Here is a 57671-nt window from a genome sequence, read left to right on the forward strand (position 1 = left end):
GATCCCGATTTCGCCGCGCCGGACCTGTCCCCGACCCAGGCCGAGGCCGCCGACGCGCTCAAACAGAGTGTCGAGGCCAAAATATTTGGCGTGACGCTGCTGCAGGGGGTTACCGGGTCGGGCAAGACCGAGGTCTATTTCGAGGCCGTCGCGGCGGCCCTGCGCGCCGGCCGCCAGGCGCTGATCCTGCTGCCGGAAATCGCCTTGACCGGACAATTTCTCGACCGCTTCGCCGCGCGGTTCGGCACACGCCCGGCCGAATGGCATTCATCGGTCGGCGCCAAGCGGCGCCATGCGATCTGGCATGCGCTGGCGATGGGCGAGGTCCAGGTCGTCGCCGGTGCGCGGTCTGCCCTGTTCCTGCCATTCAAGGATCTTGCCCTGATCATCGTGGATGAGGAGCACGAGGCCGCCTACAAGCAGGAGGACGGCGTCACCTACAACGCCCGCGACATGGCGGTCGTTCGCGGCCAGATCGAGGGGGCGGCCGTCGTGCTGGCCTCGGCGACGCCGTCGATCGAGACGCAGGTCAACACGCGCAACAGCCGCTATGCCCACCTTGAGCTGCCCGCACGGTTCGGCGATCGACCGATGCCCGTCATCACCGCGCTCGACCTGCGTCGGAACGCGCCGCCCCGCGGCCGCTGGATCGCGCCGCCGCTCGAGCGCGCGATAACCGAGACGGTTGCACGGGGCGAACAGGCGCTTCTCTTTCTCAATCGGCGGGGCTATGCGCCGCTGACCCTGTGCCGCAGCTGCGGCCACCGTTTTCAATGCCCGGACTGTACGGCGTGGCTGGTCGAGCACCGCTTTCGCCACGCCCTCGTCTGCCACCATTGCGGTCATCAGGAACGCCGACCCGACGTCTGTCCGATCTGCGAAGCCTCCCATGCGCTGGTGCCGTGCGGGCCGGGGATCGAGCGGTTGGCCGAGGAGGTGGCAGAGCGGTTTCCCGAGATGCGCAGCATCGTCCTCTCCTCCGATTTCATGGGCGGGACCGAGAGGCTGCGCACCGAACTCGACACGGTCGCCGAGGGCGGCTGCGACATCGTCATCGGCACCCAGCTCGTGGCCAAGGGACACAATTTCCCGATGCTGACGCTGGTCGGCGTCATCGATGCCGATATCGGTCTTTCGACCGGGGATCCGCGGGCCGCCGAGCGGACGTTTCAGCTCCTGCAGCAGGTCACCGGGCGCGCCGGGCGATTCGAACGGCCGGGCCGGGCGATTCTCCAGACCTACCAGCCGGATCATCCCGTCGTCCGCGCGCTGCTGTCGGGCGATGCGGAGCGCTTCTACGCCGAAGAAACATCGCAGCGCCAGCGCGCGACGCTGCCGCCGTTCGGACGCCTTGCCGCAGTCATCGTATCCGGGCCGGACTTTGCCGGCACCCAGGCCTATGCCCGGTCTCTCGCGCAGGCCGCCTACCTCATGCCGAGTTCGGAGCGCTGGACCCTTGCCACGGCAGGCGGGCTGCCGGGATCCGAAGACCTGGTCGTTCTCGGCCCGGCCGAAGCGCCGATCTCGGTCATCGCCGGGCGCCACCGTTTCCGCCTCCTGATCCGTTCGCCGCGCCGCGCCGATCTTCAAGGATTCCTGCGCGCGCTCATCCAACACGTGGCACCCCCCAGAGGCGGCGTCCGGGTGGCTTTCGACGTCGATCCGCAGACCTTTCTGTGAACACCGGCGCTCGCGACGAATGCCCCATGGGGCTTCCATCGTCTTGGCTCTTTATTTCATGGAAGGATTGGACTACGGAGGGGCGGTGGATGCGCGTGGTTCTGGCCGCGCCGCCATGGCCTGTGGGGCGGTGACCGAATGGCTCCGAGACCAGGCCGGCGACGCGCGGGATACCCCGCTTGATGTCGTGTATTTGACTTCGACCTCTCGTGCGTGGGCCATAAGCTTCGCCGAAGAGCGTCAGGATCCGTAGTCGACGTGTGGAGTGATCGGTGGAAACGAAGGATATCGACCAGGCCGAGCTCGTCAGTAAGATTATCGACGTCATTGTCGCCGAAGGCATGGTCGATCGCGAAAAGGTCACGATGGACGCGACGATCGAGAGTCTCGATCTGAAGTCGATCGATATCGTGATGATCCTGACGGCGATCGAGGACAAGTTCGACGTCTACATCCCTATGGATGGCCCCTTCCATGACGCCAAGGATGTGAAGAGTCTCATCGACGCGATCGCGGCCTACATCATCAAAGAAAAGACGGCCTGAATGGCATCATCTGCACGGGTCGTCGTCACCGGCATGGGGGCTGTGTCCTCCGCCGGTGTCGGCGCTGAGCTCCTATGGGCTGCCGCGCGCGATGGCCGTCCCTGCATCTTCCCGCCGGTCTTTCCGCACCCTTATCGCGGCCGCATCAAGATCGCGGCGCAGGTGCAGGATTTCGATCCGACGCTCTACCTCGACAAGACCACGCTGGCGTTCTGCGACCCTGTTTCGCAATACCTGCTGGTCGCCGCCGATGAAGCGATGGCGCAGGCCGGCTTCGATCGGACGACGCGTCTGGGAACCCGCGCCGCGGCCATCATCGGCACCGGCATCGGTGGCATGAAGACGATCGAGATCGGCATCCACGGCAACCTGATGGACAACGCGCGTCCCGATCCGCTGTCGATTCCGAAGTTGATCCCGAGTGCCTGTCCGTCGATGCTGTCGATGCGCTACGGCGTTCAGGGTCCGAGCTTTGCCGTCGCCAGCGCCTGCTCTTCGGCCACGCAGGCCATCGGTCTCGGCATGCAGATGATCCGCGCCGGGATGGTCGACATCGCGATCGTCGGCGGCACCGAGGACTGCATCGTCAATAACGCAATGCTCGCGTGGGAATCCCTCCGCGTCATGACGCCGGATTTCTGTCGCCCCTTCTCCAAAGGCCGCAACGGCATGGTTCTCGGCGCCGGCGCCGGCGTCTTCATCCTCGAATCCGAAGTCCACGCCCGGGCGCGCGGCGCCAAGTCGGTCGGCACGCTGGTCGGCTACGGGACGTCGAGCGACGCCAAGGACCCTGTGCGACCGGATTCCGAGGGTGCGGCAGCTTCGATGAAAGCGGCCCTGCTCGACGCCGATCTGCCGCCCGACGCGATCGATTATGTCAACGCGCATGGCACGGCGACCATCGTCAACGACGTCTCTGAGTCTGCCGCACTGGGTCTCGTGTTCGGCAACCGGCTTCCGGATCTTCCGATTTCGTCCACCAAGCCGATCCACGGCCACGCCCTGGGTGCCGGTGGCGCGCTCGAGCTGATCGTGACGTTTGGCGCGATCCGCGATCAGGTCGCGCCGCCGACCATCAACTGGCGCGAGCCGGACGAAAAATGCCCGGTCGATCCGATCCCGAACGAGGCGCGCCCGATGACGATCAAGACGGCGATGAGCAACTCTTTTGCTTTCGGCGGCATCAATGCGGTGCTGATCGCCCAGGCGCCGGACGCCGCGTGAGCGGGAGCACGGCCCTCGGTCGCTTCGCGGTCGTCGGCACGATCGCCGAGGCCGATGCCTTCTGCCGGGCGACCGGCGTCGCGCCTGCCGCGACACTGCCCCTGACCTATCCCATGCGTTGGCTCGCCTTGCCGGACATCCGTGCCGGGCTTCTGGATCTGGCGTCGGGGGCCGAGGCCGTGCTTGTGCACGAGTCACAAAGCTTCGCTTACACGCATCCGCTTTTCGTGGACCAGCTTTACACGCTGACGGTTTTTGCGCGGCGGGAAGCGGCGCCTGACCGGGTGATCCTTGATGGCGTGGTCACAGACGCCGCGGGCGTCGAACAGCTGCGGATTGAAACGATCTTGCGGCTGATCGCGGCGCCGACGGAGCTGGCAGCGTGAGCCCGGACGTCGCGGCATCCTCCGAGCTGGCAGCCGGCCATGTCATTCCGCCGCGCCGCTTCGGCCCTTTCTCGGCCAAAATGGTGGCGGCTTACGCCGAGGCTTCGGGTGACGACAACCCCTTGCACAGCGACGCGTCGCTCGCCGCCCGCGCCGGGCTGGCGCGCCCGCCGATCCACGGCATGCTGATCATGGGTTGCTTCGAACCCTATCTCCACGCCTGGCGCCCCGCCGCCTCGATCGTCAAGCTGTCGGGCAAATTCATCCGGCCCGTCCTCGTCGGCGACAGTATCGAAGTGTCGGGCAAGGTGGTGCAGGCGGCAGCTGGCGTCCCGGCGGTGCTGCGGCTGATGGTGCGCGGCGACGACGGCCGCGATCTCGTCTGTCTCGCCGAAGCCTTCGTCGAGCCGTGATCGCGCGCTCGATCCTCATCACGGGCGCTTCGAGCGGCATCGGCCGTGCGCTGGCGCTGGCCTATGCCGCCCCCGGCGTCCGACTCGCCCTGCTTGGCCGCGACGCAAGCCGGCTTGCCGCGGTCGCGGAAGCGGCGCGTGCCAAAGGTGCCGTTGTCGAGGCTGGAACGGTCGACGTCCGCGACCGCCTGGCAATGGCGTCCTGGATCGAGGCAGCCGACATTTTCCAGCCCTTCGATCTGGCCATCGCCAACGCCGGCATCACCACAGGTCTCGCGCCCGGCGCGTTGACGGAAGACCCGGAGGCCGTGCGCGCGATCCTCGCCACCAACCTGGTCGGTGTCCTCAACACGGCCGAGCCGCTCATCGCGCCGATGTGCGCGCGTGGCACTGGGCAGCTCGCCTTCGTCGGATCGCTCGCCGGCCTGCATGGCCTGCCCTACTCGCCGGCCTATTGCGTCACCAAGGCGGGCGTCCATGCCTATGCCGAGTCGCTTCGCGGTCGGCTGGAGCCGCAGGGCGTGCTGGTCAGCCTCATCATCGCCGGCTTCGTCAAGACGCCGCTCAACGACTCGATCGATGCGATGAAACCCGGCGAGATCACCGACGCGGAGGCGGCCGCGCTGATCAAGCGGGGACTCAGCAAGGGTAAGGCGACGATCGCGTTTCCCTGGTTCCTTTATGTACTGACGCGCCTGGGCCGACTGCTCCCGGCGCGGGTCTACGACCGGATCATGGCCGGTGTGACGGTAACAGTGCCCGGGACGCAAGAGCGCATCGGACCTGAGAATATTTAGGCAGGTCACCTATCGGCATCGGCCCTGGATTATTCACTCAAGCTCTGGCTTGAGATGCGCTAAAAGACGTTCCAACCGGCCCGCGAGCGCGTATCGTCCGAGCTTGGCGCTGGCGCCGAACCTATTCTGAGGATATCTCCTTGATCGTGCATAGGCTTCTCCTCGGCTTTTTCGAGACGTGCCTTTACGTCTCGTCGATCGGCCTGATCGCCGTGGGGAGCGGCTTTCTCGCCTTAATCGGGATCAAGGTCTACGATCTCCTCGGGCCGCCGCACTGGCGCAATCACCTGCCGCGGGCCTTTCTGCCGGAACTCGATCTACCGGACGTTCTCGTGCAGATTCCGCTGTTCAACGAGAACGAGGTGGCGCTCGGGGCCATCCAATCCGCCGTGGCGCTCAACTGGCCGCGCGACAAGCTGCACATCCAGATGCTGGACGACTCCACCGACGACACGCCAATCCTGATCGCCGGGGTGGTCGCGGATCTGGCGGCGCGCGGTGTGAAGATCATCCATGTGCGGCGCGAGGATCGCACCGGCTTCAAGGCCGGTGCGCTCGAAGCAGGGCTCCGGATCAGCAATGCGCCGCTGATCGCCCTGCTCGATATCGACTTTCGTCCGCCGCCACACTGGCTTCGCGACGTGGTGCCGATCCTCATCGCCGATCCCGACGCCGGCTTCGTGCAGTCGCGCTGCGAGTTTGCGAATTATCGCACCAACTGGCTGACGCGGGTCCAGGGCATGATGCTCGACGCCCATTTTGTCGTCGAACAGGCGGGACGGTTCCGCGGCGGCTGGCTTTTTCAGTTCAATGGCACGGGCGGGGTGTGGCGGCGGACGGCGATCGCCGAAGCCGGCGGCTGGTCGGCGGATTCCATCTCCGAGGATCTGGATCTCACCGTTCGCGTGGCGCTGGCCGGCTGGCACGGACTGTTCGTCATGGAGCCGGCAATTCCCGGCCTGGTGCCCGAGCGTATCGACCATTGGCGCGTCCAGCAACGGCGCTGGTCGACCGGTTTCGTTCAGGTGGCGCGCAAGCTGCTCGGCAAGATCTGGTCGGTGCCCTGGTCGCTCGGGTTCAAACTGTCGGCAAGCTTTCTGATCTTCGTGCAGGCCTTCTATCCCTGCGCGGCCATCGCCAGCGTTTCCCTCGTCGCCTGCATCCTGCTGCGGACCGGGAACGCGATGCCTTACGTTCCGCTGCTGAGCCTGATCGGTGTGCTGATCGTGATCATCGCCGTCGGACTGACCCTCGTCCCCTACGTGACGCTGAAGCGCGGGCCGTTGTGGCGCTATATCGCCACGGTCCTTCTCGTGCCGCCAGCGATGGTGTTCATCAGCCTGTCGAATGCCCCCGCAATCGTGAAGACGATGTTTGGCGCAAACGAGAGTTTTAAGCGTACACCGAAATCGGCGAAAGCTGTCGGCGAGTCCTCGGGGCGCGACTAAAAAGTCGTCTAATGTAAAGGCCGTAGGCATATGAACCGATGTTCATGTGTTTTTGCTTGGCTGGTCTTCCGCAACCAATCGTCCTCGCCGACATTGCCAGCACATATTCTCACGAAGGAAAACTCATGCAGATGAAGAATGTCGTTCTCGCCGGTGTTGCCGCGCTGGCTCTTGGCGCCGGCTCGGTCGCGCTTCCGTCTTTGGCTGATGCGCAGGGCCACGGTGGCGGTCATGGTGGCGGTGGCCACGGTGGTGGCGGTCACTTCGGCGGCGGCGGCCACTTCGGTGGGGGTGGTCGCGGGTTCGGTGGCCGCGGCTATGGCGGTCGCGGGTACGGTGGCTACGGTCGCGGCTATGGCTATGGCTACGGCCGCGGCTATTATGGATGCGGTCCGCTCCGCGCGGCGGTCGGCGGCTGCGGCTACGGGTATGGCTATCCCGGCTATGGCTACGGATACGGCTACTAAGCACCACACTCTTAGTCAGAGCTCATAAACCAAAAAAGGCGGGCCTCATCGGCCCGCCTTTTTCATGTTGCGAACGATCGCGCGATCAGCTCGGACCCATCGTCGAGGGGCTGCGGTCGACGCGTTGATAGAGCGTATAGCGCTTGTCGAAAATGAACGTCAGCCACAGCTTGGTCCACGAGGAATGCGACTTCAGCGTCTCGTAATATTCCGGCGCGATCTTCTTCAGCTCCGGCAGGCGGCGCCACGGAATGTCCGGAAAGTCGTGATGCTCGTTGTGGTAGCCGATGTTGAGCGCGAAGAAGTTCAGCGGGCCGTAATAGTCGAAGGTTTCCTGCTCGGGATCGAGCGTGAAATGCTCCTGGATCCAGCGGGCGCCAAGTGGATGAAGCCCGACCGAAAACCAGAACGACAGGAACAGATAGAGCAGCCCGTTGACGCCGCAGAAGTAGAGGATCGCGGCGTCGAAAAGGAAGACCGCGGCGCCGTTGTAGATCGTCCAGCGGTTGCGCATCGGCACCGTGCCCTTGAGCCGCTCGAGGCGGGTCAGTTGGAACAGGGCGAAGAAGAACAGCCAGCCGGCCTTGCCGTACCAGCGGTTGCCGACGAGGTCAGCTTCCCAGCGGCTCGGCAGATCGGCGTCGTAGTCGTAATCGCCGAGATGCGAGTGATGCTTCACGTGGTAGCAACGGAAGCCCATCGCCGTCGGCAGCGTGTTGGGGAGATCCGCCAGTACGATCAGCATCTTGTTCAAGAGAACGTTCTTGAACACGAGGTTGTGCGTACCATCATGGATGACGACGAACATCGCATGGTTGGCGAAGGCGCCGATCGTCCAGGCGGCGATCAGCGCCAGCCACCAGTAGCCGATGCCAAGATGACCGAGTCCCCAGGCCAGGGCGACTTGACCCGCCACCACGCCGACGGTGATGACCGCCGTCCACCGGTCCTTGCCGATCAACGCCTTGACGTCGGGATGCGCCTTGATGATCGCGGCGCGGCGGATCGGGTGCGGGCGTCTCAGGTCGGCCGGGAAGAACGAACGGCGGAACGGCGTGTCAGCTGCGGCACCCTTGCCCCGACCGTAGTCAAGCACGTGAGTCATTAGGCTAGTCCCTTCCTGAGCGGTTTCAGGCGCTCAAATGCTTTTCATACACGCGATGGATCTTGTCGACCTGCGCGCCGGAAAACTCGATCGGCCGCCGCATGCCGGCATTGTCTTCGAGGACCCAGCCGAATTCGACGTGGTCGATCGAGGAGCTGCGGCTGCGGCGACGCAGTTCTTCGATGAAAGCCAGGATCACGACACCACCGACGGCCTTGCGATGCAAGGCGCGACGGATGCCGAAAAGCGCGAGCCGCCCCGACTTGAACGCATGATTGCGGACCCTTGAAACGACCTTCGGCAGCCCGAAGGGAAGCAAGGTGCCGTGGAAATCCGCGAGGATTTCGTGGAGGTTCGGCAGCACGATGCCGAACGCCTGGGGGACACCGTCGAGCTCGACCATGAACCCGCCGTTGTCCGGCATGACGTATTTCAGGCCGTCGGCGACCGAAAGAAACTCTTCCAGCGTAAAGGGGACGAAGCCCCAGTTCTCGGCCCAGCCATCGTTGAAGATGTCGACGATGATCGGCGCTTCGCTTTTCAGGTTCTTCAGGTCGAGTGTGCGGATTTTGAGGCGCTGCGCCCATTCCGGACGCGCCATGATCGAGCCTTTGACCTCGCGATCCGAGGCGCGCACGTCGTAGCGATAGGAGTAGAGGTCGCGGGCCTTGCTGTAGCCGGCCGCTTCCACCAGATCCGGCAGATAGGGCGGGTTCCACGGCACGAAGATCATCGGGAGAGCGGTGAAGCCGTCGATCAGCATGCCGCTTTCCGCGTTGACCGATGGCGAGAACGGCCCGACGATCGAATCCGCGCCTTTCGCCTTCAGCCACTCCTCGGCCGCGCTCAGCAAGGCGGTGACGACCTCTTCGTCATCGATCGCGTCGAGGCAGCCGAACTGCGCCGGCGAGGTGCCGACAGGCTTCCAGCCGTCCTTGTAGATCTGCGCGAGAATGCGTCCGACCCATCGGCCGTCCTTCTTGGCGATGAAGGCCTGCGAGTCGACCAGCTTGAAATGCGGATTGAGTCTGCTCGAGAACGCGGTCCAGCGTTCCGCGTCGAGCGGCGCGGCAAAGCCATCCATGCCTTTGTAAATCTGCCTGGGAATCCGGCAGAACGTCATGAACTTGCCGATGCCGGCAACGGGAACGATCTCGATGCTCACGGCTGGGCCCCCGACGCCCGTCAGGACGCCGCGCCCAGCTGTTCGTGAACCGATCCCAGGAGACCTGGCGCAAGGTCCAATTCGGCAAGTTCGACTTCGGCACGGCCGGCGTCGGCCAAAGCTTCATCGATCAGCGCGACTTCGCTTTCGTCCACGACGATCTCGGTCGCCTGGATTTCCGCGAGGAGCGCGATCACGCCCTTGATGTCGGCGTCGGTGTGCGTCGCGGACAGGAAGAAGCGGAGGCGTGGCTGATCCTTCGGCACGCCGACCTGTATGATCGGCGGCACGTAGTAGCCGTTCGCCAGCAGATGCTGCGACGCGTAAAGGGTCGCTAGGCTGTCAGGGAAGAGGATCGGCACGACGCCGCGGCCGATCGCCGGCCCGGTTCCCAGCCCGGCCTCGCGCGCGAGCTCGACGAACAACTCACTGTTGTGCCGAAGCTTTTCGATCCGCCACGTCTCGCTCTGGCTGAGCCGCAGGGCGGCGAGCGCCGCGGCGCTGATGACCGGCGACAGGCCGACCGAGTAGACGAAACCAGGCAACGTGTGGCGCATCCACTGGATGATCGAGGATTTGGCGCAGATGAAGCCGCCGCAGGAGGCGAAGGACTTCGACAGCGTGCCGATGATGAGGTCGATGTCGTTGGGATCGACGCCGGTGTATTCGCAAAGACCGCGGCCCTCCTTGCCGAGGACGCCGATCGAATGGGCTTCGTCGAGCAGCAGCCAAGTGGCATGCTTCTTCTTCAGGGCGACAAGCCGCGGCAGGTCGACGATGTCGCCGTCCATGCTGAACAGGCTTTCGGAGACGATCAGTGCCGTCTTGTACTGCGCGCGTCGCTCGGTCAGCAGTTGGTCGAGGTGATCGAGATCGTTGTGGCGGAAGAAGATTGTCTCGGCGGGCGAGCTCTTGCAGCCGCTGACGATGCTGTTGTGGGACAGCTCGTCGAGGAAGATGGCGTCGCGGGACCCCATGATGTGGGAAATGACGGTCACGTTGGTGAGATAGCCGCTGACCAGGGTCATGACTTCTTCGACGCCGATGAAGTCGGCCAGCGCCTTCTCGAGATCGCAGTGGCTCGACCGCTCGCCGCCGACGAGGCGGGACGCCAGGGCGCCGATGCCGATCTTGTCGATCGCTTCATGGGCCGCAGCCTTTACCTCGACGTGGTTCGACAGGCCGAGGTAGTCGTAATTGGCGAAGCTGACGAAGCGGGCGCCACGCGCCTCGGCCTCGGCCCGCGCCTTGTCGACGGGAACGAAGAAGGGGTTGTGTTGCTCGAGATAGGCTTTGCCGGCGAGGCGGAAGCGTTTGGTGGCGTAGTCCGCCAGGCTTTTCGATTTTTGCACGTTACCCCGTACTCTTGTTCGAGCGACTTAGACCATCAGGCGAGGAGTCGCGAAACTCTTCAAAGGTCCAAGCTCAGTCCGTGAGATCTTGGGGCGGTATCCGCCCTGCCGACCGTGACAAATGTCGCGGTAAGACCGTGGATCGTTGGCTGCCATAACACTCCGCAAATGCACGGCAAAATCCCGAATGACGTCAACGCGCCGCGACGCTCGCATCATCCGTAAAAAAATGATGAATATGAAGGATTTGCAAATACTTACCGGAATATTCAATTCGCATTACAAAGCGTAACGAGAAGACCCTCAACCCGGTGTGACGGACGCCCGCGTTACGATAATCAGATTAGGTCCTGCGGGCAGCAGGTCTCGGAGGTCCCGTGAGTTCACGCCTTGGCATCCTGGTCGGCGAGGTCGGTGCGGTGCGCCGTGGTCCGGTCCCCACCGCCGGCATGGTCAGAAACGGCTGCGCCATCGGCGCCGGTTTCCTCACCTTCGTTCTGCTCGGCCAACTCGAGGCGGCGGTGATCTGTGCGGTCTTCACGAACTTCCTGTGCCTCACCGACCGGGCGCATTCGCTGGCATCCCGCCTGTGGGTTCAGGGCATCGGGGCGCTTCTCTGCATGGCCCTGGGCGGCATTGGCAGCCTCGTTGCCGGCAATGATCCCCTGATCCTCGTCACGACATTCGCTTTCGCCCTCTTTGCCGGTTTCGTGCATGGCACGTTGCCGGGCGTCGAGGCGATCCCGCGCTACGCCCTCATCACCTTCGTCGCGGCGGCCTACCTGCCGGTCGGCAATGGCGGCGCGCTGGCTGCCGTCCTCATCGCCACCGCCTTTTCGTTCACCGCCGTGCGCATCGACGACTACATTCGCCATGGGGCCCGCGGCATCCGCATCGCACGGATCAACGCCACGGTCCGCTATCCCGGACCCCGCTTCAGCCTCACCTACGGCGTTGCCGCCGTCTGCGGTCTCGGCATCGGCCTCCTTTGGGGACAGGCCCGCCCCTACTGGGTCACGATCACGACGCTTTTGGTGATGCAGCCGGATCGTCGGGCCAACACGGTGCGGGTGCTGCAGCGCTTCGGCGGCACCATCCTCGGTGTCATCGCCGCATTCCTGATCAATCAGGCGGTTCCGTCCGCCGTGCGTCCCGGCACGCTGCTCATGCTTGCCATCGTTCTGCCGTTCCTTTGGCCGCTTGGCTTCGAGCGCAACTACGGCTTCGGCGTCGCGCTGCTTTCGGCCTGGGTTTTGATCCTCATCAACTTCGCGCTGCCGCAAGGCGAGATGGTCGTACCCGTGTTTCTCGCTCGGCTGTCCGACACCGCGATCGGGTGTGCGGTAGCTCTCGCAGGCAGTTTTGTGGTTTATGAGAGCGCCGCGGCAGGCCGCGCGTAGCGAGCCAAGCCTGGCAGGACCTATGCAAGGGGGTATCGCGGCCACATCGTGCAACGATCTCCCCTGCCGCTGCGTTGAAGACGAAACGGCGACCAAAAGGCGGCATCCGGTACATGGTACAGTTCGAGATTCTGAAGAAGTCGTCTGATGCTGATCGGACGCAATCTAAAGGACGCCTCGTAGTTGTCTCTAATCGTGTCCCTGTTCCGACCGCCGCTGGCTCCCCTCCGCCCGGCGGCCTAGCGACGGCGCTTGGAGCCGCTCTCGAGACCCATGGCGGGCTTTGGTTCGGGTGGTCCGGAAAGATCTGCGCCGAAAACGATCCGCCGCTGCAAGAGCGCACCGTCGGCAATGTCGATTACGCTGTGACCGATCTCTCGCGCCGCGATCACGACGAATATTATCACGGGTTTGCAAACAGCGCGCTTTGGCCCGTGTGTCACTACCGGCTTGATCTCGCCGATCTGTCGCGCCGCAATGCCAACGGGTATTTCCGCGTCAACGAGCAGTTCGCCCGTCGCCTCGCCCGCATGCTTCGGTCCGACGACGATATTTGGGTGCATGATTACCATTTCATCCCGATGGCGGCGTTTCTCCGCGACCTCGGGTTTACGAACCCGCTCGGGTTCTTCCTCCATATCCCGTTCCCGCCGTCCGACATCGCTGCCGCCATACCGAATTACGACCGGATCCTGCGCAGTCTCGCCGCTTACGACCTCGTCGGGTTTCAGACGCCGATCGACGCGGAGAACTTCAAGGGCTGCTTGGTTCGGGCCGGCGTCGGAACGATTTTGGACGGCGATTGGGTCCAGGCCTACGGCCGCAAATTCCGGGTTGCCGCCTTCCCGATCAGCATCGAGACCAAGGCATTCGCTCAAGAGGCGCGGCTGGCTGAGAAGAACATCATCGTCAAGCGGACTCGCCAGAGCCTCGAGGGCCACCCGCTGGTCATCGGCGTCGACCGGCTCGACTATTCGAAGGGCATCAAGCAGCGCATCGATTCGTTCGCGACCTTCGTCGAAAAATCGCACGCCGCCGCCAAATCGCGCGTCACCATGCTGCAGATCACGCCCAAATCGCGCTCCGAGGTCTCGGAATATGCGCAGATGCAGCGCCAGGTGGCGGAGCATGTCGGCCACGTCAACGGCAAGCTCGGCGACGTCGACTGGACGCCGGTTCGCTATATCAACAAGGCGATGAGCCGCGCTGCTCTCGCAGGTCTCTACCGTATGGCGCGCGTCGGGCTTGTGACCCCGCTGCGCGATGGCATGAACCTCGTCGCCAAGGAATATGTAGCGGCGCAATCACCCGAAGACCCCGGCGTGCTGGTTCTGTCCCGCTTTGCCGGCGCGGCGTTCGAGCTCGAGAGCGCCCTAATCGTCAATCCCTACGATATCGAGGAAACCGCCGCTGCGATCAGCCAGGCCTACGAGATGCCGCTGCGCGAGCGGCGCGACCGCTGGGAAGCGATGATGTCGGTCCTGGAGACCAACGATGTCGATGCTTGGTGTCGGCGATTCCTGCTCGACCTTTCCGGCGAGTCGGCGGATATTAAGATCCCTGACAAGCCGGAAGTAGCTGCGATGAGTGAAGACGAAGCCTGGCGTTCCACCAAGCCTGCACTCTGGACGACCATCGGCCGCTGAGCCCGATGCTGCGACTAAGCGAAGGCGAGGCAACGCCCCTCGGTGCGACGTTTGATGGCCTTGGCGTCAATTTCGCGATCTTTTCTGCGCATGCCACGAAAGTCGAGCTGTGTCTTTTCGATGAGAAAGGCCGGGTCGAAACCGACAAGATCTTCCTGCCCTGCTGCACCAATCAGGTTTGGCACGGGCATGTGCGCGGCCTGAGGCCGGGCCAGCATTACGGCTATCGCGTCCACGGGCCGTACGAACCGGCGGCTGGCCACCGCTTCAATCCGCACAAGCTCGTCCTCGATCCCTATGCCCGGCAAATCGGCGGGCATCTGCGCTGGCATGATGCGCTTTATGGCTTCCGCATGAGCGCCCATCGCGGCGACCTCGTTCCGGACCGCCGCGACAGCGCACCGATGATGCCCAAGGCCATCGTCGAAGATCCGGCTTTGACCTGGGGCGACGATCGCAGGCCGAACGTGCCGTGGCGCGACACGATCATCTACGAGGCCCACGTCAAGGGTTTCACCCAGCTTCACCCCGACATCCCCGGCCCGGTCCGCGGCACCTATACGGCGCTGGGGCATCCCGCGGTGATCGAGCATCTCGTCAAACTCGGCATCACGGCTGTCGAGCTGCTGCCGATCCAGGCCTTTGCCGACGACCATTTTCTGGTCAGTAAGGGGCTGAAGAATTATTGGGGCTACCAGACGCTCGGCTATTTCGCGCCGGAGCCGCGATACTTCGGCGAAGACGGCGCCTTGGGCCTGCGCGCGTCGATCAAGGCGCTGCATTCTGCCGGCATCGAAGTGATCCTCGATGTGGTCTACAACCACACCTGCGAGGGCACGCATTTCGGTCCCACGCTGTCGTTTCGTGGTGTCGACAACAAATCCTACTACAAACTTGCGCCCGACAATCCGCGGTTCTTCTGGGACAGCACCGGCTGCGGCAACACGCTGGATGTGTCCCATCCGCGAGTGCTGCAACTCGTGCTGGACAGCCTGCGCCACTGGGTTGAGGCCTATCATGTCGACGGCTTCCGTTTCGATCTTGCGCCGGCTCTTGCCCGGTCGCCGTTCGACGTTTCCGAGCGCTCCGGCTTCCTCCAGGCGATCATGCAGGACCCCGTGTTGTCGCGGGTCAAACTCATCGCCGAACCTTGGGATCTCGGCTCGGGAGGGTATCGCGTCGGCGCCTTTCCCACGGGTTGGGGCGATTGGAACGATCAGTTCCGCGATACGATCCGCGCCTTCTGGCGAGGCGATCAGGCGCAGTTGCCGAAGCTCGCCAGCCGGCTGACGGGATCGAGCGACATCTTCAACCATTCCGGTCGCCGTCCCTGGGCCTCGGTGCAGTATGTCGCCTCGCACGATGGCTTCACCCTGCAGGATCTCGTCAGCTACAACGATCGCCACAACTTGCCGAACGGCGAGAACAACAAGGATGGGCACGAGCCCAACTATTCCTGGAATTTCGGTGTCGAGGGTCCGACGGACGACGTTGCGATCCTGGCGGCGCGCAACCGTCAAAAGCGCAACCTCCTGGCGACCGCGATTCTTGCGATCGGCACGCCGATGTTGCTCATGGGCGACGAGCGCTCGCGCAGTCAGAATGGCAACAACAACGCCTACTGCCAGGACAACGAGACGACCTGGATGTCGTGGGCAGCGGGCGACGATCCTGCGCTTCCCGACTATGTGGCGAACCTGATTGCCCTGCGCCGTCGCCACGAGGTTTTCCGCCGCCTCGAGTTTTTTACCGGCGCGGTGCTTGAAGCGACCGGGCTGAAGGACATTTATTGGCTTGCCGCCGATGGACGCGAGATGGCGGGCGACGACTGGGGCCACGTCGATCGTCGCGCGCTCGGCATGCAGATCGGCAACCATGGTGCGGCGACCGAACGGGTCCTGCTCATGTTCAATGCCTCGAAGGAGGCGATATCCTTCAATCTCGCGAAGGATTTCCCCTGCGCCTCGTTTATTCCGGTGTTCAGCTCGACGAGTCCGGACGGTCTTTATGATCCCAATGCAAAAGTTCTGAGAGCCGGCGAAGCTTTTCCGCTTCCGCCGCGTTCTTTCGTACTCTTGCAACATCAAACCTGAAGGTTTTGAACGACATGCGTCGTCGCCATCTCATGCCGTTCGGAGCCGAGATTTTAGACGATGGGGTTCGCTTCGCCCTCTGGGCGCCGAGCGCGGAATCGGTGTCCGTCGTCTGCGGCGAGCGCAAGCAGGACATGCCCGCGATCGGCCAGGGTTGGTACAAGCTGGTCGATTCCGAAGCCAAAGTCGGAGAAAGCTATGGTTTTGCCATAGACGGGTCCGACGACCTCGTGCCGGATCCCGCCTCGCGTCATCAGCCGAGCGATGACGACCGCCGCAGCCGGGTGGTTGACCCCTGTTTCTTCGACTGGACCGACGGATCGTGGACGGGGCGCTCGTGGAGCGAAGCGGTGGTCTACGAAGCCCATGTCGGGACCGCGACGCCCGAAGGCACCTATGCCGCGCTTGCCGAAAAACTCGAGTTTCTCCGCGATACCGGCATCACCGCGATCGAGTTCATGCCGCTGGCGGAGACGCCGGGGCAGCGAAGCTGGGGGTATGACGGCGTTCTGCCTTTCGCTCCTAACAATGCATACGGCAGTCCCGACGATCTGAAGGCCTTCGTCGATCGAGCGCATGGGCTCGGCCTGATGGTCATGCTCGATGTGGTCTACAATCACTTCGGGCCGTCGGGAAACTTTCTGCACGCCTATGCCAAGGGCTTCTTCACCGAGCGGCATCAGACGCCGTGGGGCGCAGGCCTCAACTTTGACGGCGAAGACTCCGGCGATGTCGTGCGCGAGTTCTTCATCCAGAACGCGCTCTACTGGTTGGAGGAGTTCCATATCGACGGCCTGCGCTTCGACGCGGTCCATGCCATCATCGATGACAGCGACCGGCATTTTCTCGACGAGCTCGCGGAACGCATCCGTGCGGATTTCTTCGATCGTCACGTGCATTTGGTTCTCGAGAACGAACATAACGAAGCGAGTCGCCTCGTGCGGGACGGCGGCGAGCCGATCGCGTTCGACGCGCAATGGGATGACGACATCCATCATTGCTGGCACCGGCTGCTGACCGGCGAAAGCGAGAGCTATTATGGCGATTTTGGCGGCGATACCGTCAAGCGGCTCGGACGATGCCTGGCAGAAGGCTTCGCGTATCAAGGCGATTTTTCGCAAAACCTCGAACGCACCCGCGGCGAGTCGACCGAGGGTCTTCCGCCTCAGGCGTTTGTTGCCTTCTTGCAGAATCACGATCAGATCGGCAACCGCGCGCATGGCGAGCGTCTGACCAGCCTCGCCGATCCCGAGCATCTCCAACTGGCCCGCGCCGTCCTTCTGTTGTCGCCGCAGATCCCGATGATCTTCATGGGCGACGAGTGGGGCGCGACGACGCCGTTCCAGTTCTTCGTGAATTTCGACAAGGATCCCGATCTTCAGAAGGCGATCCGCGAAGGCCGTGCCAGGGAATTCGCCAACTTTGCGTCCTTCAAGGCGGACGACAAGCCGATCCCGGATCCGACCGCGGCTGAAACGTTCCACAATTCGACGCTGGATTGGGCCGAGCCACGGAGCGCGCCTTTTTCCATCGTCCTGAAGGAAACCAAGGACCTGCTCGCAACGCGCCACGCATCCGTGGTCCCGTTGATGGAGAGTGGCTTCATCGAATCCTCCTACCAGCGGCACGGCAGTGGCGGCCTCGAAGTCGAATGGCGCTTCGATAATGGAACGCTCCGTCTCGTCGCCAATTTCAGTGATGTCACGGTGACGCAGGGGGCGAAGCCGGACGAAACGATTTTATGGCGCAGCGCCGATGCCAAGATCGGTAAAACGATCGAGCTTCCGGCCTGGTGCGGCGCGATCCTGATCAGCGTTAGTGGAAGCGACACGGAATGAGCGTCAACGACGACATCTATCGCCTGGCCGAACTGGCCGGCGTCGAACGTCGCTATCGAGACGCTTACGGTAAAGAGGTGGAATCACCTGCTGTTGGTGTGCGTGCTGTTCTTGCGAGCCTGGGCTACGATGTCGGCAACGATCGCGACCTTGCGGACTCCGTTGCCTGGGCGGATGGCCAGCGGCAAAAGCTGGTTCGCTCGACCGTCCCGATCGAGGCTGGCCGCGACACGGTTGTGGCGCTTTCCGCGGGGGATGGCGATCCCGTCGCGTGGCATCTGACGTTCGAGGACGGATCAACGCGCGACGGCAGCGCAACGGCTCGTCGCGATGGCGCGGGCGCATCATTGGCGCTCGCTGCAGTTCCGGAAGGCTATCATCAGCTCCACGTCACAGCCGCCGGCCGCGAGGCCGAGGCAACCTTGATCGCCGCGCCGTCACATTGTTTTCTCCCCGACGTCTTCAGGGATACGGGGCATGGGTTTGGCATCACCGCGCAAATCTATGGGCTGCGATCGGAGGGAAATTTCGGCATCGGCGACTTCTCCGATGTCGGCGATCTGGCCGAAGGCGCCGGCAGGCTCGGGGCGTCGTTTCTCGGCCTGTCGCCGGTTCATGCCCTGTTTCCGTCGGACCGCACCAAAGTCTCGCCTTATTCGCCGTCGTCGCGGTTGTTCATCGATCCGCTCTACATCGATCCGCGTCAGGTGCCGGGTTTCGTCTCCAGCCCTGTGGCCCACGACCTCAACGCTCCAGAAACCGCGGAACGGCTCGATACGCTTCGCGCGGCCGCGTTGGTTGATCATGCTGCCGTGTGGAACCTGAAGCGCGACATCCTCGGAAAGCTCTGGTCGGTCTTCGTGCAGGCGGGCGATGGAGCGTTCAATGCTTTTCGCGTGCGTGGCGGCGAGGGTTTGGAGCTTCATGCCACCTTTGAAGCTTTGTCTGAAAAATTTGCAGCCGAAGGCAAGCACTGGATCGGCGAGTGGCCGGAAGCCTACCGCGATGTAAATGGCGCCGCGGTGAGCCGTTTTCGACAGGATCATCCGCAGGCGGTCGCCTTCCATGTCTGGCTGCAGTGGGTCGCGGACAGTCAGCTTGGCGTGGCGCAAGCCCGCGCACTCAAGTCCGGCATGCCGGTCGGTCTCTACCGTGATCTTGCCGTGGGCGTCGACTCCGGCGGCGCGGAAATGTGGGCGCGACCGGACTGGTTCACGCCGGGTGTGGCGATCGGAGCGCCGCCGGACCTGCTCGGCCCGGATGGGCAGAACTGGGGCCTTCCCCCGTTCAATCCGAAAACGCTGGAAGAGCAGGGGCTGCAAGCCTTTCGCGCGCTGCTCACGGCCAATATGCGCCATGCCGGCGCCATCCGCATCGATCACGCCTTCCAACTGCAACGTCTGTTCGTCATCCCGGATGGGATGCCGGCGTCTCAGGGCGCCTACATCAACTATCCCTTCGAGACGATGCTGGCGGCGGTGCGGCTCGAAAGCCAACGCGCCCGGTCGATCGTCATCGCCGAGGATCTCGGAACCGCGCCGGAAGGCTTCTCCGATGCTATCATGCGCTCCGATCTTCTCAGCTACCGGATCCTGACGTTCGAGCGTGAGCACGATGGTGGGTTTAAGCCGCCGTCGTCCTATCCGCGGAAAGCCCTCGCTGCGGTCGCCACCCATGATCTGCCGACTTTTGCCGGTTGGTGGAAGGGACTCGATACCGACCTGCGCGAGACGTTCGGCGTCTACACGAAAGAACAGGCCAACGCCGAGCGTGCTGGACGCGCCGGCGAAATCGAGCAATTCATCGAAGCTTTGGCGCTGGAAAAAATCGCCAGCCCAGACGCGTCGCCAGAATCGCCCTTCGAAGGTGCCTCGCGCTATCTCGCGAAATCGCCGGCCATGCTGTTGGCGCTGCAACTGGAGGACGTCCTGGACGACGTCCACCAGGCCAACCTTCCCGGCCCCGATCGCGGCCATCCCAATTGGAAACGCAAGTTGACCCGTTCTGTCGAAGGTATTTTGGCTCCAGGCGGCCCGTTGGCCCAAGCGGCGGATGCCATGATCGAAGAGGGGCGCCATGCCGGCTCGAGTGCGCCACGCCGCGCTCTGCCGCCGCCGTCGTCGACCTATCGTCTGCAGTTCCACAAGGATTTCACCTTCGCGGATGCGACGAAGATCCTGCCTTTTCTCAAGGGTCTCGGCGTCAGCCACGTCTATGCCTCACCGATCCAGAAGGCACGGCCGGGTTCGACCCATGGCTATGACACGGTCGATCCGCGCGAGATCAATCCGGAGCTCGGCGGAATCGAGGGATTCCAAAACTTTGCCGCGGCAATCAAGGCGGAAGGTCTCGAACTGTTGCTCGACATCGTGCCCAACCACATGGGTGTCGGTGGCGCCGACAATCATTGGTGGCTGTCGGTCCTGGAATGGGGCGAACTCTCGCCCTATGGCGACACGTTCGACATCGACTGGGAGCGTCTTGGCGCCCACGGCAAGCTGGTGGCGCCGTTTCTCGGAGGCCAGTACGGCGAAATACTCGAAAGAGGCGATCTGAAGCTCGCGTTCGACAAGGCCGATGGCAGTTTCAGCGTCTGGCACTATGAGCATCGTTTTCCGATCTGCCCGCTGACCTATCCCGACATTCTCGATCGCGCCGTTGCGGTCGATGCCGGCGAGGGCGGCAACGGCGTCGACGGGCTTCTCCGCATCGCGGAAGAGATGCGCGCGCTGGCGCAGGAGCCAGCGCATCGGCGTCACGACGTCGTGGAGACCTGCGAAAAGCTGAAGCGCCGGATCGCGGCGCTGGCGCAGCGTGCCAACGTTGCCCAGGTGCTCGATCAGGCCGTTGCCGTCTTCAACGGCATTCCCGGCCTTCCCGAGAGTTTCGGCGCGATGCATCGCCTGCTCGAGCAGCAGGCCTATCGCCTGTCGTTTTGGCGCGTCGCGGCCAGCGACGTGAACTATCGCCGGTTCTTCGATATCGATGGGCTCGCGGGTGTGCGGATCGAAAAGCCGGCCGTGTTCGAGCGCGTCCATGAGCTCGTGTTCGATCTTGTCGAGCGCGGGCTGATCCAGGGCCTGCGCATCGATCATATCGACGGTCTCGCCGATCCGAAGGCCTATGCGCAGGATCTGCAGCGGGCCGTCGGGCCGAATTTCTATATCGTCGCGGAAAAGATCCTCGAGCCAGGCGAAGAGCTGCGAGACTGGCCGCTCGCCGGGACGACGGGCTACGAAATGCTGAACCTGATCGACGGAGTCTTCGTCGATTCGTCCGTCGAGGCCGCATTCGACCGGATCTACAAGGAGACGACCGGCTTCACGCAGAGCTACGAGCAAGCTCTCGATGCGGCGAAGACGCAGGTTCTGCTCGAAAGTTTTTCCAGCGAGCTCGAGAGCCTGGTCTCGGACATGAAGCGGATCGCCGACGCCAATCGTTTGACGCGCGACTACAGCGTTAACGCGATCCGCGTTGCCTTGGCGGATCTGGTCTCGGCCTTTCCCGTCTACCGCACCTATATCACGCCGACATCCATGGCACGCGAGGACCGCACGCTCGTCGTCGACGTCGTGAACGACGCGAAGGCCGCCACCGCTTTGCCGGATCGTGGCGTCCACGATTTCATCGGCTCCGTACTCCTGGGGACCCTGCCGACCGGGCGACCGGGGCAAGCATCGGCGGCGCTGGTCAACCGATTCCGCCGCCGCTTCCAGCAGCTGACCGGTCCGGTTATGGCGAAGAGCCTCGAGGACACGCTGTTCTACCGCTATGTCCGGTTTCTCGCGCTTAACGAGGTTGGCGGCGAACCCAGCCGTTTCGGTATTTCGCTCGACGCATTCCATGCCAGCAATGTCGAGCGCGCTGCCACTTGGCCGCATGCACTCACGGCCTCCGCGACGCATGACACCAAGCGCGGCGAGGATGCTCGCGCACGCCTGCTGAGCCTGTCGGAATCGCCGGAGCTTTGGCAAGAGGTTCTGGCGATCTGGAAAGCAGAGGCCGGAGTGCTCGTCGAGCCCGATCTCAACGACCAGTATATGCTGCTGCAATCGATCATCGGAGCCTGGCCGATCGAACTGCTCGAAACGGATGATGCTTCCGTTCTCGACGCTTTGCGAGAACGGCTGTTCGCCTACATCCCGAAGGCGTTGCGCGAGGCCAAGCGCCACAGCAAATGGATCGAGCCGAACGAAGTCTATGAGGGTGCCGCCAAGGATCTCGTGGCTCGCTTGCTGTCTGATGGTTCGCGCTTCATCGAGACGATGCGGCCGCTGCTGCAGGATATCGCGCAACGCGGCATGCTGATCTCGCTGGCGCGCACGGTCTTGAAGTGCACCGTCCCTGGTGTCCCCGACTTTTATCAGGGCACCGGCCTATGGGATTTCTCGCTGGTCGATCCCGACAACAGGCGTCCCGTCGATTACGCGCAACGCGATAGCATGCTTGCCTCCAGCGCTTCGGCGACGGATCTGCTTGCCGGTTGGCAGGATGGTGCCATCAAGTTGCAGACCATCGCCAAGCTGCTGGCCGACCGCCAGGCGCACCGTGCGTTCTACGCGAACGCCGACTACCAGCCGCTTTTGGCAAGCGGCCCAGGCGCGGAGAAGATTTTGGCGTTCACCCGGTCGGAGAGTGGTCAGACGCTTGTCGTCATTGTGCCACGTCTCTCTGGCAAGGGACGTGCACGAGCCGTCATGCCTGTCGGGTCGACATGTTGGCAGGACACGGCGCTCGTTCTTCCCGTGGGACGTTGGACGAATGTCGTGGATGACACGCAGGTCGATGCCACCGGCCCGATCGCCGTCGCCAAACTTCTTTCCACGCTTCCCTTCGCGGTTCTGAGGATGGTCAGATGAGCGACAAAGCGAAGAAATCCAAAGACGCAGATCGCAAAAAGCATGGATCGATGAAGGAAGACAAAATCAAGAAATCGGACATGAAGAAGGTCATCAAGGGCGGTGGCGTGCCGTATCAGCCCCACGTGGCGTCCCAGACCCTGCAAGTCGAGGCGACCCACGATGTGAGCATCGGCGGGGGCCGCGTAATCATCGAGGCGGTAACGCCAGAGCTCGACGGCGGCCGCCACCCGATCAAAGTCATCGTCGGTCAGCCGGTCGTCGTCGAAGCCGATATTTTTACCGACGGACACGAAAAGATCGGGTGCGACGTCCTGTGGCGTGCTGGCGACGACAGCGAATGGTCGCGCGTGCCGATGGTCTTCATCGCCAACGATCGCTGGACTGCGTCTTTCACGCCGACGCGCAACAACCGTCACGTCTACACGATCGAGGGCTGGCGCGACCCGTTCGCCTCGCTGCTTGACGGCATCATCAAGAAGCGCGCGGCGGGTCTGAATCTCGTCGTTGAAGCCGGGGAGGCGGTTGCATTGATCGCCGATGCGACGCCGACCGCGGCGCAAAGCGCGGCGCTCGCGGATCTTCTCACGGCGCTCCGCCGGGCCGCCGAGGGAAGCGAAGAGCAGATCGATCTCATCACCAGCGCGTCGACGCAGGCCCTGATGGTCCGGGGTGGCCCGCGCCACCAGGTGTCGCGCTACGATCGCGAGCTTGGTTTGATCGTGGATCGCAAGGCAGCCCTGTTCTCGTCCTGGTACGAGCTGTTTCCACGGTCGATTACAGACGATGTGAACCGGCACGGCACGTTTCGCGACGTGATCGAGCATCTGCCTTACGTTCAGGATCTCGGGTTCGACGTGCTTTATTTCCCGCCGATCACGCCCATCGGCCTGAAGAACCGCAAGGGCCGCAACAACACGCTGACGCCGGCCGCCGACGATCCCGGCAGCGTTTACGCCATCGGGTCGGCCGATGGCGGCCACGATGCGATCCATCCCGAACTGGGAACGATCGAGGATTTTCGCGCGCTCGTCGCCGCTGCGCACGACCACGGCCTCGAGATCGCGCTGGATTTTGCGATTCAGTGTTCGCCGGATCATCCCTGGATCAAGGAGCATCCGGAGTGGTTCGTCTGGCGGCCGGACGGCACCATCCAGTACGCCGAGAATCCGCCGAAGAAATACGAAGACATCGTCAACGTGAACTTTTATGGCGACTCGATTCCCTCGCTTTGGGAAGAGCTGCGCAACGTCATGCTGTTCTGGGTGCGCGAAGGCGTGCGCATCCTCCGCGTCGACAATCCGCATACCAAGCCGATCCCGTTCTGGAAATGGGTGATCGCGGAAATCAACCGCGACTATCCCGACGTGCTGTTCCTCGCCGAGGCCTTTACCCGCCCGGCGATGATGCGCGAGCTCGCCAAGATCGGCTATCAGCAGTCCTACACCTATTTCACGTGGCGCAACGAGAAGTGGGAAATCGAACAATATATGCGCGAGCTCAGCGGCGCGATGGGCGACTACTACCGCCCGAACTTTTTCGTCAACACGCCAGATATCAATCCCGTCTACCTGCAGACCAGCGGCCGCGCCGGCTTCCTCGTCCGCGCCACTCTGGCTGCCACGTTGTCCAGCAACTGGGGCGTCTACAGCGGCTTCGAGATCTGCGAAGCCCGCGCCCTGCCGGGCAAGGAAGAGTATCTTGATTCGGAGAAGTACGAGATCAAGGTCTGGGATCTCGACCGGCCAGGCAACATCAAGGACTATATCCGCCAGCTCAATCACATCCGCCGCGACAACCCGGCGCTTCACGATTTCCGCAACTACCTGCCCCTCGCCACCAGCAACCCGCAGGTGATCGGTTATGCCAAGCTGACGCCGGCCAAGGACAACTGCATTCTGACGCTGGTCAATCTGGATCCGCACAACCGCCAGGATTGCAGTTACGAGATCCCGCTCTGGCAATGGGGCCTGCCCGATACCGGTTCTATCGAGGTCGAGGATCTGCTTGGCGGTTACCGCTTCACGCTTTATGGCAAGCTTCATCAGATCGCGCTCGACCCTTATGAGCGCTCAGCCGTAGTCTGGCGTCTGATTCCCCCTGCCGACTGGAAAGACAATCGATGATCGATCGTAGCGACACGCAATGGTACCGCGATGCGGTCATCTACCAATTGCACGTCAAAAGCTTTTTCGATGCGAACAATGATGGCATAGGCGATTTCGTCGGGGTCACGCAGAAGCTCGACTACATCAAGGATCTCGGCGCCACCGCGATCTGGGTGATGCCATTCTATCCGTCGCCGCTCCGCGACGATGGCTACGACATCTCCGATTATCGCGGCATCAACCCGTCCTATGGCGTTGCGCGCGATTTCAAGGCCTTCGTGAAGGCCGCCCATGACCGCAACATCCGCGTCATCACCGAGCTCGTCATCAACCACACCTCGGATCAGCACCCCTGGTTTCAGAAGGCCCGCCTGGCGAAACCCGGCTCGGCCGCGCGCGACTTCTACGTCTGGTCCGACACGGACAAGAAGTACGAAGACACCCGCATCATCTTTCTCGATACGGAAAAGTCGAACTGGACCTGGGACGAGGAAGCAAAAGCGTTCTATTGGCACCGCTTCTATTCGCACCAGCCGGACCTGAACTTCGACAATCCACGCGTGCTCGAAGCCGTGCTCGACACGATGCGGTTCTGGCTCGATCTCGGCGTCGACGGTCTCCGTCTGGACGCGATTCCCTATCTCGTCGAACGTGAAGGTACGAACTGCGAGAACCTCAGCGAGACTCACGCTGTTCTCAAGGCGATCCGCGCCGCTGTCGACAAGGATTATCCCGACCGGATGCTGCTGGCCGAAGCCAACCAGTGGCCGGAAGAGACGGCGCAGTATTTCGGTGATGGCGACGAATGCCACATGGCGTTCCACTTTCCGCTGATGCCACGCATCTACATGGCACTGGCGCAGGAAGACCGGCACCCTGTCACCGACATCATGCGGCAGACGCCGGAAATTCCGGAGGGCTGTCAATGGTCCATCTTCCTCCGCAACCACGACGAGATGACCCTCGAAATGGTGACGGACAAGGAACGCGACTATCTCTGGAAGTTTTACGCCGCCGATAAACGCGCGCGCATCAACCTCGGCATCCGCCGCCGTCTCGCGCCGCTGCTCGACAACGATCGCCGCAAGATCGAGCTGCTGAACTCGCTGCTGCTGTCGATGCCTGGCACCCCATGCCTGTACTACGGCGACGAGATCGGGATGGGTGACAACATCTATCTCGGCGATCGTGACGGCGTGCGCACCCCGATGCAATGGTCGGTCGATCGCAACGGCGGCTTCAGCCGTGTCGATCCGGCGAAGCTTTTTCTGCCAACCATTCAAGATCCGATCTACGGCTACCTCGCGGTCAACGTCGAGGCGCAGCTCGCAAGCCGTACCAGCCTGCTGAATTGGCTGCGCCGCATGATCATCGTGCGCAAGTCGCAGCGCGCGATGGGCCGTGGCAGCCTGCGGTTCCTGTATCCGAAGAACCGCAAGGTCCTTGTGTATCTCCGCGAGCTCGAGGCCGACACGATCCTCTGTGTCGTCAACGTGTCGAACGCGCCGCAGGCGGTCGAGGTCGACCTCAGCGAATTCAATGGCACAGGCCTCACCGAGCTCACGGCGGGGACCGAGTTCCCGCGCATCGGCGAATTGCCGTATCTGCTGACGCTGCCGGCCTATGGCTTCTATTGGTTCAAGATGGAGAAGGTCGACGAGGAGGCGCGCAAACTCGCCGCCAACGTCGCGCCGGAGCTTTTCACGCTCGTGGCGACCGGCAAGCTGGAATCGCTGTTCGCCGGCCGCGAGCTGCAGGCTTTCGAGCAGACCGCCGCGCCGAGTTTCCTGCAGTCGCGCCGTTGGTTTGCCGCCAAAGGCCGTCGCTTCAGTAAGGCGACCGTCGACGACTTCACGGTGCTGCGGGAAGGCACACGGGGCCGTTACATGCTGCCGCTGCTGTCTGTCACCTTGTCGAAGGCCGAGAAGCAGATCTATTTCACGCCGCTCGCGGCCGATTTCGAGTCCGAAGAGACCGAGGCGGTTTTGCCTTTCGCCGTGGCTCGGCTCCGCCGCGCCGCGCGCATGGGCCTGCTTTACGATGCGGATGCCTCGCCTGAGTTCGGAGGCGCCATGCTCAGTGCGATCCGGCGTGGCGACGTGCTGAAGACGTCGGGGGGCGGGGAATTCCGCTTCCAGGCGTCGGCTCTTCTGGCCGATGAAGCGCCCGTCGATGTCGCGACCATTCGTCGGATGGGGGCGGAGCAGAGCAATTCGTCGATGAACCTCGACGACCGCATGGCGCTGAAAATCTATCGCCGCCTGCAGATCGGCGCCAATCCCGAAGTCGAGATCGGGCGCTTCCTGACGGATGTGGCGGACTTCCGCAATGCGCCGCCGACGCTTGGTGTCGTTGAGCACGTCGCGGCCGATGGCGAGGTGACGGCGGTCGCCGTCCTTCAGCGCTTCGTGCGCAATCAGGGTGATGCCTGGACGTGGACCTTGAACGTGCTGATGCGTATCATGGATGCGCTGGCCTTCACCAGCGACGAAAATCTCGCCGGGTTGGAGGAAGGCTTCGAGTCCTATCTCCCCCACATGCGGCGTCTCGGCATGCGGACCGCCGAGCTGCACAAGGCTCTGGCGACGCCGACGGACGATCCGGCCTTCGCCGCCGAGCCCCTGACGCTCGCTGATGTTGAAGACGCAGCGGACGATGCCCGAAGGCTCGCCAAGCAGGCCTTTCTCCGCCTCGAGAACCTGGATCCTCGCGCCAGCGAAAATGCCAAAACGCTGGCCGTGCGTCTCATCGAACGCAAGGACGAATGCTTTGCCCTGATCGACTCTTCGGCCGTCGAACCGATCGGTGCGATCAAGACCCGCATCCATGGCGACTATCACCTCGGTCAGGTGCTGGTGGTGAAGGACGATGTCGTCATCATCGACTTCGAAGGTGAGCCGGCGCGGCCGTTGCACGAGCGACGCGCCAAGGCGACCCCGCTCCGCGACGTTGCCGGCATGCTGCGGTCCTTCGCTTACGCGATCGCCACGGCCCGCCGCCGCATCGCCGAACGCCTGCCCGAGATCAGCTCGCGTCTGAACAAGGAACTGATCCAGTTCTCCGAGATTTTCATCGAGGCGTACATGGAAACGGCCAAGGGCAGCCCGATTTGGATCGAGGACGCCGCGACGCAACGCCGGTTGCTGATCCTGCACACGCTGTCGAAGGCGCTTTACGAGATCGACTACGAAGCCGGTAACCGCCCCGACTGGATCGATATCCCGATCGAGGGCGTTCTTGGTATTCTCGATTATGTTTCGGAGATGGTATGACCCAGGCCCACACGAGCCAGAGCGATAGCGGCTTGACCCAGGCTGGCGAGCGTTCGCCCGCGGATGCGGTCGAACGGGGCGCGGTCGATGCGATCGTCTCGGCGTCGCACGGCGATCCCTTTGCGGTCCTCGGACCGCACGAAGTCTCTCCCGGCGTTTGGGACATCCGGGTGATGCAGCCCAACGCCGAGCAGATCGATCTCCTGGACTTTTATGAAGACCGGTTGATCGGGCAGTTCGAGCAGGTCCACCGGGCCAGCTTCTTCGTGGCGCGAATCCATAGCGACGTTCGGCCAGGCTACCGGCTGAAGATCAGGGACGGCGGCGGGGAGCGGGTCATCAACGACCCCTACCTGTTCGGGTCGTCTTTGAGCCACGACGACATCGCGGCCATCGCCCATTCCAACGACACGGCGTTCTACTTCATTTTCGGGGCGCATCCGATCACACTCGGCGGTGTCTGGGGCACCCGTTTCGTCGTCTGGGCGCCGAGCGCGATGAGCGTCAGCGTCGTCGGCGACTTCAATGCATGGGATGGCCGGTGCCATCCGATGCGCGGCCTTATCGAGGTCGGCGTGTGGGAACTCTTCATTCCCGGCATCGCCCAGGGGACGAAATACAAATTCGAGATCAAAGGGCAGGGCGGCCAGACGCTGCCGCTCAAGGCAGATCCCGTGGCTTTCGCCGCGCAGCACCCGCCAGAGACGGCTTCTGTCATTCATGGCCTTCCCAAGATCGAGTGGCACGACGGCGACTGGATCGCCAACCGCGCCGTTGGCGGCGACGATCGCAAGAAGCCGATCTCGATCTACGAGTGCCATGTCGGTTCCTGGCAGCGTGTTCCGGAAGAGGGCAACCGCTTCCTGACCTACAAGGAGATGGGCGAAAGGCTCGTTCCCTATGTGCGCGACATGGGCTTCACCCATATCGAGCTGCTGCCGATCACCGAGTTCCCGTACGACGGGTCATGGGGCTACCAGCCGGTTTCGCTGTTCGCGCCGACCAGCCGGTTCGGCACGCCGGAGGATTTCGTGGCCTTCGTCGAGGCGGCGCATGCCGCGGGCATCGGCCTGATCCTCGACTGGGTGCCGGCCCACTTCCCGATCGACGCTCATGGCCTAGCCAAGTTCGACGGCACGCATCTCTACGAGCACGCCGATCCCCGCCAGGGCTTCCATCAGGATTGGGGCACATACATATATAATGTCGGGCGGAAGGAGGTTTCGGCCTTCCTGATCGCCAACGCCCGCTTCTGGCTCGACTATTACCACCTCGACGGCTTGCGCGTGGATGCCGTCGCCTCGATGCTCTACCTCGACTATTCCCGCAAATCGAACGAATGGGTGCCGAACCAGTACGGCGGCAACGAGAACCTCGAGGCTATCGCCTTCCTGCGGCGGATGAACGAGGTTGCCTATCAGGCAGCGCCCGGCGTCATCACCGTCGCGGAGGAATCGACGGCTTGGCCTGGAGTGTCGCAGCCGACCTACAATGGCGGCCTCGGTTTCGGCTTCAAGTGGAACATGGGGTGGATGCACGACACGCTGCATTACATCGGCAATGACCCGATTCATCGCCGCCATCACCACAGCGAGCTGACCTTCGGTCTGCTCTACGCCTTCTCGGAAAACTTCATCCTGCCGATCAGCCACGATGAGGTCGTCCACGGCAAGGGATCCCTGCTGGACCGCATGCCGGGCGACGAATGGCAGCGCTTCGCCAATCTGCGCGCCTACCTTGGGTTTATGTGGACCCATCCCGGCAAGAAGCTGCTGTTCATGGGCTGCGAGTTCGCCCAGGCCAAGGAGTGGAACTACAACCAGTCCCTCGACTGGCACCTCCTGGATCAGCCGAACCACAAGGGTGTCCAGAGCCTCGTCCGCGATCTCAACGCGACCTACCGCGCCACGCCGGCGCTTTACGAGCGTGACTGCGAGGCCAGCGGGTTTCAGTGGCTTGTCGGTGGCGATGCCGACAACAGCGTTCTCGCTTTCGCCCGATACGGTGATGATGCGAGCCTGGCGGTCGTCGCATGCAATTTCACGCCCGTGCCGCGCAGCAACTATCGCATCGGCGTGCCGCGTGCCGGCTTCTACCGCGAGATCCTGAACACGGATGCGGAAGTCTACGGCGGCGCCAACATGGGTAATCTCGGCGGGATCGAAGCCGAGGCGATACCCAGCCATGGGGAAGATTACTCGATCGCCCTCACCCTGCCGCCCTTGGCAACGATCGCCTTCGCACGAAGCTGACGCTCAGGCGCGGCCGGATTTCCGGCCGCGTTCTCCGCTCCGTTTCTGCAACGGCGCGGCAAGGTAGGTCTCGGGATGCCGGCGCATCCAGTCGGCAACACATGCGGTCGCCTCCGCACGGGTGCGGCACTTGTGACTGTGGCCGATGCCATCGCCGTGGGCATTCAGCCGCTGGACGATCCAGTAGCGCTGACTGTCGGAGTACCAGACATCGATCGTATGGACTGCATCGTCTGTGACAGGCGTCGGCTCGGGCCCGAGGATGTGCATGAGGTCGTCTCCTGCGACGGCTGTGTTCAGACCCTGAATCCGCGGCTCGGGCATTGGTTGCCCCCAGCCGCGCCGGTTTTGGAGGCCCGAACCGGATTGGCTGTGCAAAAGCGTTGACGTGAGGGGTGCGCTTTGCCTATAAGACCCCTCCGTTAGCTGGCGCGCCGGCCGTGCAGTGCATGATGGCGCTGCGATCTTCCGACGATTTTTGTGAGACTTGTTCTATGGCGAATACTTCGTCGGCCAAAAAGGCCGTTCGACAAATTGAGCGACGCACTGCTGTCAACAAGTCGCGACGCAGCCAGATGCGCACCTTCGTGCGTAAGGTCGAGGAAGCTCTGGCTTCCGGCGATCCGGCAGCTGCCGACGCGGCCTTGAAGGTTGCGGCGCCCCTGATGATGCGCGCTGCCCAGAAGGGCATCGTTCATAAGAATACGGCGTCCCGGAAGGTTTCCCGCTTGTCCAAGCGTGTAAAGAGCCTTGCGGCCTGACATTTAGGCAAAACGCGAAATGTCAAACCTAAAGCCCGGTTTTACCGGGCTTTTTTGTGTTTCCATGCCGCCTATGGTTAACCAAATGTTTTTTGACATTATGCGAGTGTCATCTTCGCACTAGGGATATCTGGTCAAATAATATCGTGGAAAATCAGAGGTTTAAGGACAAAGCCCCGAAATCGATCCCAAAAAGCCTCCGGAATTAACACCCCCGTGGACGTCGCGGCGATGTGTGGCTTTTCAGCAATGACTTTTATGGCTGCAAATACCTTCGATAGAGCGAAGGTGAATCAGCGACTTATCCCCGTCAAGACAATCCGCTGCCTCAATTTGAACCCGCTGCATGACGATCGGCGCATGTCAATTTGATGAACCACCGTTGTCGACTGCCATCCCTATGTTAATCTTCCTTCGTGGTCGGACGTGCTGACACGCAGGAAGCCAAAAGCCGACTGCGGCAAGCGCCGGGCATGCATCTTCAATTTTGTGCGTTACCCATCGCTTCGCAGCGTGCGGTCGTACTGACTGAATTTGCAGCTTGGGCCTATCAGTATGACGGCAGGTGCGGTCGCTACGACGCGGCGCGCCGAGGGCGGACGGCAGGTAGCCTTGTGGGCACCCTGAATTTGGAGTCATCGGGCATGAGACAGCGAACTGGGCTATCGGCGCCATCCTGCTTCAAGGCGATGCTCATGGTTCGCGTAAACGTCCGGCCGCCCGGTCGACCTTTCAAGACGCGCTAGCGCCTTCTCGAGACTATTCGCCAATTTTTGAGAGCCTTGTTGCGCCTTCGGGCGAGGGGCCTCCTGTACTCGTGAGTCAGAAGTCATCCGATGTTGAAGCCAATGGCAGACGTTCGTTCCGTACGTGACACGGAAGGGTTTGGGCCCGGCGCGAAGGGCGTGAAGACGGACGAGGTCTGGGGTCGCGTATGCCGGCGGCTGCGTGCCGAAGTCGGCGAGGATGTCTTCACATCCTGGTTCGGGCGTCTCGAACTCGATGGTATCGCCGACGGCGTTGCGCATGTCTCCGTGCCGACGAAATTCCTGAAGAGCTGGATTCAGTCGCACTACCTCGACCGCATGATCGCCATCCTGACGGCCGAAGTGCAAGGCATCCGCGCGGTCTCGATCGGGGTCCGGACGTCGTCACGGAACGCCGTGGGGCGCGTGTCGCGTCCGTTCGAACCGTCGACCGATCAGGCGTCGAGCTTCAACGAGCGTCCTGTGCGCTTTGAGACCGGTCTTGCAGCGGCGCCGACGACGGGTCGCGCCGCGCCGCCACGCGAATCCGTCGATCCGGAAGCTTTAAGCGGATCGCCACTCGACCGACGGATGAATTTCGAAACGTTTCTTCTCGGACGATCGAACCAGTTGGCCTATGCCGCGGCACAACGCATTGCGACGGCAACGGCCGACGAACCGCTGATCTACAATCCGCTCTATATTCACGCCTCCGTTGGTTTGGGAAAAACCCACCTCCTGCAGGCTGTCGCCCATGCCGTGACGGCGTCGAAACGTCGGGTCATCTACCTGACGGCCGAAAAATTCATGTACGGCTTCGTCTTCGCGCTGAAGGCGCAGACCGCCCTTGCCTTCAAGGAGCGGCTCCGCGCGATCGACGTGCTTGTCATCGACGACGTTCAATTCCTGCAGGGCAAATCGATTCAGCAGGAGTTCTGCCATACGCTCAATGCGCTGATCGATGCGCGCAAACAGATCATCATCGCCGCCGATCGCCCGCCGTCCGATCTCGAGTCGCTCGAGGAGCGCGTCCGCTCGCGCCTCGCCGGCGGTCTCTGTGTCGAGATGGGCTCGCTCGACGAAGCCTTGCGCATCAAGATCCTCGAGACGCGGATTGCCGTGGCGCGCGGCATCAATCCCGATTTCCATGTCACGCCGGCGGTGGTCGCCTACGTCGCCTCGGTCATCCAGACCAACGGGCGCGACCTTGATGGTGCGGTCAATCGCCTGATGGCCCATGCGTCGCTGACCCAGGCGCCGCTCTGCGTCGAAACCGCCGAAGTCGCGATCCGCGATCTGGTCCGCACCCGCGAGCCGAAGCGCGTGAAGATCGAGGACATCCAGAAACTCGTCGCGACCCATTACAACGTCAGCCGCGCCGACATCCTCTCTTCGCGACGCACCGCCAACGTCGTGCGCCCCCGGCAGATCGCGATGTACCTGTCGAAGATACTCACCCTCCGCTCGCTTCCCGAGATCGGGCGGCGCTTCGGCGGCCGCGATCACACGACGGTGCTTCACGCCGTTCGCAAGATCGAGGGCTTGACGGGCAGCGATCGGACGTTGTCCGAAGAGGTGGAACTGTTGAAGCGCATGCTGCTCGACTGATTCGACCCTCATTCGGAGCCTGGCCTCATCACCGACATCGTCCGCATCATCGGTATCGATCCCGGCCTGCGCAACATGGGCTGGGGCATCGTGGAAGCTGCCGGCTCACGTCTGGTTTTCGTCGCGTGCGGGACGGTGCGTTCGGACACCGCGGGTGGCAATGCGCGGCGACTTCGTCAACTGCATGACGGCTTGACCGCCGTCATCGCCGAGCACCGCCCGGACGAAGCGGCTGTCGAGGAAACCTTTGTCAATCGCGATCCTCAGTCGGCCTTGAAGCTAGGGCAGGCGCGCGGCGTCGCGTTGGTGGTTCCGGCGCTGGCCGGCCTCAGCGTGGCGGAATATGCCGCCAACCTCATCAAAAAGACGGTGACCGGTGCCGGCCACGCGGAAAAGACGCAGGTGGCCATGATGGTGAAGGTGCTGCTGCCGCGGTGTGAGATCACCAGTGCCGATGCCGCGGACGCGCTGGCGGTGGCGATCACGCACGCTCAGCATCGCGTCGCCGCGCGGCGTCTTGCCGAGGTTTCCGCGCGATGATCGGTAAGCTCAAAGGCGTCATCGACTCGTACGAGGCGGATGGCGTCATCCTCGACGTCCATGGCGTCGGCTATGTCGTGCAATGTTCCAGCCGCACCCTGCAGACCTTGCCGCGCCCCGGCGAGGCCGCGGTGCTGGCGATCGAGACGCACGTTCGCGAGGATGCGATCCGGCTCTACGGTTTTCTGTCTGACGCCGAGCGCGACTGGTTTCGCCTGCTGCAAACCGTTCAGGGGGTCGGGGCCAAGGTTGCGTTGGCGATCCTCGGGCTTGGTTCGGTCGACGAACTGGCGAGCGTTATAGCGCTGCAGGACAAGACGGCGATCGCGCGCGCGCCGGGCGTGGGACCGCGACTTGCCGCCCGGCTTACCCTGGAATTGAAGGACAAGATGCCGGCGCTCGGCTCGGTCGACCCGGCGGTCGCACGGCTTGCGGGCGAAGAGCCGGCGCGCGGTGCGCCTCCGGCCGTGCAGGACGCGATCTCGGCGCTGGTCAATCTCGGCTATGGCCGACCGCAAGCCGCCGTCGCGGTGGCCGCCGCAATGAAGGCTTTGGGCGACGACGCCGTGGCGCAAGCGCTGATCCGGCGCGGGTTGAAGGAGCTAGCCACAGGCTAGCAACCATTGGTTCGACCGGCGCCCGAGATCGCCGCCTGACTGAAGTTTTCCGGCGAACCACGTCCCCTAAAAATAGCATGGAAGATCCGCGCCTTAATGCGGGCTTAAATGATTCTGCTGCTTATGCATCTTGCCTCATTTGGTCAAAAACCATTGGGCCGAAGTCCCGCGCGAGCAGGATCGACGAACAGTGCGGCCGCACCATCGATCGCGGCCGTGGATTTTACGGGCGGGGGCGTCATGGTTGCGATCAAGAATATTCCAATTATCGGCAAATTTCTGATCGTCCTTGGAGCCTTCGGAGCCATCGCTCTTCTATCGGCCATGTTCTCCACCGCGCAGATGCGGGATATCGCCGGCGCCTATGGCGCGTCCATCAAGCATCAGGGCGAGGCGGCCCTCGAAATGTCGCGCGGCAATCGCGCGATGAGCCAATCGGGGCTGTCGATCGAGTGGCTTCTGATTGCCAAGACCGACGAGGGTCACCGCGCGGCGCTCGACCAGTTCAAGAAAGCCCGCAGCCTCTTCATCGAGCACTTGAATAAAGCGAAAGGCGCCGACCCCGATCAGACCCGCACCGTCGACAGCCTTTTGGCGCGGGGCGTGCAACTGCTTGATGTGACTTGCGCCAAGACGATCGCGATGGGACAGCGAACAGACGAAGCCTCTGCCGGACTCGACGAGGCGGAGTATCTCAAGTCCTGTGGCCCGGTTTTCGAACCCTTGAGCGACGACCTGTCGAAGGCGACCACGGCGGCCGTGCAGGCGCAGGCCAAGATCGTCGGCGATCTGACGACCCTCACCGACAACGCGATCCTCACCACCTACGCGACGGTCCTCGGCGGCCTGGCTCTCGTGCTGGCCGGCGCCTTCTTCGCCATTCGCGCCTGGGTCTCGCGTCCGATCAAGGATCTTGCCGGCACGATGGAGCGGCTGGCGAACGGCGATCTCGCGATTTCCGTCGCTGGCACCGACCGTAAGGACGAGATCGGTCCGATGGCTCGCGCCGTCCAGGTCTTCAAGGACAATGGTCTGAAGCTTGTGCAGACGGAAGCGACGGCGGACCAGCATCGCCACCTCGCGGAGCAGGAGCGCAGCTCGAACGAAGCGACGCGCGCCGAGATCGAGCGCCAGCAGCAGGTCGTGGTGGCCGCGATTGCCGCGGGGCTCGACGGTCTTGCCAAGGGCGATCTGACCGGCCGCCTGAGCGAGCGCTTCTCGCAGGAATACGAAAAGCTGCGCGCCGATTTCAATGGGACGGCGGACAGCCTGCAGGAGGCGCTGCGGACGATCGTCAAGGCGACCGACGGCATCAGTTCGGGAACCGACGAAATCGCCAATGCGTCCGACGATCTGTCGCGCCGCACGGAACAGCAGGCCGCGAGCCTCGAAGAGACGGCCGCCGCGCTCAACCTGATCACGACGACGGTCAAGAAGATGGCGTCTGGCGCCGGCGAGGCCGCGACGGTCGTCGCGACGACACGCCAGGAGGCCGAAAGCTCAGGCGTCATCGTTCAGCAGGCGGTCGATGCGATGAGCAAGATCAAGGGCTCGTCGCAGCAGATGAGCCAGATCATCGGTGTCATCGATGAAATCGCTTTTCAAACCAACCTTCTCGCCTTGAATGCGGGCGTCGAGGCGGCGCGCGCCGGCGATGCTGGCCGCGGCTTCGCGGTGGTGGCGTCGGAAGTGCGCGGCCTGGCGCAGCGCTCCGCCGAAGCCGCCAAGGAGATCAAGACCCTGATCTCCGCGTCCAGCGAACAGGTTGACAGCGGAGTCGTCCTGGTCGGCAAAACCGGCGCGGCGCTGAAGGGCATCATCGACAAGGTCGCGACGATGGACACGCTCGTCCGCGAGATTTCCGCGCAGTCGCAGGACCAGGCGGCCAGCCTCGCCGAGGTCAATATCGCGGTCAATCAGATGGATCAGGTGGTGCAGCAGAACGCCGCCATGGTCGAGGAGTCGACCGCCGCCGCGCATGCGCTGAAGGGCGAAACGCAGGAGCTCACGGCGATTGTCGGTCGCTTCCAGATCGATGACCGGGAGAGCGGGTTCGGGCGCTCGCGCGACGCTGCCAAGCGCGGCAATCCGGTCCACGCGGCCCAGACCAAAATCGCCGCTTCGATGCGGCGCTAGCGGATCAAGGCGCCCCGGTTCACGAGGCGCCTTGAACCTCGCGGTCAGCAACCCATCTCTTCGTCATCGACGGCGTGGCGCTGCCGGATGAGAGGTCGTAATGGCTGCTGCAACAGGATTCGCCGGCCGCTATAACGAAGCCGCGACGCCCGAAACCGAGGCGACACTTAAGCGTCTTCGCTGGTTGGCCAATTTTCTCGATACGGCAATTCGCCTGCCCGGTGGTTTTCGCTTCGGCGCTGACACGATCATCGGTTTGACGCCGGTCGCTGGCGACGTCGCGACGGCGGCGATCGCCTGCTACTTCGTCTACGAAGGCAAGCGCCTCGGGCTTCCGCGCAGCGCGTTGCTGAAGATGAGCGGCAACGTCGTGCTCGACCTGCTGCTCGGCGTGACACCCGTTCTGGGTGACCTTGCCGATACGTGGTTCAAGGCCAACGTCCGCAACCTCGCGATCATTGAGAAACATGTCGGCCGGACGCGGGCCCTGCGGTAGAGCCTCGAGATCTTCGTGTGTCGCGCTATTGGCCGGCCGCGAGGTAGACGAAAGGAACTTGTGGCCCCACGGCCTCGATCCGGTTACGGCCCGCTGTCTTCGCCGCATAGAGCGCCCTGTCGGCGGCGGCGACGAGTTCATCCTTGTCCGTTGCGGTCGCCATGAAAAGCGCCGCCACCCCGCCACTGATGGTCACGACGCCATGCGGGTTCGCGTCGTGGGGCACCTCGCATGTCGCCACGACGTCGACGATGCGTTGGGCAATCATCGCGGCCCCGGCAATATCGGTATCGGCCAGAATGACCGCGAATTCTTCGCCGCCGATACGGCAGGCGACATCGCTGGCGCGGTCTGTCACGCCGTCGATGGATCGCGCGATCAGCTTCAGGGCTTCATCGCCACACTGATGACCGTAATGATCGTTGAATCCCTTGAAACAGTCGGCGTCGAAAAGAAGCAGGGAAAGCGGGCTTTGCGTCCGTAAGGCGCGCCGGCATTCCCGGGACAGCACTTCGTCAAAGCGGCGGCGGTTGTGGAGCCCGGTGAGGGCGTCGGTCGTGGCCAGCTTTTCGAGAGCCTGCGCCGCGCCCTGATGGCCTCTGATCTCGCGTCGGAAGAGCCAGGTCAAAATCATCGTCGTGGCGCATAGCGCGAGAACGATCGCACCGAGGCTCAAAGCTTTCCATTCCCAGCTGGCAAAGATCTCGGCCGGGATGACGGCGACCGCCAACACCAGCGGGAAAGTGCCGACTTGTTTGAAGACGAAGCGTCGTTCGCCCTCGGCCCTGATGGCCGGGCCCGAGAAAGAACCGCTATGCGACTTCGTCATTTCTTGATAGCTCGGCGCGTCGGCAACGCTGGTTCCGATCAACTGCTGATCGTAGGGCTCTCTCATCACGAGCTTACCGCCCGGACCGTAAAGAGTAACGACGCCGAGTTGCTTGGTTCCGACCGCAATGAAGAGGTCGTGAAAATAGTCGATCAGGATCGCGCCTGCCACGACCCCGGCGAACGCGCCATCCTTTTCAAGGCGGCGGCTCAGAATCATGATTCGTTTTCCCGAAAGGCGGGACACCAGCGGCTCGCTGATATGGATGCTGTTGTCTGCGTGGGTCGCAAAATAGCGAAAAAACTCATGCTGGCCGATCGAGATGGCGGGGATCGTTTTATCGGAGCTCATCGTCACTTTGCCGGTCTCGTCCGCGACGACGATCTGGCCGAAACCTTCCGCATAAACGACGGGGTCGAACAAAATCACATGCTTGAGGTGCGGCGACGCGGCGAGAACGTCGGGCTCCTTGAGGTTCTCCACGACCTCGCGGAGCGAAAGATCATAAAGTTCGACGCTGCGCGCGATGTCGCGGGCCAACAAGTCGACGAGGTTCCGCGACGTCGTCTCCGCGTTTAGTGCTGCGTCCCGACGCAGGTCGACAAGCAGGCCGGCTGATATGGCGCACAGACAAACCACGCAGAGCAGGTTCACTCCGCCCAGCCATCGCGGCGAGTGGCTCCATGCTCCCACAAGGTTTTTCGCATGGTTCCATGTATCTGCAAAAATTCGAAACCGCATTCCTCGATCTCTAGCGTCACCCTGCAGTCTCGTCGGTGCCGTCGTAAAAAACAATGCTGATACGTCACGCGATCTGCAAACATCGATGGCGATTATTTAACGTAAAGACACTTATACATTTATATTATATACCAGTATGCTGATAATGCTCCTCTTTTACATTCTCTGGGTGTGGGGGGATCTGATCTGTAGATACGATGCGGCGGCATCGTCGGCGTGAAAAGACGGCTCCGGCCGGCCGGTTCATCGCGCCAGCCTTCGCGATTTCATGATAGGATGGGGGCCGTAGAATCGTCGAAGCGAAAGCCCCCGTGTCCCTTCAGCCGCAAAGACTTGTCGCCGCCGAACCTCACGCTAGCGATCCCGACGCTTCGCTGCGCCCGTTGTCGCTGGCCGACTTCACCGGCCAGGCCGGGGCGCGCGCCAATCTCAAGATCTTCATCGAGGCGGCGAAGACGCGGCGCGAGGCGCTGGACCATGTGCTGTTCGTCGGGCCCCCCGGCCTCGGCAAGACCACGCTGGCCCAGATCGTGGCGCGCGAGCTCGGCGTCAATTTTCGCTCGACCTCGGGGCCGGTCATCGCCAAGGCCGGGGATCTGGCGGCGCAGCTGACCGGGCTCGAAGATCGCGACGTGCTGTTCATCGACGAGATCCACCGGCTGAACCCGGCCGTGGAAGAAATCCTCTATCCCGCAATGGAGGATTTTCAGCTGGATCTGATGATCGGAGAAGGGCCGGGCGCCCGCTCGGTCAAGATCGACCTCGCCCGCTTCACCCTGGTTGGCGCCACGACCCGCGCCGGCCTATTGACGACGCCGCTGCGCGACCGTTTCGGCATCCCGATCCGGCTCGAATTTTACACCGTGACGGAGCTGGAGCTGATCGTGCGGCGCGGCGCCCGGGTGATGGGGATCGGCATGAGCCCGGAGGGTGCCAACGAGATCGCACGGCGCGCGCGCGGGACGCCGCGCATCGCCGGCCGCCTGCTGCGCCGCGTCCGGGATTTTGCTCTCGTCGACGGCGAGGCGGAGATCGGCCGGGCGATGGCGGACAAGGCGCTGAGCCTGCTCGACGTCGACAAGATCGGCCTCGACCAGATGGACCGCCGCTATCTGACCACCATCGCGGTGTCGTTCGGCGGCGGCCCGGTTGGTATCGAGACGATGGCAGCGGCGCTGTCCGAGCCGCGCGACGCCATTGAGGATATCATCGAGCCCTATCTGATCCAGCAGGGGTTTTTGCAGCGAACGCCGCGTGGGCGCCTGCTGACGCCGCATGCGTTTGCCCATCTTGGGCTGGCGACACCGGCACGACCGGCACCGCAGTTCGGGTTGTTTGCCGAGAGCGACGACGGTTAGATAATCGACTCTACCACGCCGCCATCGACCCTGAGCGCCGCGCCGGTCGTGGCGGAGGCCTGGGTCGAGCATGCGTAGACCACCATGTTGGCCACCTCGTCCACGGTTGCCATGCGCTGGATGATCGAGGTCGGTCGCTTTGCTTTGACGAAGGCGGTGCCGACGTCTTCGATCGATTTGCCTTCGGCCTTCGCCGTGTCGGCCAGCATCGCCTCGACGCCTTCCGACATCGTCGGGCCGGGTAGCACGGCATTGACCGTGACGCCGGTGCCGCGCGCCAGTTTGGCGAGGCCGCGGGAGAGGCCGAGCACCGCCGTCTTGGTGAAGCCGTAGTGCAGCATGTCGTCGGGGATATTGATGCCGGATTCCGAGGACAGGAAAATCACTCTACCCCAGCCGTGCTCCATCATGCGTTTCATGTAGGCCCGCGAGAGGCGGACGCCGGACATGACGTTGGTTTGGAAGAACCGCTCCCATTCGGCATCGGGGATTTCGAAGAACGGCTTAGGCCCGTAGATGCCGACGTTGTTCACGAGAATGTCCGTCGCCGGGACGGCCTCGACCAGCGCGGCGCAGCCATCCGCCGTTGCAAGGTCGGCCACAACTGACGTCAAGGTCGCGGCGGGAGCCCGGTCCTGCAGAGCGGCGAGCGCTTTCTTCAAGGTGTCGGCTTTGCGCCCATTCAACACGACCGAGGCCCCGGCCTCCGCCAAGCCGACGGCGCAGGCGAAGCCGATGCCCTCGGTCGAGCCGGTGACGACGGCAGTCTTTCCTGTAAGGTCGATGTTCATCCGAAGCCCCTGTGTTCAGCGTCTCGCGCAGACATAGGGCGATCCGTGGCGCGCAGGAAGGCGCACTCGAACCGCGGCGCGAGTTCTCGCAAAACTGGCAAACAGATGCGTAGCAAACCGATCGCCACAAATAGTTAGCGGCCGCAGCGGAGACCGGTATAGAACCATTCCAAAAATCACCTCACTTGTGCGGGCAGCCCGAATGTCATCGTCAGGAAATCGAACCAACCGCCGCGACTTGCTGAAGGGGACCGCTGCGCTTGCCCCGATCGTCGCGCTTGCGGGCTCTCGCGCCCTGGCGGACGGACGCATCAAGCATGACGACTGGGCGAGCAGCGCACCAGCGCCGGCTCACCCAACGACTGCCGATTACAAGCCCACCTTCTTCACTGCCGACGAGTACGCCTTTCTCATCGCGGCCTGTTCGCGGCTCATCCCACAGGACGAGCATGGTCCCGGCGCGACGGAACTTGGTGTGCCGCAGTATATCGACCGTCAGATGGTCACGCCCTGGGCCGATGGCGGCATCTGGTACATGCAGGGACCGTTTTTTCCGGCCAAGCCGGAGTTCGGCTACCAGGCCTCGCTGACGCCGAAGCAGCAATTCCAGCAAGGCATCAAGGCGATCGACGCCCTGTGCCAGAAGCAGTTCCAGAAGCCATTCGCCGGTCTGGCGCCGACGCAGCAGGACGACCTGCTCAAGGGCATCGAGAAAGGCACCGTCAGCTCGCCGGATTTGCCGCTCAAGACGTTCTTCACCAGCTTCCTGCTGAAGACGGTGATGGAAGGCTATTTTTGCGATCCGATGTACGGCGGCAACAAGGACATGGCCGCCTGGACGATGATCGCCTATCCCGGCGTGCGCGCCGATTATCTCGAATGGGTCGGGGAGGCCAAGCCCTACCCCTACGGCCCCGTCAGCATGTATGGAGCGCGCGGCTGATGGCCACCGTGAACAAACCCGTCGACGTCGTCATCGTCGGCTTCGGCTGGACCGGCGCGATCATGGCGATGGAATTGGCGCAGACCGGCCTCAGCGTCCTCGCTCTCGAACGCGGCAAGGATCAGGACACGGTTCCCGACTTCGCCTATCCCAAGGTGGTCGACGAGATCGCGCAGTCGGCGCGCAACGGCCTGCTGCAGAACCTGTCGCAGACGACGGTCACGATCCGCCACGACAAGAACGATCGTGCTCTGCCGTACCGCCAGATCGGCTCGTTCAAGCCGGGCACCGGCGTCGGCGGCGCCGGCATCCACTGGTCGGGCGTCCATTCCCGCGTGATGCCGGACGAGCTGCGGATGAAGAGCCGCGTCATCGAACGCTATGGCGAAAAGTTCATCCCGCCGGACATGCAGCTGCAGGACTGGGGCATCACCTACGACGAGCTCGAGCCGCATTTCGACCGCTTCGAATATACCTGTGGCACGTCCGGCAAGGCCGGCAACATCATGGGCAAGATCATCGAGGGCGGCAATCCGTTCGAGGGGCCGCGTTCGCGCGAATATCCGCTGCCGCCGCTGATCGACCCGCCGACGAGCGTGCTGTTCGCCAAGGCGACGAAGGAGCTCGGCTACAAGCCGTTCGCGCTGCCGGCCTCGAACGCCTCGCGCCCTTACAAAAACCCCTACGGCTGCCAGCTCGGACCGTGCAATTTCTGCGGCTTCTGCAGCGACTACGGCTGCATCAACTATTCGAAGGCCTCGCCGCAGACGACGATCCTGCCCGCGCTCTACCGCATGCCGAACTTTTCCTACCGCACCGAATGTCATGTCTTGAAAGTCAACACCGACTCGACGGGCAAGAAGGCGACCGGCGTCACCTATGTCGACGCCAAGGGCGCCGAGTTCGAACAGCCGGCCTCGATCGTGGTTCTCGCGGCGTTCCATCTGCACAACGTGCGGCTGATGATGACGTCCAAGATCGGGCAGATCTACAATCCCGATACCGGCGAAGGCACGGTCGGGCGCAACTTCTGCTATCAGATGATCGATAGCGTGAACCTGTTCTTCGACAACAAAACCTACATCAACCAGTTCATGGGCGCAGGCGGCGTCGGTCAGGAAATCGAAGAATACATGGCCGACAACTTCGACCATGGGCCGGAAAACTTCATCGGCGGCGGCGTGATCTGGGGCCGCCAGACCGGCAACGGACCGGTGCGCGGCATTCCCGTGCCGAAGGGCACGCCGACCTGGGGCAGCGGCTGGAAGCAGGCGGTGAAGGAGAATTTTCTGCACACCGGCCGCATCGAGGCGCAGCTCAGCAACATGGCCTACAAGGGCTGCTTCCTCGATCTCGATCCGACCTACAAGGACGTCTACGGCACGCCGATGCTGCGGATGACGCTCAACTGGCAGGACAACGACCTGCGCATGTCGGAATTCTTCGGCAAAAAGCTCGACGCGATCGGCAAGGCGATGGGCGCGACGTCGATGTCGGGGCGCGTGCTGAAGCGCGGCGACAGTTGGGATACGCGCGCCTACCAGAGCACGCATATCAATGGCGGCACCGCGATGGGCGCCGATCCCAAGACCAGCGTGGTCAACAAGTACCTGCAGAGCTGGGACGTCTCGAACCTGTTCGTTCTCGGCGCCAACGTGTTTGCCCACGGCATTGGCTACAACCCCACCGGCCTCGTCGGCGCGCTGGCCTATTGGGCGGCCGCCAACATCCGCTCGACCTACCTGAAGAACCCCGGCCCGATGGTGCCGGTATGAGCCGGATGCGAAACGGACTCCTCGGACTGTCGGCGCTCGTTGTGGTGGGTGTCGTCGCGGTGGCTGCGGTGGCCCTGCACAAGCCCGAGCCGCAGATTTCCGACGCGCTGGCGCAGCGCAAGCCCGACGTCACGCGCGGCGCCTATGTCGCCGTGCTCGGCGATTGCGTCGCCTGCCACACCAGCAAGGACGGCAAGCCGTTCGCCGGCGGCGTGCCGTTCGAGACGCCGGTCGGTACCGTCTATTCGTCCAACATCACGCCGGATAAGGACACCGGTATTGGGACCTACACGTTCCCGGACTTCGTCCGCCTGATGCGTTTCGGCGTGACGCCGAGCGGCGGCCGTGTCTACCCGGCAATGCCCTATACCGCCTATGCCAAGGTGTCGGACGAGGATCTGCAGGATCTGTTTGCCTACATGCAGCACGGCGTCACGGCCGAGAACGCGCCCTCGCGCAAGGACGGGATGACGTGGCCGCTGTCGATGCGTTGGCCGCTGGCGCTGTGGAACATCGCCTTCCACGACGACAGCCGCTTCGTCCCCGACGTGCCCAAGGACACAGCGTGGAATCGTGGTGCCTATCTCGTCCAGGGCCTCACCCATTGCGGCACCTGCCACACCCCGCGCGGAATCGCGCTGCAGGAGAAGGACGTCAACGGCACGAGCAATCTGTTCCTGTCGGGATCGGTGCTGGATGGCAGTTCGCCGATCAATCTGCGCGGTAACATCGGGGACGGACTCGGCCGCTGGAGCGTCGGCGACATCGCCGAGGTTCTGAAGACCGGCGTCAACATTCACTCCGCGATCGCCGGGCCGATGGCTGAAGTCGTCGAGCACAGCACCCAATATATGAGCGATGACGACGTGAAAGCCGTCGCGATCTACCTGAAGACGCTGCCGCCGGCGCCCGACGAGGGCAGGGCGACCTTCGCCGCCAGCGACGCGACGATCAAGACCGTCCTGGCCGGCAAGGAGACGTCGCCGGGCGGGCGGATGTTCATGGACAGCTGCGCCGCCTGCCATCGGGAATCCGGCAAGGGCGAGACGCTGGCCTTTCCGAAACTCGCCGGCAATCCGAGCGTGCTGAGCGCCGACCCGTCGTCACTGATCGCGATCATCCTGAACGGCGCGCGTTTGCCGTCGACCGCCGGCGCCCCGACCGGCCTCGCCATGCCGCCGTTCGGCTGGCGCTACGGCGATGCCGATGTCGCGCAGCTCGCGAGTTTCGTCCGCGCCAGTTGGGGCAACGGCGCATCTGCCGTCACGGCGGACGAGGTCTCGAAGGTTCGGGCCAGGGTCGAGCCGTCGCGAGCCAAGGCTCAGCCGTTGGCGGCTTCGACCGACCGCGTGACGGCGGGCGCCGGATCGCGGTGAGACCGAACTGAATCGAAAAGGGTGCGTCCGCTTCGCAGCGGCGCACCCTTTTTTATATGATCATCGTCATGTCGATATCCGGGCGCGCCAGCTGCTGCCGCGCCCCGGGATCGGGAAGCGGTTAGCGCTCCTCGTCGCTCTCGATGTCGCCGTCGATGAGATCCGAGACGTCGTCGCCGTCGTCCTCTTCTTCCAGGAACGTGTCGTCGGCAGCCTCGTCCTCGACTTCGTCGTCGGCATCGTCATCGACGACGGCCGCGACGACCTTGTCCTCGTCGGCATCGGCCTCTTCGAGCGGCACGAGTTCGGCGCCGGCATCGGATTCGACTTCATCGTCGTCGGCGACCGGCGCGGCGCGGGCGGCGGCGCGGGCTGAAAGCGGCGTCGGCTGGAAGATCGTACCGCACTTCGGGCAGACGATCGGATCCTTGTGCAGATCGAAGAATTTTGCGCTGCAGTTGAGGCACTGATGCTTGCCGCCAAGATCGGGTTTTGGCACGGAGACGAACCTTTGAAACGGAGTGGTCGCACCCAGTTGGGGCGCCATGCATGAACCATGTGTGGGCGGGTCGGTAGTGGTGGCCGGCCTTGCTGTCAAATGGAAGTTTCGGCCCAACTCGATTTGTCTGGCCAGCCGCCCTCTGATGACAGGTCACGACGTGCATGCTACGGCGGCCATCGACACCTGTCTTGAACGCGCTTGGAACATTGGTGACATCTCCACAGATCATCGCGCCCGCTGCCGCAGCCCTGCGCGCGGAGCCGTCCGGCCCGCTCCGTGGTCGCATCCGGCCCCCTGGCGACAAGTCGATCTCGCACCGCTCGATGATTTTTGGCCTGCTCAGCGTCGGCGAGACGCGGGTCGACGGCCTTCTGGAAGGCGATGACGTGCTGCGAACCGCCGAGGCCTGCCGGGCGCTCGGCGCCACGATCGGCCGCGACGGGTCATCTTGGCTGGTTCGCGGCACCGGCATCGGGTCTCTGCTTGCCCCGCGGCGCACCCTCGATTTCGGCAATGCCGGCACAGGCTCCCGGCTGATGCTGGGTGTCGTCGGCGGTCACCCGATCCAGGCGCGCTTCGACGGTGATGCGTCGCTGCGCAAGCGGCCGATGCGGCGCATTCTCGATCCGCTCGCGTTGATGGGCGTGACGGTTCTGGAGCAGGCCGAAGGCGGCCGCTGCCCGATTCTCATTCAGGGCACGGCCGAGCCGACGCCGATCGAATACCGCACGCCTGTCGCTTCGGCCCAGATCAAGTCGGCCATTCTATTCGCCGGCCTGAACTCGCCCGGCCGCACCACGGTCATCGAGACCGAGGCGAGCCGCGATCACACCGAAAAAATGCTGGCCTTTTTCGGCGCTGACGTCACCGTCGAGCTGTTCGGCGAGGCCGGACGCAAGGTCACGCTGCAGGGGCGGCCGGAGCTTTGCGCCAGCCATGTCGTCGTGCCGGTCGACCCATCGTCCGCCGCATTTGCCATCGTCGCGGCACTGATCGTGCCTAAGTCCGACGTGGTGGTCGAGGGCGTGATGATGAACCCGTTGCGGATTGGCTTGATCACGACGCTCCTCGAAATGGGAGCCTCGATCGAGATTTTGGACCGCCGAGTCGAAGGTGGCGAGGATGTCGCCGATCTCCGGGTCAGGGCCTCGGCGCTCACTGGAGTCGACGTGCCCGCCGCGCGCGCGCCGTCGATGATCGACGAATACCCGATCCTGGCCGTCGCTGCGGCGTTCGCCACGGGCACAACCCGCATGCGTGGGCTTCACGAGCTTCGGGTCAAGGAATCGGATCGCCTCGCGGCGGTCGCCGCCGGCCTTGCGGAAGCCGGCGTGCGGCACGTCGTCGAGGGTGACGACCTGTTGGTTGAAGGGGGCTCCGGCGATGTCCGCGGCGGCGGCGTCGCGGTCACCCACCTCGATCACCGCATCGCGATGAGCTTCCTCTGTCTCGGCTTCGCGTCGCAAAAACCGATGGCCATCGACGATGAGCATATGATCGCCACCAGCTATCCCGGCTTCAAGGCCGATATGACCCGTTTGGGAGCACGCTTCGCATGATCATCGCGATCGACGGGCCCGCCGCGTCCGGCAAGGGCACGATCGCCCGACGCCTGGCCGAAGCATTCGGGCTGCCGCATCTCGACACCGGACTGCTGTATCGCGCGACGGCGCGTGCCGTCCTCGATGGCGGCGGCGACATCAACGATCTTGCCGCGGCGGTCTCGGCGGCGCGCGGCCTCGGGCTGATGGACTTCGACGAGACCAAGCTGCGCGGCAAGGACATGGGTGAGGCGGCGTCGATCGTGGCGTCGATGCCGGCGGTGCGCGCCGTGTTGGTCGATGCGCAACGCAGCTTCGCCGGCCGGCAGTCCGGCGCCGTGCTCGACGGCCGCGACATCGGGACGGTGATCTGCCCCCGGGCGGACGCCAAGATTTTCGTAGTTGCCGACGCCGAGGTTCGCGCCCAGCGCCGATCGCTCGAGCTGCGCAAGCGGGGCGAGGCCGCGGATTACGACGCCGTGCTCGCCGACATCCGCCGCCGCGACGAACGGGATCTCGGCCGCAGCACCGCACCCCTGAAACTTGCGGCCGACGCGGTGGTGCTCGACACGACCAAGCTCGACATCGAGGGCGCCGTCTCGGCCGCCGTGGCGCTGGTGATGGCCAAGACGCCGGCGGCCCCGCTCAACCGCCAAGCCGGCCAGGGCTGATGGACGAGGCGCCGGTTCCCCCTTCGCGCCGAAGACGGGACAAGGCGCCGCCCGTCAGCTTCCGCCTTGGGGCGATGGATTTCGTCCAGACCGGCGTTGCGCGCTTCGACTGGCACGACCCCTATTACATCGCGGTGTCGCTGAGCTGGCGCGCCTTTTTCCTGCTGTTCCTCACGGCGGAGCTGACGATCAACACTTTGTTCGCGCTGTTTTATCTGGCCGCGCCAGGCTGCGTCGCCAACGCCCGGCCGGGCGCTTTCACCGACGTGTTCTTCTTTTCGCTCGAGACGCTGGCCACCGTCGGCTACGGGGTGATGGCGCCCGCCACCACCTATGGCCACATCGTCTCGGGTGTCGAAATCGTCACCGGCATGGCCTTCACGGCGATCATGACGGGCTTGCTCTTCGTGCGCTTTTCCAAACCGAAGGCGCGGATTCTCTATGCCGACAACCCGATCGTCACGATGCACAATGGCAAGCCGACGCTGATGCTGCGGCTCGGCAATGCCCGCACCAACGTGTTGACCAACGCGCGCTTCACCTTGCACAGCCTGACCACGCAGGTGTCCGAGGAGGGCCACCGGCAGCGCTCGATCATCGAGCTGCCGCTGATCCGCCCTCAGGTACCGATCTTCGCGATCCTCCTGACGCTGATGCACGTGATCGACGAGGCGAGCCCGCTTCACGGTCTCGACGCCGAAAGCATCGTGGAAGAGGACGTGCGGTTCTTCATGACGCTGATGGCGCGCGACCATGCCACCGGCCAGGAGGTGTCGGACCTGCGCACCTACCACGGCCGCGATGTCCGCTTTGGCATGCGTTATGCCGACGCGATCCGATCCGGCGCAGATAACCGGACGACCGCCGACTACAGTCTGATCGGCGCCTTGGAAGCAGACAGGTAATTGGGAAGCAGATAGGTAAAAATGTCCAACTTGCAGATCGACCCGCAGCGCCTGTGGGACAGCCTGATGGATACGGCCCGCGTCGGCGGCTTGCCCGGCGGCGGTATCGCACGGCTCACCCTGACCCAAGACGACAAGACGATCCGCGACTGGTTTCGCGGCGAGGTCGAGGCGCTCGGCATGACCGTCACCGTGGACGACATGGGCAACATGTTCGCGCTCCGCGCCGGGCTCGACCCGAGCCTTCCGCCGATCGCCATCGGCAGCCATCTCGACACCCAGCCGACCGGTGGCAAGTTCGACGGCAATCTCGGCGTTCTTGCCGGGTTGGAAGTGATGCGCACCTTGCAGGCGACGGGCTACGTGACCCGCGCCCCCTTGATGCTGGTCAACTGGACCAACGAGGAGGGCGCGCGCTTCCTGCCGGCGATGCTCGGCTCCGGCGTCTATGCCGGCGCCTACACCCAGGACTTCGCCTATAACCGGACCGACCCGGACGGTGTCCGCTTCGAGGACGCGCTCGACGGCATCGCGTACCGTGGCCCGGTCGCCGCCGGCGCGGTGCCGCTGGGCGCGATGTTCGAACTGCACATCGAACAAGGACCAATCCTCGAAGCCGAAAAAACCATTATTGGCGTCGTCCAAGGGGTCCAGGGCATGCGCTGGTTCGACATCACTCTGACCGGCCAGGCGTCGCACACCGGCACCACGCCGATGCATCTTCGCCGCAACGCCTTGCTCGGGGCGGCGCGCCTGATCCAGGACGTCGATGCGATCGCCCTGGCTCATGCGCCGACCGCCGTCGGGACGGTGGGCTTTCTCGTGGTCTCGCCGAACTCTTATAATGTCATCCCAGGCGAGGTGGCCCTGACCGTCGACCTGCGCGACCCCGATGCCGGCGTGCTGGAAGCGATGGAGTCCGCCCTCGAGACCGCCGTCGCAGCGATCCGCCAGGATTTTGGACTTGAGGTAGCGGTCAAGCCGGTCGCCCGGACCGCTCCGGTGGTCTTCGATGCCGGATGTATCGCGGCTGTCCGCCATGCCGCGCAGAAGTCCGGCTATTCGACCCGCGACATCGTCTCGGGTGCGGGACACGACGCAGTCCATGCCGCCGCCGTCATGCCGACGACGATGATTTTCGTGCCCAGCGCCGGCGGCCTCAGCCACAACGAGGCCGAATTCACCGATCAGGGCGAGTGCGGTGCCGGCGCTCAGGTGCTGCTCGACGCGGTGCTGCACTATGATTCCCGCGCCGAGGCCGCGAATTGACAAGCTGAGGCCTCAATCCTATCTCTGCGCGAGCTGCGGAGAGCGGGCCGCGTCACGCCGCGCGTCCGCTTTTCCGATCGCGGTCCTCTCGGACGCGCCGGTGTTTGCGGGCTGCGGTCTTTAAAAAAGCGACGCTTCTGACCATGTGCCGAATGCGGGACAGACCGGGCGTTGCCCGCTATAGGTCCGTCACGCGTTCACGCAACCGGCTCGTTTCGCCGGAAAGGTTTCTTCGATGCTGGGTTCTCTCGCGAAAAAGGTGTTTGGCTCGTCGAACGACCGGCGGCTGAAGGGCTATCGGCCGAAAGTCGCGGCGATCAATGCCCTCGAGCCGGAACTGGTCGCGCTGAGCGACGCCGATCTCGCCGCGCGGACCACGATGTTCCGCGAGCAGCTCGCCAGCGGCAAGACCCTCGACGACATTCTGGTCCCGGCCTTTGCTACCGTGCGTGAGGCGGCCAAGCGTGTCTTCGGCCAGCGCCACTTCGATGTGCAGCTCATCGGCGGCATGGTCCTGCACGAGCGCGGCATCGCCGAGATGCGCACCGGCGAAGGCAAGACCCTGGTGGCGACGCTTGCCGCCTACCTCAACGCTCTGGAAGGCAAGGGCGTCCACGTCATCACCGTGAACGACTATCTCGCCCGCCGCGACGCCGAGTGGATGGGCCAGCTATATAATTTTCTGGGCCTGAGCTTCGGCATCATCGTCCACGGCCTCGACGACGCGGAGCGCAAGAACAGCTACGCTGCCGACATCACCTATGGCACCAACAACGAGTTCGGCTTCGACTATCTGCGCGATAACATGAAATACGAGCTCGAGCAGATGAGCCAGCGCGGGCACAATTTTGCGATCGTCGACGAAGTGGACTCGATTCTCATCGACGAAGCGCGGACGCCGCTGATCATTTCCGGGCCGTCCGACGACAAGTCCGAGCTCTACAATCTCGTCGACAAAGTCATTCCGTTGCTGCTGCCGGAAGATTTCGACCTCGACGAGAAGGCCCGCACCACCAACCTGACCGAAGCCGGAAACGAGCATATCGAGACCCTGCTGCAGGATCTCGGCGCCTTGACCGAAGGCTCGCTCTACGAGGCGCATAACGTCACGCTCGTGCACCACGTCAACCAGGCGTTGCGCGCCCACAAGCTGTTCCTGCGCGACAAGGACTATATCGTCCGCGACGGCGAGCTTGTCATCATCGACGAATTTACCGGCCGCATGATGCAGGGTCGCCGCTTCTCCGAGGGGCTGCATCAGGCCCTGGAGGCGAAAGAGCACGTCCAGGTCATGCCGGAGAACGTGACGCTCGCCTCCATCACGTTCCAGAACTACTTCCGCCTCTACAAGAAGCTCGCCGGCATGACCGGCACCGCGGCCACCGAGGCCGACGAGTTCGCGGAAATCTACAAGCTCGAAGTCGTGGAGATCCCGACCAACCGGCCGGTGAAGCGCCTCGACGAGCATGACGAAGTTTACCGCTCCTACGAGGAGAAGCTGAAGGCGATCGTCCGCGAGATCGAGGGCGCCAACGCCAAGATGCAGCCGATGCTGGTCGGCACGACCTCGATCGAGAAATCCGAGCAGCTCGCCGACTTCCTGGTCAAGGAGGGCTATACGCTGCTCGACGTCTCCGAACCGGCAGCCCTTCAAAAACTCTACGCCGCGGCCCGCGCCGGCACGCCGTCGAAACTGTTCACCGTGCTGAACGCCCGCTTCCATCAGCAGGAAGCGTTTATCGTTGCCGAGGCCGGCGTCCCCGGCGCCATCACCGTCGCCACCAACATGGCCGGCCGCGGCACCGACATCCAGCTCGGCGGCAACGTCGAGATGCGCGTTGCCCATGAACTTGCCGACGTGCCGCCCGGCGAGGAGCGCGATGTCCGTGAGGCGGAAATCAGGCTCGAGGTCGCAGCCTTCCGCGAACAGGCGATTGCCGCTGGCGGTCTCTACATCATCGGCACCGAGCGCCACGAAAGCCGGCGTATCGACAACCAGCTGCGTGGCCGCGCCGGTCGCCAGGGCGATCCAGGCCGCTCAAAGTTCTTCCTGTCGCTGAAGGACGACCTGATGCGCATCTTCGGCTCCGACCGCATGGAGAACATGCTGGTCAAGCTGGGATTGAAGGAGGACGAGGCCATCGTCCACCCGTGGATCAATAAGGCGCTGGAGAAAGCGCAGCAGAAGGTCGAGGCGCGCAACTTCGACATGCGCAAGAACGTCCTGAAATACGACGACGTGATGAACGACCAGCGCAAGGTGGTATTCGAGCAGCGCCGCGAGATGATGGGCAAGGACTCTCTCGAGGAGATGATCGGCGAGATGCGCCAGGGCGTCGTCGACGACGTCGTCAGCAAGTTCGTGCCGCGCGACTCCTATCCCGAGACCTGGGACGTCGCCGCGATGGCGCAGGCCGTCGATGCGGCGCTCAATATCGCGCCACCCCTGGCCGAGTGGCAGAAGGAAGAGGGGATCGGCGACGAGGAGATGCGCGAGCGTCTGCATGCGGCTGCCGATGCCGGCTATACGGCCCGGGTCGAGAAGAACGGTCCCGACGTCATGCGCTACGTCGAGAAGCAGGTCATCCTGCAGGTCCTCGACCATCTCTGGCGCGAGCATCTCGTGACGCTCGACCATCTGCGTCAGGTGATCGGCTGGCGTGGCCTCGCGCAGCGCGATCCGCTGAACGAGTACAAGTCCGAGGCTTTCGACCTGTTCGATCAGCTTATCGTCCAGCTGCGCGAGACGGCCACGGCGCAGCTGACCCACCTCGAAGTCGCCTTCGAGCAGCCGGACGCACAGATGCCGCCGATGCAGGCGTCGCATTTCGAGCCGCTGTCGAGTGCCGACGGCGTCCAGCAGCTGTCGAGCCGGATGGGCTCGGCAGACTACGTGCCTCAGGGTGGTGCGACGGTGATGGACGCGCTGGGTGGTGGGGAGACAGCCATGATGGACCGCGATGCCAACGATCCCGCGACCTGGGGCAAGGTGGCGCGCAACGAGCTCTGCCCTTGCGGTTCGGGCAAGAAGTATAAGCACTGCCACGGCGCGCTGAGCGCCTGATCGCTGCAGGATGACAATGTCTCATTCGCCGCCACGGGGCGGCATCGTCTCCAGCAAGCAGGAGACGAACGTCCGGCGTGACCGATGCGCCTGAGCGTCGCCACCTGGAACATCAATTCCGTCCGCCTTCGCATCAACCTCGTCGAACGCTTCCTCGCCGAGCACAGGCCCGACGTACTGTGCCTGCAGGAGACCAAGTGCCGCGACGCCGAGTTTCCGCTCGGCGCTTTTCGGCAGTTCGGTTACGAGCACATCGCGATCAACGGCCAGAAGGGCTATCACGGTGTCGCCATCGCCTCGAAAGTGCCGATCTCGCTGATCGAGCGGCGCGGGTTCTGCGACAAGGGCGATGCCCGCCATATCGCTGTGACCCTGGCGCCCGAAGGGCGCGAGCGCCCGATCACCGTGCATAATTTTTACGTGCCGGCCGGCGGCGACGAGCCGGACCCGACGATTAACCCGAAGTTCGAGCACAAGCTCGCATTTTTGGACGAGATGGCCGCCTGGATGACCAGCGACGGTGTCGCGAGCCAGGACGCGATCCTGGTCGGCGACCTCAACGTTGCGCCGCTCGAGCACGACGTCTGGAGCCACAAAGCGCTCTTGAAGATCGTCAGCCATACGCCGATCGAGGTGGAGAAGCTCGGCCTCGCTCAGGGGGCCGGGCCCTGGATCGACGCGCTGCGCCGCTACGTGCCCGATGACCAAAAACTATACACCTGGTGGAGCTATCGCGCGCCGGACTGGGCCAAGGCCAACAAGGGCCGCCGGCTCGACCACATCTGGGTCAGCGAAAGTCTCGGTGAGCGTCTGGATGGTATGACGATCGTCAGAGATGCCCGCGGCTGGGAGCGGCCGTCGGATCATGTCCCTGTGCTGGTGCACCTGGAGCTTTAGAGCGGCGAGACTCGCTTTGATGGGCGCGTATCGTACTACCCCTCCAAGGCCTCGATCCGCAGCATGTCGAGATCCTGGCCCAGCGCATCGAGACGGTCTGCCAGGGTGCGGCGCAGACGGACGGCGCTGTCGGGATATTCGGCCAGAACCCGATGAAACAGCGATCGCGAGATCTTCAGCACGCTGGACGGCTCCCGCGCCAGGGCAGTGGCGGGGCGCCGCGTCTCCGCGAGCAAGGCTGTATCGCCGAGCAGCGTCGGCGCATGGGCGATGGTCGCGGGTCCGTCGGCTTCCAGCGCGATCGAACCGCTGCGGATGACGTAGCCGCCATCCGACACATCGCCACGGCGGAACAAAATGTCCCCGGCGCGCAGGATCCGGGTCTCGGCAGAGAACGCGATGAGACGCAAGGCTTCGGGATCGAAATCCCGCAGGGTCGGATTGCGCGCGAGATCGCGGACATCATCCACTAACGCCATGCGGTGTCGTCGCTCCTGAAAGGATCCGGCTTTACGGGATCAGCTTGTAGCCGCCGGCTTCGGTCAACAGAAGCGTGGCTTTGGCCGGGTCGGCTTCGATCTTCTGCCGCAGCCGATAAATATGCGTCTCGAGCGTATGCGTCGTGACGTTGGCGTTATAGCCCCAGACTTCCTTCAAGAGAATGTCGCGGGAGACCACGGCTTGTCCGGCGCGATAGAGATAGCGCAAAATCGCCGTCTCTTTTTCCGTAAGGCGCAGCTTCTGGCCACCGTCCGTCACCAGCTGCTTGGCGCTCGGCTGGAACGTATAGGGCCCGATCCGGAACATCGCCTCGTCGCTGGTCTCGTGCTGGCGCAGGTGGGCCCGCATGCGCGCCAGGAGAACGGCGAAACGAAACGGCTTGGTGACGTAGTCGTTGGCGCCGGATTCAAGCCCGAGAACCGTGTCGGCCTCGCTATCGTGGCCGGTGAGCAGAATGATCGGGCTCATGAACCCGCCGTCGCGAAGTTCTTTGACCGCGGCGCGGCCGTCCATGTCGGGGAGGCCGACATCCATCAGCACCAGGTCCGGCCGCTCGGCGCGCGACTTATCGATCGCGCTCTGTCCGCTTTGCGCCTGGAAGGGCTCGAATTCGTCGTAGAGGGCGAGCTGTTCGGCCAATGCCGCACGCAGATCGTCATCGTCGTCGGCGATCAGGATTTTTCGCACCTGCATCATAGCCTAGTCTCCAGCTCGCGACTCGTGACACAAGTCGCCGAGCAATCGTCTTGAAACCGTCACTGCCCTGCGGATAAGGCGCTCGTGTGTCCCGCAAAGCCACGGTGGTAAGTTTTCACACATAACGCAAGGCGCCTATCGGATCGAAGCTGCGATGGTCAACAGGCTTAACAAGCATAAGCTCGCCTTCAGGGTGGCGCCTAGGCCTCGGAGCCAGGGCCGGCTATGTACGACCCTCGTCGTGCGCCGGGGGATTGTCGGCGGCGCAACGGTCCTAGGGCATCTTCGCGTCCACGCCGCCATCACTTTGACGTGTGTGCTGGGCGGACGCGGCATCGCACACAACAAGCGCGAAGGCGACAAGGCCACGCCGAGTGGAGCGATGCGTGTGCTGTCCGGCTATTTTCGCGACGACCGCATAGCCCGGCCGCGCTGCCGCGTCCCGCTCAGGCCGCTGAAACAGGATCTCGGATGGTGCGACGACCCGGCGTCGCCGCTCTACAACCGTCCTGCACCGCTGCCGTTGCGCGAAGGTCACGAGATCATGTGGCGCAAGGACGGGCTCTACGATGTCGTCTTCGTGCTCGACTATAATCTGGCGCCACGCCGCAAGGGCCTCGGCAGCGCGATCTTCCTCCACTGCGCGAAGCCGAGCCTGTCGCCGACGCTCGGCTGCGTCGCGCTGCGACCGGCCGACATGCGCCGGCTTCTGCCGCGTCTCGCGCGCGGGGTGAAGGTTGTCGTGCTCTAGCTCTGCTCGCGGCCGGCGCCGTTGAGCTCCTGGGCGATGCGTTCGATCCGCTCCGCCGCATCGCCGAGCGACACTGCGATTTCATCTGCCAACGCATCGCGAAGCGCTTCGCCTTCCGATTTCGTGGTCCTTAGACCCCCCAGTTCGGCCTCCAGCGCTGCAATCTGCGCTCTGGCTTCGCTGAGTTCGTCGGCGACCGTGATTGCGGTCATCATCACCAGCCGCTGGTCGCCGATCTCGCCAAAACCCTTGCGGAGCTGGGCGAGCGTCTCGTCGACGTGGCGCGCTAAAGACTGCAGATGCGCCTCCTCGCCTTCGCCGCAGGCCATGCGATACACGCGGCCGGCGATGGTGACCGCTACCGTTGCCATGTGCGCCTCAACCCCGCTCGTCGTCGGCAGCTTCGAGAAGACGGCGCAGGACGCCGCCCGCTTGGCTCAAGCGGCTCGCGACATCGTCGGTCGCATGTTCCAGGGTCTGGGTTCGTGACAGCGCGGCATCGAGCTCGAGCGCCAGCCGGCTTCGATCGTCCTGCATGACCGCAAGCACCTCTTGAAGATCCGCCTTTTCCGCGCCGGTATGGGCAAGCCGACCGCTTGCCGCCTCAAGCTGATCGAGCGCCGACGCCAGACGTTTGAGCGCCGCTTCAAGACTCGCGGGTCGTGCCATCACTCAGGTCCAAATGATCGATTTCATGACGAGAGGGAAACGACTCGGCGGGACACGTCATTTGGCGTGGCGCGGCTGCGCCCGTCAACGCGACGAATGCGTAATCCCACATGTGAAAGGCCTCAATCGTCAATGCAGCTGTGATTTCATCGAAAAAGACGCTTCGAGGCTGTAGGCTTGCCTCGCGTCTCGGCGCTTCGTTGCGTTGACAGAGGAGATCGACCTGTTATTCAAACGGCGAATTCCTTCGACAGCTATCCCTTGCCATCGCGACCTTGCCCATAATCGTGGCAACGGGGCGGCACGACCCGGCATGCGGATCGAAGGAGCCCGGGCACCGACGGCGACGCGGCCCTATATCGAGGTCCCACGGCACGCGTGGAGGCCGAAGGAGACGATGTTCGATGACAATTCGGGTGGCGATCAACGGGTTCGGACGCATCGGGCGCAATATTCTCCGCGCGATCGCGGAATCCGGGCGCACGGACATCCAGGTCGTGGCGATCAACGACCTCGGACCCGTCGAGACCAATGCCCACCTGCTGCGCTACGATAGTGTCCATGGCCGCTTTCCCGGCACGGTGACGGTCGACGGCGACACGATCGCCATCACCCATGGCGCGTTCAAGTCGGGGCCCATCAAGGTCACGGCGATCCGCAATCCGGAAGAGCTGCCGCATGGCGCGATGAACGTCGACATCGCGCTGGAGTGTACGGGCCTCTTCACCTCGCGCGACAAGGCGATGGCGCATATCACGGCTGGCGCCAAGCGGGTGCTGATCTCGGCACCCGGCGAGAAGGCCGATTTGACCGTCGTCTTCGGCGTCAATCACGACAAGCTGACGAAGGATCATATCGTCGTCTCCAACGCCTCCTGCACGACGAACTCGCTGGCGCCTGTCGCCAAGGTGCTGAACGACACGGTCGGCATCGAAAAAGGCTTCATGACGACCATCCATTCCTACACCGGCGACCAGCCGACGTTGGATACGATGCACAAGGATCTCTACCGCGCCCGCGCCGCGGCGCTGTCGATGATCCCGACCACCACCGGTGCCGCCAAGGCCGTCGGCCTGGTGCTTCCGGAACTCGCGGGCAAACTCGACGGCTCGTCGATCCGCGTGCCGACCCCGAACGTCTCGGTCGTCGACTTCAAGTTTTTGGCTTCGCGCAAGACCGACGTCGGCGAGATCAAGGATGCGGTGAAACGCGCCTCGGAGCAGGAGCTCAAGGGCATTTTGGGCTACACCGAGGATCCCAACGTCTCCATCGACTTCAACCATGACCCGCATTCCTCCATCTTCGCGATGGATCAGGCCAAGGTGATGGACGGCAACTTCGTCCGCGTCGTTTCCTGGTACGACAATGAGTGGGGCTTTTCGAACCGCATGGCTGACACGGCCGTGGCGATGGGCAAGCTGCTGTGAGCGAGCAGGGC

The 57671-nt window shown here is 63.5% G+C and carries 44 protein-coding genes and 1 pseudogene; 34 read left to right on the forward strand and 11 right to left on the reverse strand.

What is annotated here, in order from left to right; genetic code table 11:
* The 8 genes from priA to GSQ79_RS17005 form a co-directional block, all read left to right on the forward strand.
* On the forward strand, positions 1 to 1680 hold a 1680-nt coding region (gene priA, locus GSQ79_RS16970; protein ID WP_158809849.1), incomplete at its 5' end, for a primosomal protein N'.
* 272 nt (positions 1681 to 1952) lie between these two features.
* Positions 1953 to 2225 carry a phosphopantetheine-binding protein gene (locus tag GSQ79_RS16975; protein ID WP_158809850.1) on the forward strand — a complete coding sequence of 91 codons (273 nt, stop codon included), beginning with the start codon at positions 1953 to 1955 and terminating at the stop codon, positions 2223 to 2225.
* Positions 2226 to 3449 (forward strand): beta-ketoacyl synthase, encoded by a 1224-nt coding sequence (locus GSQ79_RS16980; RefSeq protein WP_158809851.1) that lies wholly within the window; start codon positions 2226 to 2228, stop codon positions 3447 to 3449.
* The gene (locus GSQ79_RS16985) at positions 3446 to 3835 is read left to right on the forward strand and encodes a hypothetical protein (RefSeq protein ID WP_158809852.1); all 390 of its coding nucleotides are present in this window, start codon (positions 3446 to 3448) and stop codon (positions 3833 to 3835) included. The genes GSQ79_RS16980 and GSQ79_RS16985 overlap by 4 nt, the downstream gene beginning before the upstream one ends.
* Positions 3832 to 4248, forward strand: coding sequence for a MaoC family dehydratase (locus GSQ79_RS16990; protein WP_246725392.1), 417 nt, complete (start codon positions 3832 to 3834; stop codon positions 4246 to 4248). Before GSQ79_RS16985 ends, GSQ79_RS16990 begins: the two co-directional genes overlap by 4 nt.
* Complete coding sequence (locus tag GSQ79_RS16995; protein ID WP_158809853.1) at positions 4245 to 5045, forward strand: SDR family oxidoreductase; 801 nt, start codon at positions 4245 to 4247, stop codon at positions 5043 to 5045. The genes GSQ79_RS16990 and GSQ79_RS16995 overlap by 4 nt, the downstream gene beginning before the upstream one ends.
* 146 nt (positions 5046 to 5191) lie before the next feature.
* Positions 5192 to 6493, forward strand: a complete 1302-nt coding sequence (locus GSQ79_RS17000) for a glycosyltransferase family 2 protein (RefSeq protein WP_368669950.1) — start codon at positions 5192 to 5194, stop codon at positions 6491 to 6493.
* Between the two features lie 125 nt (positions 6494 to 6618).
* The gene (locus GSQ79_RS17005; RefSeq protein WP_210253120.1) at positions 6619 to 6960 is read left to right on the forward strand and encodes a hypothetical protein; all 342 of its coding nucleotides are present in this window, start codon (positions 6619 to 6621) and stop codon (positions 6958 to 6960) included.
* A gap of 85 nt (positions 6961 to 7045) precedes the next feature.
* Here the strand turns inward: GSQ79_RS17005 and GSQ79_RS17010 are convergent, their stop codons facing one another.
* Genes GSQ79_RS17010 through GSQ79_RS17020 form a run of 3 tightly spaced genes read right to left on the reverse strand, consistent with a single transcriptional unit; the run spans position 7046 to position 10582 of the window.
* Complete coding sequence (locus tag GSQ79_RS17010; protein WP_158809855.1) at positions 7046 to 8065, reverse strand: fatty acid desaturase; 1020 nt, start codon at positions 8063 to 8065, stop codon at positions 7046 to 7048.
* A 25-nt stretch (positions 8066 to 8090) separates the two neighbouring features.
* Positions 8091 to 9230, reverse strand: coding sequence for a hypothetical protein (locus GSQ79_RS17015; protein ID WP_246725393.1), 1140 nt, complete (start codon positions 9228 to 9230; stop codon positions 8091 to 8093).
* A gap of 20 nt (positions 9231 to 9250) precedes the next feature.
* Positions 9251 to 10582: an aminotransferase class I/II-fold pyridoxal phosphate-dependent enzyme gene (locus GSQ79_RS17020; RefSeq protein ID WP_158809856.1), complete on the reverse strand. Its 1332-nt coding sequence runs from the start codon at positions 10580 to 10582 to the stop codon at positions 9251 to 9253.
* A gap of 377 nt (positions 10583 to 10959) precedes the next feature.
* Between GSQ79_RS17020 and GSQ79_RS17025 the strand changes: the two genes are divergently transcribed.
* From GSQ79_RS17025 to glgB, 8 genes and pseudogenes are all read left to right on the forward strand, one after another.
* Entirely contained in the window at positions 10960 to 11982 is a 1023-nt protein-coding gene (locus tag GSQ79_RS17025; RefSeq protein WP_158809857.1) for an FUSC family protein, read from the forward strand.
* Positions 11983 to 12095: 113 nt separating this feature from the next.
* On the forward strand, positions 12096 to 13628 hold the full coding sequence (locus GSQ79_RS17030) for a trehalose-6-phosphate synthase (protein ID WP_158809858.1): 1533 nt from the start codon (positions 12096 to 12098) through the stop codon (positions 13626 to 13628).
* A 5-nt stretch (positions 13629 to 13633) separates the two neighbouring features.
* Positions 13634 to 15721 (forward strand): glycogen debranching protein GlgX, encoded by a 2088-nt coding sequence (glgX, locus tag GSQ79_RS17035; RefSeq protein WP_158809859.1) that lies wholly within the window; start codon positions 13634 to 13636, stop codon positions 15719 to 15721.
* Between the two features lie 14 nt (positions 15722 to 15735).
* Positions 15736 to 17559 (forward strand): malto-oligosyltrehalose trehalohydrolase, encoded by a 1824-nt coding sequence (gene treZ, locus GSQ79_RS17040; RefSeq protein ID WP_158809860.1) that lies wholly within the window; start codon positions 15736 to 15738, stop codon positions 17557 to 17559.
* On the forward strand, positions 17556 to 22418 hold the full coding sequence (gene treY / locus GSQ79_RS17045; protein WP_158809861.1) for a malto-oligosyltrehalose synthase: 4863 nt from the start codon (positions 17556 to 17558) through the stop codon (positions 22416 to 22418). The genes treZ and treY overlap by 4 nt, the downstream gene beginning before the upstream one ends.
* A 167-nt stretch (positions 22419 to 22585) precedes the next feature.
* Positions 22586 to 24544: pseudogene (locus GSQ79_RS17050) on the forward strand (alpha-1,4-glucan--maltose-1-phosphate maltosyltransferase); the annotation flags it as partial.
* Complete coding sequence (treS, locus tag GSQ79_RS17055; RefSeq protein WP_158809863.1) at positions 24541 to 27798, forward strand: maltose alpha-D-glucosyltransferase; 3258 nt, start codon at positions 24541 to 24543, stop codon at positions 27796 to 27798. The pseudogene GSQ79_RS17050 and the gene treS, both read left to right, overlap by 4 nt.
* Positions 27795 to 30050 (forward strand): 1,4-alpha-glucan branching protein GlgB, encoded by a 2256-nt coding sequence (gene glgB, locus GSQ79_RS17060; RefSeq protein WP_158809864.1) that lies wholly within the window; start codon positions 27795 to 27797, stop codon positions 30048 to 30050. Before treS ends, glgB begins: the two co-directional genes overlap by 4 nt.
* Before the next feature lie 3 nt (positions 30051 to 30053).
* Here the strand turns inward: glgB and GSQ79_RS17065 are convergent, their stop codons facing one another.
* Entirely contained in the window at positions 30054 to 30320 is a 267-nt protein-coding gene (locus GSQ79_RS17065) for a hypothetical protein (RefSeq protein ID WP_158809865.1), read from the reverse strand.
* 224 nt (positions 30321 to 30544) lie between these two features.
* Between GSQ79_RS17065 and rpsT the strand changes: the two genes are divergently transcribed.
* The 6 genes from rpsT to GSQ79_RS17095 all read left to right on the forward strand — a co-directional run bounded on the left by rpsT (position 30545) and on the right by GSQ79_RS17095 (position 36954).
* The gene (rpsT, locus tag GSQ79_RS17070; protein WP_158809866.1) at positions 30545 to 30811 is read left to right on the forward strand and encodes a 30S ribosomal protein S20; all 267 of its coding nucleotides are present in this window, start codon (positions 30545 to 30547) and stop codon (positions 30809 to 30811) included.
* A gap of 848 nt (positions 30812 to 31659) precedes the next feature.
* On the forward strand, positions 31660 to 33165 hold the full coding sequence (gene dnaA / locus GSQ79_RS17075) for a chromosomal replication initiator protein DnaA (RefSeq protein WP_158809867.1): 1506 nt from the start codon (positions 31660 to 31662) through the stop codon (positions 33163 to 33165).
* Positions 33166 to 33192: 27 nt separating this feature from the next.
* Complete coding sequence (gene ruvC, locus GSQ79_RS17080) at positions 33193 to 33705, forward strand: crossover junction endodeoxyribonuclease RuvC (RefSeq protein ID WP_158809912.1); 513 nt, start codon at positions 33193 to 33195, stop codon at positions 33703 to 33705.
* Positions 33702 to 34322: a Holliday junction branch migration protein RuvA gene (gene ruvA / locus GSQ79_RS17085; RefSeq protein ID WP_158809868.1), complete on the forward strand. Its 621-nt coding sequence runs from the start codon at positions 33702 to 33704 to the stop codon at positions 34320 to 34322. The genes ruvC and ruvA overlap by 4 nt, the downstream gene beginning before the upstream one ends.
* A 216-nt stretch (positions 34323 to 34538) precedes the next feature.
* Complete coding sequence (locus GSQ79_RS17090; protein WP_210253121.1) at positions 34539 to 36458, forward strand: methyl-accepting chemotaxis protein; 1920 nt, start codon at positions 34539 to 34541, stop codon at positions 36456 to 36458.
* Between the two features lie 100 nt (positions 36459 to 36558).
* Entirely contained in the window at positions 36559 to 36954 is a 396-nt protein-coding gene (locus GSQ79_RS17095; protein ID WP_158809869.1) for a DUF4112 domain-containing protein, read from the forward strand.
* Positions 36955 to 36979: 25 nt separating this feature from the next.
* Here the strand turns inward: GSQ79_RS17095 and GSQ79_RS17100 are convergent, their stop codons facing one another.
* Positions 36980 to 38437 (reverse strand): diguanylate cyclase, encoded by a 1458-nt coding sequence (locus GSQ79_RS17100; protein ID WP_158809870.1) that lies wholly within the window; start codon positions 38435 to 38437, stop codon positions 36980 to 36982.
* A 398-nt stretch (positions 38438 to 38835) separates the two neighbouring features.
* Here GSQ79_RS17100 and ruvB point away from each other — a divergent pair, with 398 nt between their 5' ends.
* Positions 38836 to 39882 (forward strand): Holliday junction branch migration DNA helicase RuvB, encoded by a 1047-nt coding sequence (ruvB, locus tag GSQ79_RS17105; protein ID WP_158809871.1) that lies wholly within the window; start codon positions 38836 to 38838, stop codon positions 39880 to 39882.
* On the opposite strand, the gene GSQ79_RS17110 is transcribed toward ruvB, so the two are convergent.
* A complete protein-coding gene (locus GSQ79_RS17110) occupies positions 39879 to 40673 on the reverse strand; it encodes an SDR family NAD(P)-dependent oxidoreductase (RefSeq protein ID WP_158809872.1) in 795 nt (264 codons plus the stop codon). The two genes, ruvB and GSQ79_RS17110, sit on opposite strands and share 4 nt — an antisense overlap.
* A gap of 238 nt (positions 40674 to 40911) precedes the next feature.
* Between GSQ79_RS17110 and GSQ79_RS17115 the strand changes: the two genes are divergently transcribed.
* From GSQ79_RS17115 to GSQ79_RS17125, 3 genes are read left to right on the forward strand one after another with little or no spacing between them, the layout of a single operon-like run.
* Positions 40912 to 41616 (forward strand): gluconate 2-dehydrogenase subunit 3 family protein, encoded by a 705-nt coding sequence (locus tag GSQ79_RS17115; RefSeq protein WP_246725395.1) that lies wholly within the window; start codon positions 40912 to 40914, stop codon positions 41614 to 41616.
* On the forward strand, positions 41616 to 43391 hold the full coding sequence (locus tag GSQ79_RS17120) for a GMC family oxidoreductase (protein ID WP_158809874.1): 1776 nt from the start codon (positions 41616 to 41618) through the stop codon (positions 43389 to 43391). Before GSQ79_RS17115 ends, GSQ79_RS17120 begins: the two co-directional genes overlap by 1 nt.
* Positions 43388 to 44767, forward strand: coding sequence for a cytochrome c (locus GSQ79_RS17125; protein ID WP_158809875.1), 1380 nt, complete (start codon positions 43388 to 43390; stop codon positions 44765 to 44767). Before GSQ79_RS17120 ends, GSQ79_RS17125 begins: the two co-directional genes overlap by 4 nt.
* A 121-nt stretch (positions 44768 to 44888) precedes the next feature.
* Here GSQ79_RS17125 and GSQ79_RS17130 read toward each other — a convergent pair whose 3' ends face one another.
* Entirely contained in the window at positions 44889 to 45266 is a 378-nt protein-coding gene (locus GSQ79_RS17130) for a TIGR02300 family protein (protein ID WP_158809876.1), read from the reverse strand.
* 230 nt (positions 45267 to 45496) lie between these two features.
* Here GSQ79_RS17130 and aroA point away from each other — a divergent pair, with 230 nt between their 5' ends.
* The 6 genes from aroA (at position 45497) to xth (ending at position 53616) form a co-directional block, all read left to right on the forward strand.
* Positions 45497 to 46828, forward strand: coding sequence for a 3-phosphoshikimate 1-carboxyvinyltransferase (aroA, locus tag GSQ79_RS17135; RefSeq protein WP_246725403.1), 1332 nt, complete (start codon positions 45497 to 45499; stop codon positions 46826 to 46828).
* Complete coding sequence (gene cmk / locus GSQ79_RS17140; protein ID WP_158809878.1) at positions 46825 to 47481, forward strand: (d)CMP kinase; 657 nt, start codon at positions 46825 to 46827, stop codon at positions 47479 to 47481. The genes aroA and cmk overlap by 4 nt, the downstream gene beginning before the upstream one ends.
* Positions 47481 to 48386, forward strand: a complete 906-nt coding sequence (locus tag GSQ79_RS17145; RefSeq protein ID WP_158809879.1) for an ion channel — start codon at positions 47481 to 47483, stop codon at positions 48384 to 48386. Before cmk ends, GSQ79_RS17145 begins: the two co-directional genes overlap by 1 nt.
* Positions 48387 to 48407: 21 nt before the next feature.
* A complete protein-coding gene (locus GSQ79_RS17150; RefSeq protein ID WP_158809880.1) occupies positions 48408 to 49655 on the forward strand; it encodes a Zn-dependent hydrolase in 1248 nt (415 codons plus the stop codon).
* A gap of 235 nt (positions 49656 to 49890) precedes the next feature.
* Complete coding sequence (gene secA / locus GSQ79_RS17155; RefSeq protein WP_158809881.1) at positions 49891 to 52719, forward strand: preprotein translocase subunit SecA; 2829 nt, start codon at positions 49891 to 49893, stop codon at positions 52717 to 52719.
* A gap of 84 nt (positions 52720 to 52803) precedes the next feature.
* Positions 52804 to 53616 carry an exodeoxyribonuclease III gene (gene xth, locus GSQ79_RS17160; protein WP_158809882.1) on the forward strand — a complete coding sequence of 271 codons (813 nt, stop codon included), beginning with the start codon at positions 52804 to 52806 and terminating at the stop codon, positions 53614 to 53616.
* A 35-nt stretch (positions 53617 to 53651) separates the two neighbouring features.
* On the opposite strand, the gene GSQ79_RS17165 is transcribed toward xth, so the two are convergent.
* Both GSQ79_RS17165 and GSQ79_RS17170 read right to left on the reverse strand, forming a co-directional pair.
* A complete protein-coding gene (locus tag GSQ79_RS17165; RefSeq protein ID WP_158809883.1) occupies positions 53652 to 54095 on the reverse strand; it encodes a cyclic nucleotide-binding domain-containing protein in 444 nt (147 codons plus the stop codon).
* A gap of 31 nt (positions 54096 to 54126) precedes the next feature.
* Positions 54127 to 54810 (reverse strand): response regulator transcription factor, encoded by a 684-nt coding sequence (locus tag GSQ79_RS17170; RefSeq protein WP_174243235.1) that lies wholly within the window; start codon positions 54808 to 54810, stop codon positions 54127 to 54129.
* Positions 54811 to 55054: 244 nt separating this feature from the next.
* On the opposite strand from GSQ79_RS17170, the gene GSQ79_RS17175 reads away from it, so the two are divergent.
* The gene (locus GSQ79_RS17175) at positions 55055 to 55564 is read left to right on the forward strand and encodes a L,D-transpeptidase (protein WP_246725396.1); all 510 of its coding nucleotides are present in this window, start codon (positions 55055 to 55057) and stop codon (positions 55562 to 55564) included.
* Here the strand turns inward: GSQ79_RS17175 and zapA are convergent.
* Together zapA and GSQ79_RS17185 are read right to left on the reverse strand one after the other, a co-directional pair.
* Complete coding sequence (gene zapA / locus GSQ79_RS17180; RefSeq protein ID WP_158809886.1) at positions 55561 to 55935, reverse strand: cell division protein ZapA; 375 nt, start codon at positions 55933 to 55935, stop codon at positions 55561 to 55563. The two genes, GSQ79_RS17175 and zapA, sit on opposite strands and share 4 nt — an antisense overlap.
* Positions 55936 to 55942: 7 nt before the next feature.
* Positions 55943 to 56233: a DUF4164 family protein gene (locus GSQ79_RS17185; protein ID WP_158809887.1), complete on the reverse strand. Its 291-nt coding sequence runs from the start codon at positions 56231 to 56233 to the stop codon at positions 55943 to 55945.
* Positions 56234 to 56637: 404 nt separating this feature from the next.
* Between GSQ79_RS17185 and gap the strand changes: the two genes are divergently transcribed.
* A complete protein-coding gene (gap, locus tag GSQ79_RS17190) occupies positions 56638 to 57660 on the forward strand; it encodes a type I glyceraldehyde-3-phosphate dehydrogenase (protein WP_158809888.1) in 1023 nt (340 codons plus the stop codon).
* The last annotated feature ends 11 nt before the right edge of the window (positions 57661 to 57671 follow it).

This window comes from Beijerinckia sp. L45 (assembly GCF_009765775.1).
Taxonomy (GTDB): domain Bacteria; phylum Pseudomonadota; class Alphaproteobacteria; order Rhizobiales; family Beijerinckiaceae; genus RH-AL1.

Excerpts from the sequence above, each read along its gene's own strand:
- treZ (WP_158809860.1), top strand. The coding sequence starts at position 15,736 with ATGCGTCGTCGCCATCTCATGCCGTTCGGAGCCGAGATTTTAGACGAT.
- glgX (WP_158809859.1), top strand. The coding sequence starts at position 13,634 with ATGCTGCGACTAAGCGAAGGCGAGGCAACGCCCCTCGGTGCGACGTTT.
- GSQ79_RS17170 (WP_174243235.1), bottom strand. The coding sequence starts at position 54,810 with ATGCAGGTGCGAAAAATCCTGATCGCCGACGACGATGACGATCTGCGT.
- secA (WP_158809881.1), top strand. The coding sequence starts at position 49,891 with ATGCTGGGTTCTCTCGCGAAAAAGGTGTTTGGCTCGTCGAACGACCGG.
- GSQ79_RS17145 (WP_158809879.1), top strand. The coding sequence starts at position 47,481 with ATGGACGAGGCGCCGGTTCCCCCTTCGCGCCGAAGACGGGACAAGGCG.
- GSQ79_RS17010 (WP_158809855.1), bottom strand. The coding sequence starts at position 8,065 with ATGACTCACGTGCTTGACTACGGTCGGGGCAAGGGTGCCGCAGCTGAC.
- GSQ79_RS17120 (WP_158809874.1), top strand. The coding sequence starts at position 41,616 with ATGGCCACCGTGAACAAACCCGTCGACGTCGTCATCGTCGGCTTCGGC.
- GSQ79_RS17165 (WP_158809883.1), bottom strand. The coding sequence starts at position 54,095 with ATGGCGTTAGTGGATGATGTCCGCGATCTCGCGCGCAATCCGACCCTG.
- GSQ79_RS17150 (WP_158809880.1), top strand. The coding sequence starts at position 48,408 with ATGTCCAACTTGCAGATCGACCCGCAGCGCCTGTGGGACAGCCTGATG.
- zapA (WP_158809886.1), bottom strand. The coding sequence starts at position 55,935 with ATGGCAACGGTAGCGGTCACCATCGCCGGCCGCGTGTATCGCATGGCC.
- GSQ79_RS17185 (WP_158809887.1), bottom strand. The coding sequence starts at position 56,233 with ATGGCACGACCCGCGAGTCTTGAAGCGGCGCTCAAACGTCTGGCGTCG.
- dnaA (WP_158809867.1), top strand. The coding sequence starts at position 31,660 with ATGGCAGACGTTCGTTCCGTACGTGACACGGAAGGGTTTGGGCCCGGC.
- GSQ79_RS17125 (WP_158809875.1), top strand. The coding sequence starts at position 43,388 with ATGAGCCGGATGCGAAACGGACTCCTCGGACTGTCGGCGCTCGTTGTG.
- treS (WP_158809863.1), top strand. The coding sequence starts at position 24,541 with ATGATCGATCGTAGCGACACGCAATGGTACCGCGATGCGGTCATCTAC.
- ruvA (WP_158809868.1), top strand. The coding sequence starts at position 33,702 with ATGATCGGTAAGCTCAAAGGCGTCATCGACTCGTACGAGGCGGATGGC.
- gap (WP_158809888.1), top strand. The coding sequence starts at position 56,638 with ATGACAATTCGGGTGGCGATCAACGGGTTCGGACGCATCGGGCGCAAT.
- GSQ79_RS17065 (WP_158809865.1), bottom strand. The coding sequence starts at position 30,320 with ATGCACATCCTCGGGCCCGAGCCGACGCCTGTCACAGACGATGCAGTC.
- GSQ79_RS17095 (WP_158809869.1), top strand. The coding sequence starts at position 36,559 with ATGGCTGCTGCAACAGGATTCGCCGGCCGCTATAACGAAGCCGCGACG.
- GSQ79_RS17030 (WP_158809858.1), top strand. The coding sequence starts at position 12,096 with ATGGTACAGTTCGAGATTCTGAAGAAGTCGTCTGATGCTGATCGGACG.
- GSQ79_RS17005 (WP_210253120.1), top strand. The coding sequence starts at position 6,619 with ATGCAGATGAAGAATGTCGTTCTCGCCGGTGTTGCCGCGCTGGCTCTT.
- treY (WP_158809861.1), top strand. The coding sequence starts at position 17,556 with ATGAGCGTCAACGACGACATCTATCGCCTGGCCGAACTGGCCGGCGTC.
- xth (WP_158809882.1), top strand. The coding sequence starts at position 52,804 with ATGCGCCTGAGCGTCGCCACCTGGAACATCAATTCCGTCCGCCTTCGC.
- glgB (WP_158809864.1), top strand. The coding sequence starts at position 27,795 with ATGACCCAGGCCCACACGAGCCAGAGCGATAGCGGCTTGACCCAGGCT.
- GSQ79_RS17110 (WP_158809872.1), bottom strand. The coding sequence starts at position 40,673 with ATGAACATCGACCTTACAGGAAAGACTGCCGTCGTCACCGGCTCGACC.
- GSQ79_RS16980 (WP_158809851.1), top strand. The coding sequence starts at position 2,226 with ATGGCATCATCTGCACGGGTCGTCGTCACCGGCATGGGGGCTGTGTCC.
- cmk (WP_158809878.1), top strand. The coding sequence starts at position 46,825 with ATGATCATCGCGATCGACGGGCCCGCCGCGTCCGGCAAGGGCACGATC.
- rpsT (WP_158809866.1), top strand. The coding sequence starts at position 30,545 with ATGGCGAATACTTCGTCGGCCAAAAAGGCCGTTCGACAAATTGAGCGA.